At 72.3% G+C, this 55,380-nt stretch carries 55 protein-coding genes (2 of these 55 cut by a window edge); 30 read left to right on the forward strand and 25 right to left on the reverse strand.

What is annotated here, in order from left to right; all coding sequences use genetic code 11:
* The 3 genes in view from AB0N81_RS08080 to AB0N81_RS08090 are tightly spaced (at most 10 nt apart) and all read right to left on the reverse strand, a layout consistent with a single transcriptional unit that may run on beyond the window.
* Positions 1 to 235 carry the 5' end (the start) of a hypothetical protein gene (locus AB0N81_RS08080; protein WP_365356696.1) on the reverse strand. Its footprint begins 785 nt before the window's first position, so only the first 235 of its 1,020 coding nucleotides appear in the window; its start codon is at positions 233 to 235; its stop codon lies off the left edge, out of view.
* A complete protein-coding gene (locus tag AB0N81_RS08085; RefSeq protein WP_365356698.1) occupies positions 232 to 1,578 on the reverse strand; it encodes an MFS transporter in 1,347 nt (448 codons plus the stop codon). The genes AB0N81_RS08080 and AB0N81_RS08085 overlap by 4 nt, the downstream gene beginning before the upstream one ends.
* A gap of 10 nt (positions 1,579 to 1,588) precedes the next feature.
* Positions 1,589 to 2,557, reverse strand: a complete 969-nt coding sequence (locus AB0N81_RS08090; RefSeq protein ID WP_365356699.1) for a metallophosphoesterase — start codon at positions 2,555 to 2,557, stop codon at positions 1,589 to 1,591.
* A 273-nt stretch (positions 2,558 to 2,830) separates the two neighbouring features.
* On the opposite strand from AB0N81_RS08090, the gene AB0N81_RS08095 reads away from it, so the two are divergent.
* The gene (locus AB0N81_RS08095) at positions 2,831 to 5,785 is read left to right on the forward strand and encodes a DEAD/DEAH box helicase (RefSeq protein ID WP_365357014.1); all 2,955 of its coding nucleotides are present in this window, start codon (positions 2,831 to 2,833) and stop codon (positions 5,783 to 5,785) included.
* Positions 5,782 to 7,173, forward strand: coding sequence for an SWIM zinc finger family protein (locus AB0N81_RS08100; RefSeq protein ID WP_365356701.1), 1,392 nt, complete (start codon positions 5,782 to 5,784; stop codon positions 7,171 to 7,173). The genes AB0N81_RS08095 and AB0N81_RS08100 overlap by 4 nt, the downstream gene beginning before the upstream one ends.
* Positions 7,174 to 7,204: 31 nt before the next feature.
* Here the strand turns inward: AB0N81_RS08100 and AB0N81_RS08105 are convergent, their stop codons facing one another.
* Positions 7,205 to 7,792: a DUF4291 domain-containing protein gene (locus AB0N81_RS08105; RefSeq protein ID WP_365356703.1), complete on the reverse strand. Its 588-nt coding sequence runs from the start codon at positions 7,790 to 7,792 to the stop codon at positions 7,205 to 7,207.
* A 95-nt stretch (positions 7,793 to 7,887) separates the two neighbouring features.
* Here AB0N81_RS08105 and AB0N81_RS08110 point away from each other — a divergent pair, with 95 nt between their 5' ends.
* Positions 7,888 to 8,322, forward strand: a complete 435-nt coding sequence (locus tag AB0N81_RS08110; protein ID WP_365356704.1) for a hypothetical protein — start codon at positions 7,888 to 7,890, stop codon at positions 8,320 to 8,322.
* 49 nt (positions 8,323 to 8,371) lie between these two features.
* Here the strand turns inward: AB0N81_RS08110 and AB0N81_RS08115 are convergent, their stop codons facing one another.
* From AB0N81_RS08115 to AB0N81_RS08130, 4 genes are all read right to left on the reverse strand, one after another.
* Complete coding sequence (locus AB0N81_RS08115) at positions 8,372 to 8,863, reverse strand: DUF3574 domain-containing protein (RefSeq protein ID WP_365356706.1); 492 nt, start codon at positions 8,861 to 8,863, stop codon at positions 8,372 to 8,374.
* Positions 8,864 to 8,998: 135 nt separating this feature from the next.
* The gene (locus tag AB0N81_RS08120) at positions 8,999 to 9,598 is read right to left on the reverse strand and encodes a 2'-5' RNA ligase family protein (RefSeq protein WP_365356708.1); all 600 of its coding nucleotides are present in this window, start codon (positions 9,596 to 9,598) and stop codon (positions 8,999 to 9,001) included.
* The gene (locus tag AB0N81_RS08125; RefSeq protein ID WP_365356710.1) at positions 9,595 to 10,143 is read right to left on the reverse strand and encodes an FABP family protein; all 549 of its coding nucleotides are present in this window, start codon (positions 10,141 to 10,143) and stop codon (positions 9,595 to 9,597) included. The genes AB0N81_RS08120 and AB0N81_RS08125 overlap by 4 nt, the downstream gene beginning before the upstream one ends.
* 133 nt (positions 10,144 to 10,276) lie before the next feature.
* Positions 10,277 to 11,233 carry an endonuclease/exonuclease/phosphatase family protein gene (locus tag AB0N81_RS08130; RefSeq protein WP_365356712.1) on the reverse strand — a complete coding sequence of 319 codons (957 nt, stop codon included), beginning with the start codon at positions 11,231 to 11,233 and terminating at the stop codon, positions 10,277 to 10,279.
* An 86-nt stretch (positions 11,234 to 11,319) separates the two neighbouring features.
* Here AB0N81_RS08130 and AB0N81_RS08135 point away from each other — a divergent pair, with 86 nt between their 5' ends.
* The 3 genes from AB0N81_RS08135 to AB0N81_RS08145 all read left to right on the forward strand — a co-directional run bounded on the left by AB0N81_RS08135 (position 11,320) and on the right by AB0N81_RS08145 (position 13,853).
* Complete coding sequence (locus tag AB0N81_RS08135; RefSeq protein WP_365356714.1) at positions 11,320 to 12,711, forward strand: amidohydrolase; 1,392 nt, start codon at positions 11,320 to 11,322, stop codon at positions 12,709 to 12,711.
* Positions 12,712 to 12,809: 98 nt separating this feature from the next.
* On the forward strand, positions 12,810 to 13,493 hold the full coding sequence (locus AB0N81_RS08140) for a DUF899 domain-containing protein (protein WP_365356716.1): 684 nt from the start codon (positions 12,810 to 12,812) through the stop codon (positions 13,491 to 13,493).
* A gap of 165 nt (positions 13,494 to 13,658) precedes the next feature.
* The gene (locus AB0N81_RS08145; protein WP_365356718.1) at positions 13,659 to 13,853 is read left to right on the forward strand and encodes a hypothetical protein; all 195 of its coding nucleotides are present in this window, start codon (positions 13,659 to 13,661) and stop codon (positions 13,851 to 13,853) included.
* A 46-nt stretch (positions 13,854 to 13,899) separates the two neighbouring features.
* On the opposite strand, the gene AB0N81_RS08150 is transcribed toward AB0N81_RS08145, so the two are convergent.
* Positions 13,900 to 14,313 (reverse strand): hypothetical protein, encoded by a 414-nt coding sequence (locus tag AB0N81_RS08150; protein ID WP_365357015.1) that lies wholly within the window; start codon positions 14,311 to 14,313, stop codon positions 13,900 to 13,902.
* A gap of 105 nt (positions 14,314 to 14,418) precedes the next feature.
* Entirely contained in the window at positions 14,419 to 14,913 is a 495-nt protein-coding gene (locus AB0N81_RS08155; protein ID WP_365356720.1) for an ATP-binding protein, read from the reverse strand.
* A gap of 158 nt (positions 14,914 to 15,071) precedes the next feature.
* Here AB0N81_RS08155 and AB0N81_RS08160 point away from each other — a divergent pair, with 158 nt between their 5' ends.
* Complete coding sequence (locus AB0N81_RS08160) at positions 15,072 to 15,932, forward strand: helix-turn-helix transcriptional regulator (protein WP_365356722.1); 861 nt, start codon at positions 15,072 to 15,074, stop codon at positions 15,930 to 15,932.
* Positions 15,933 to 16,035: 103 nt separating this feature from the next.
* Complete coding sequence (locus AB0N81_RS08165; RefSeq protein WP_362995613.1) at positions 16,036 to 16,251, forward strand: DUF397 domain-containing protein; 216 nt, start codon at positions 16,036 to 16,038, stop codon at positions 16,249 to 16,251.
* Between the two features lie 7 nt (positions 16,252 to 16,258).
* On the opposite strand, the gene AB0N81_RS08170 is transcribed toward AB0N81_RS08165, so the two are convergent.
* The gene (locus AB0N81_RS08170) at positions 16,259 to 16,738 is read right to left on the reverse strand and encodes an anthrone oxygenase family protein (protein ID WP_365356723.1); all 480 of its coding nucleotides are present in this window, start codon (positions 16,736 to 16,738) and stop codon (positions 16,259 to 16,261) included.
* A 189-nt stretch (positions 16,739 to 16,927) separates the two neighbouring features.
* Entirely contained in the window at positions 16,928 to 17,650 is a 723-nt protein-coding gene (locus AB0N81_RS08175; protein ID WP_365356725.1) for a DUF2293 domain-containing protein, read from the reverse strand.
* Positions 17,651 to 17,723: 73 nt separating this feature from the next.
* On the opposite strand from AB0N81_RS08175, the gene AB0N81_RS08180 reads away from it, so the two are divergent.
* A complete protein-coding gene (locus AB0N81_RS08180) occupies positions 17,724 to 18,356 on the forward strand; it encodes a uridine kinase (RefSeq protein WP_365356727.1) in 633 nt (210 codons plus the stop codon).
* 116 nt (positions 18,357 to 18,472) lie between these two features.
* Entirely contained in the window at positions 18,473 to 18,892 is a 420-nt protein-coding gene (locus AB0N81_RS08185) for a CBS domain-containing protein (RefSeq protein WP_365356729.1), read from the forward strand.
* Positions 18,893 to 18,910: 18 nt separating this feature from the next.
* Here the strand turns inward: AB0N81_RS08185 and corA are convergent, their stop codons facing one another.
* A complete protein-coding gene (gene corA, locus AB0N81_RS08190) occupies positions 18,911 to 20,056 on the reverse strand; it encodes a magnesium/cobalt transporter CorA (RefSeq protein ID WP_365356730.1) in 1,146 nt (381 codons plus the stop codon).
* 145 nt (positions 20,057 to 20,201) lie between these two features.
* On the opposite strand from corA, the gene AB0N81_RS08195 reads away from it, so the two are divergent.
* Positions 20,202 to 21,050 carry a methyltransferase domain-containing protein gene (locus AB0N81_RS08195; RefSeq protein WP_365356732.1) on the forward strand — a complete coding sequence of 283 codons (849 nt, stop codon included), beginning with the start codon at positions 20,202 to 20,204 and terminating at the stop codon, positions 21,048 to 21,050.
* Between the two features lie 99 nt (positions 21,051 to 21,149).
* Here the strand turns inward: AB0N81_RS08195 and AB0N81_RS08200 are convergent, their stop codons facing one another.
* Together AB0N81_RS08200 and AB0N81_RS08205 are read right to left on the reverse strand one after the other, a co-directional pair.
* A complete protein-coding gene (locus AB0N81_RS08200) occupies positions 21,150 to 22,088 on the reverse strand; it encodes a sugar kinase (protein ID WP_365357017.1) in 939 nt (312 codons plus the stop codon).
* Between the two features lie 41 nt (positions 22,089 to 22,129).
* Entirely contained in the window at positions 22,130 to 23,029 is a 900-nt protein-coding gene (locus AB0N81_RS08205) for a pseudouridine-5'-phosphate glycosidase (RefSeq protein WP_365357019.1), read from the reverse strand.
* Positions 23,030 to 23,172: 143 nt separating this feature from the next.
* Here AB0N81_RS08205 and AB0N81_RS08210 point away from each other — a divergent pair, with 143 nt between their 5' ends.
* Positions 23,173 to 23,538, forward strand: coding sequence for a cupin domain-containing protein (locus AB0N81_RS08210; protein ID WP_365356733.1), 366 nt, complete (start codon positions 23,173 to 23,175; stop codon positions 23,536 to 23,538).
* A gap of 7 nt (positions 23,539 to 23,545) precedes the next feature.
* On the opposite strand, the gene AB0N81_RS08215 is transcribed toward AB0N81_RS08210, so the two are convergent.
* The 3 genes from AB0N81_RS08215 to AB0N81_RS08225 form a co-directional block, all read right to left on the reverse strand.
* Complete coding sequence (locus AB0N81_RS08215) at positions 23,546 to 24,808, reverse strand: MFS transporter (protein WP_365356735.1); 1,263 nt, start codon at positions 24,806 to 24,808, stop codon at positions 23,546 to 23,548.
* A gap of 45 nt (positions 24,809 to 24,853) precedes the next feature.
* A complete protein-coding gene (locus tag AB0N81_RS08220; RefSeq protein WP_365356736.1) occupies positions 24,854 to 25,450 on the reverse strand; it encodes a methylated-DNA--[protein]-cysteine S-methyltransferase in 597 nt (198 codons plus the stop codon).
* A 75-nt stretch (positions 25,451 to 25,525) separates the two neighbouring features.
* Entirely contained in the window at positions 25,526 to 26,419 is an 894-nt protein-coding gene (locus tag AB0N81_RS08225) for a glycerophosphodiester phosphodiesterase family protein (RefSeq protein ID WP_365356738.1), read from the reverse strand.
* A gap of 275 nt (positions 26,420 to 26,694) precedes the next feature.
* Here AB0N81_RS08225 and AB0N81_RS08230 point away from each other — a divergent pair, with 275 nt between their 5' ends.
* From AB0N81_RS08230 to AB0N81_RS08255, 6 genes are all read left to right on the forward strand, one after another.
* Positions 26,695 to 27,579 carry an MHYT domain-containing protein gene (locus AB0N81_RS08230; RefSeq protein ID WP_365356739.1) on the forward strand — a complete coding sequence of 295 codons (885 nt, stop codon included), beginning with the start codon at positions 26,695 to 26,697 and terminating at the stop codon, positions 27,577 to 27,579.
* A gap of 80 nt (positions 27,580 to 27,659) precedes the next feature.
* Positions 27,660 to 29,810, forward strand: a complete 2,151-nt coding sequence (gene uvrB, locus AB0N81_RS08235) for an excinuclease ABC subunit UvrB (protein ID WP_365356740.1) — start codon at positions 27,660 to 27,662, stop codon at positions 29,808 to 29,810.
* A gap of 155 nt (positions 29,811 to 29,965) precedes the next feature.
* A complete protein-coding gene (locus tag AB0N81_RS08240; protein WP_365356741.1) occupies positions 29,966 to 30,544 on the forward strand; it encodes a TerD family protein in 579 nt (192 codons plus the stop codon).
* 51 nt (positions 30,545 to 30,595) lie between these two features.
* Complete coding sequence (locus AB0N81_RS08245; protein WP_365356743.1) at positions 30,596 to 32,611, forward strand: TerD family protein; 2,016 nt, start codon at positions 30,596 to 30,598, stop codon at positions 32,609 to 32,611.
* 252 nt (positions 32,612 to 32,863) lie between these two features.
* Positions 32,864 to 33,862 (forward strand): TerC family protein, encoded by a 999-nt coding sequence (locus AB0N81_RS08250; RefSeq protein ID WP_365356744.1) that lies wholly within the window; start codon positions 32,864 to 32,866, stop codon positions 33,860 to 33,862.
* Between the two features lie 87 nt (positions 33,863 to 33,949).
* Positions 33,950 to 35,050, forward strand: a complete 1,101-nt coding sequence (locus tag AB0N81_RS08255; protein ID WP_365356746.1) for an ionic transporter y4hA — start codon at positions 33,950 to 33,952, stop codon at positions 35,048 to 35,050.
* Here the strand turns inward: AB0N81_RS08255 and AB0N81_RS08260 are convergent.
* Together AB0N81_RS08260 and AB0N81_RS08265 are read right to left on the reverse strand one after the other, a co-directional pair.
* Positions 35,040 to 36,350, reverse strand: coding sequence for an MFS transporter (locus AB0N81_RS08260; protein ID WP_365356747.1), 1,311 nt, complete (start codon positions 36,348 to 36,350; stop codon positions 35,040 to 35,042). The genes AB0N81_RS08255 and AB0N81_RS08260 overlap by 11 nt on opposite strands.
* 75 nt (positions 36,351 to 36,425) lie before the next feature.
* Positions 36,426 to 37,475 (reverse strand): S66 peptidase family protein, encoded by a 1,050-nt coding sequence (locus AB0N81_RS08265; RefSeq protein ID WP_365356748.1) that lies wholly within the window; start codon positions 37,473 to 37,475, stop codon positions 36,426 to 36,428.
* 83 nt (positions 37,476 to 37,558) lie between these two features.
* Between AB0N81_RS08265 and aroQ the strand changes: the two genes are divergently transcribed.
* The gene (gene aroQ, locus AB0N81_RS08270; protein ID WP_365356749.1) at positions 37,559 to 38,023 is read left to right on the forward strand and encodes a type II 3-dehydroquinate dehydratase; all 465 of its coding nucleotides are present in this window, start codon (positions 37,559 to 37,561) and stop codon (positions 38,021 to 38,023) included.
* Positions 38,024 to 38,042: 19 nt separating this feature from the next.
* Here aroQ and AB0N81_RS08275 read toward each other — a convergent pair whose 3' ends face one another.
* Together AB0N81_RS08275 and AB0N81_RS08280 are read right to left on the reverse strand one after the other, a co-directional pair.
* Complete coding sequence (locus AB0N81_RS08275; protein WP_365356750.1) at positions 38,043 to 38,699, reverse strand: MBL fold metallo-hydrolase; 657 nt, start codon at positions 38,697 to 38,699, stop codon at positions 38,043 to 38,045.
* A 10-nt stretch (positions 38,700 to 38,709) separates the two neighbouring features.
* Positions 38,710 to 39,393, reverse strand: coding sequence for a maleylpyruvate isomerase family mycothiol-dependent enzyme (locus AB0N81_RS08280; RefSeq protein WP_365356751.1), 684 nt, complete (start codon positions 39,391 to 39,393; stop codon positions 38,710 to 38,712).
* 230 nt (positions 39,394 to 39,623) lie between these two features.
* Between AB0N81_RS08280 and uvrA the strand changes: the two genes are divergently transcribed.
* Together uvrA and AB0N81_RS08290 are read left to right on the forward strand one after the other, a co-directional pair.
* Complete coding sequence (gene uvrA, locus AB0N81_RS08285; protein WP_365356752.1) at positions 39,624 to 42,746, forward strand: excinuclease ABC subunit UvrA; 3,123 nt, start codon at positions 39,624 to 39,626, stop codon at positions 42,744 to 42,746.
* Between the two features lie 189 nt (positions 42,747 to 42,935).
* Complete coding sequence (locus AB0N81_RS08290) at positions 42,936 to 43,700, forward strand: crotonase/enoyl-CoA hydratase family protein (protein WP_365356753.1); 765 nt, start codon at positions 42,936 to 42,938, stop codon at positions 43,698 to 43,700.
* A gap of 59 nt (positions 43,701 to 43,759) precedes the next feature.
* On the opposite strand, the gene AB0N81_RS08295 is transcribed toward AB0N81_RS08290, so the two are convergent.
* Positions 43,760 to 44,704, reverse strand: coding sequence for a carbohydrate kinase (locus AB0N81_RS08295; protein WP_365356755.1), 945 nt, complete (start codon positions 44,702 to 44,704; stop codon positions 43,760 to 43,762).
* A gap of 177 nt (positions 44,705 to 44,881) precedes the next feature.
* On the opposite strand from AB0N81_RS08295, the gene AB0N81_RS08300 reads away from it, so the two are divergent.
* Entirely contained in the window at positions 44,882 to 45,307 is a 426-nt protein-coding gene (locus AB0N81_RS08300; protein WP_365356756.1) for a Rieske (2Fe-2S) protein, read from the forward strand.
* A 64-nt stretch (positions 45,308 to 45,371) separates the two neighbouring features.
* On the opposite strand, the gene AB0N81_RS08305 is transcribed toward AB0N81_RS08300, so the two are convergent.
* Complete coding sequence (locus AB0N81_RS08305; protein WP_365356758.1) at positions 45,372 to 46,352, reverse strand: hypothetical protein; 981 nt, start codon at positions 46,350 to 46,352, stop codon at positions 45,372 to 45,374.
* A 226-nt stretch (positions 46,353 to 46,578) separates the two neighbouring features.
* On the opposite strand from AB0N81_RS08305, the gene AB0N81_RS08310 reads away from it, so the two are divergent.
* Positions 46,579 to 47,226 carry a papain-like cysteine protease family protein gene (locus tag AB0N81_RS08310; protein ID WP_365356760.1) on the forward strand — a complete coding sequence of 216 codons (648 nt, stop codon included), beginning with the start codon at positions 46,579 to 46,581 and terminating at the stop codon, positions 47,224 to 47,226.
* Positions 47,227 to 47,231: 5 nt separating this feature from the next.
* Entirely contained in the window at positions 47,232 to 48,062 is an 831-nt protein-coding gene (locus AB0N81_RS08315; RefSeq protein ID WP_365356761.1) for a hypothetical protein, read from the forward strand.
* A 51-nt stretch (positions 48,063 to 48,113) separates the two neighbouring features.
* Here the strand turns inward: AB0N81_RS08315 and AB0N81_RS08320 are convergent, their stop codons facing one another.
* Entirely contained in the window at positions 48,114 to 49,064 is a 951-nt protein-coding gene (locus AB0N81_RS08320) for a L,D-transpeptidase (protein ID WP_365356762.1), read from the reverse strand.
* A gap of 124 nt (positions 49,065 to 49,188) precedes the next feature.
* On the opposite strand from AB0N81_RS08320, the gene AB0N81_RS08325 reads away from it, so the two are divergent.
* The 6 genes from AB0N81_RS08325 to whiA all read left to right on the forward strand — a co-directional run.
* The gene (locus AB0N81_RS08325) at positions 49,189 to 49,710 is read left to right on the forward strand and encodes a SigE family RNA polymerase sigma factor (protein ID WP_365356764.1); all 522 of its coding nucleotides are present in this window, start codon (positions 49,189 to 49,191) and stop codon (positions 49,708 to 49,710) included.
* A complete protein-coding gene (locus tag AB0N81_RS08330; protein WP_365356765.1) occupies positions 49,700 to 50,320 on the forward strand; it encodes a L,D-transpeptidase in 621 nt (206 codons plus the stop codon). The genes AB0N81_RS08325 and AB0N81_RS08330 overlap by 11 nt, the downstream gene beginning before the upstream one ends.
* A 98-nt stretch (positions 50,321 to 50,418) precedes the next feature.
* Complete coding sequence (uvrC, locus tag AB0N81_RS08335; protein ID WP_365356766.1) at positions 50,419 to 52,443, forward strand: excinuclease ABC subunit UvrC; 2,025 nt, start codon at positions 50,419 to 50,421, stop codon at positions 52,441 to 52,443.
* Positions 52,440 to 53,375 (forward strand): RNase adapter RapZ, encoded by a 936-nt coding sequence (rapZ, locus tag AB0N81_RS08340; protein WP_365356767.1) that lies wholly within the window; start codon positions 52,440 to 52,442, stop codon positions 53,373 to 53,375. Before uvrC ends, rapZ begins: the two co-directional genes overlap by 4 nt.
* Complete coding sequence (gene yvcK / locus AB0N81_RS08345) at positions 53,372 to 54,394, forward strand: uridine diphosphate-N-acetylglucosamine-binding protein YvcK (protein WP_365356768.1); 1,023 nt, start codon at positions 53,372 to 53,374, stop codon at positions 54,392 to 54,394. The genes rapZ and yvcK overlap by 4 nt, the downstream gene beginning before the upstream one ends.
* Positions 54,385 to 55,380 carry the 5' portion of a DNA-binding protein WhiA gene (gene whiA, locus AB0N81_RS08350; RefSeq protein WP_365356769.1) on the forward strand. The gene runs 12 nt beyond the window's last position, so the window shows 996 of its 1,008 coding nt (coding positions 1-996); it begins with the start codon at positions 54,385 to 54,387; its stop codon lies off the right edge, out of view. The genes yvcK and whiA overlap by 10 nt, the downstream gene beginning before the upstream one ends.

The following is a 55,380-nucleotide window of genomic DNA, read 5'->3' on the forward strand; positions in this document are numbered from 1 at the left end:
CCGGCGGCGCGGGGACCCGGGCGACACGGCCCGCACCCGCGCCGGTGCTGCGGAAGTACAGGTGCCCCCGGTCCAGGCCGAACTCCGAAGGCCCGTCGGCCGACTGGGCGCGTTGGGCGGCGTGCAGGGTGTACGCGACGGCGACGCCCGCGAGGACGGCCGCCGCGACGACGACCGCGAGGATCCGGGAACGCAGGGACCTGGGAGAGCTCGTGGCGGTGGCGGGCGCAGTCATGGCAACCTCTCGGTACGGGGCGTCGACGCGGTGGGGTGCCGCGGCTCGGTGCGGTGCCTCGGTTCGGTGCGGTGCCCTGGTTCGGTGCGGGCGAGCAGCGCCGCCGCCCCGGCCACCGCGATCGTCAGCGCGACGACCGCGCAGGCCAGCGCCGTGGTGACGCCCCACAGCGTCCAGGCGGCGCCGAATCCGGCGGCGGCGACGAGCCGGGCGAGCGCCTGACCGGTCTGGAGCACGGCCATGCCTGCGGCCCTGCGCTCCCGCGGCACCACGGGCGCCGCCAGGGCCATCAGGACGCCGTCGGTGGCGGCGTAGAAGACGCCGAGCAGCAGCAGTACGCCGATGAGGAGCGGCCGGCCGTCGGTCGGCGCGAGCAGGAGGACGTAGCCGCCGAGCAGTGCCACGTGCCCCGCGAGGAACGGCACGCGTCGCCCCGTGCGGTCGGCGAGCCGCCCGGCCGGGATCGCGAGCAGCAGGTAGACCGCGGCGGAGCCCAGCGGCAGCAGCGGGAACCAGGAGACGGCGAAGTCGAGCCGCCGCTGGAGGAGGAGATAGAGGAACGCGTCGCCGATGGTGGCCGCGCCGAGCAGCGCGGCCGCGACCAGCAGGCGCCGGAAGGCGGGGACGCGGAGGAGGCCGAGAGCACTGCCGGGGGAGCTCCTGCCGCGCGGGCCGGGACCCTGACCCCCCGGCTGCTTCCGCTGACCCTGCTGTTCCTGCCGCCCCGGCACGAACGCGACCAGCATCAGCACGCCGAGCAGCCCGAAGCAGAAGCTGACCACGAACACGGCGTCGTACGCGTCGGCGGTCGCCCACAGCAGCGCGAACGCTGCGAGCGGCCCGAGCAGGGCACCCGTCGTGTCCATCGCCCGGTGCACGCCGAAGGCGCGGCCCAGCGCGTCGGGCGGGCTGCTCAGTGAGATGAGCGCGTCGCGCGGCGCGGTGCGCACGCCCTTGCCGACGCGGTCGGCGGCGAGCGCCGCGCCGATCCCGGCGGTGGCGCCGCCCGCGAGCAGCAGCCCGAGCCGGGACAGCGCGGAGAGCGCGTAGCCGCCGCCCGCCACCAGCTTGTGGCGCCCGCCCCGGTCGGCGGCGTATCCGCCGGCCAGGCGCACCATGGCGGTGACTCCGTTGTAGAGCCCGTCGAGGAACCCGAATTGAAGCGGGGAGAGGCCGAGTTGGAGGACGAAGTACAGCGGCAGCACGGCGGTGACCATCTCCGAGGAGATGTCCGTGACCAGGCTGACCGCACCGAGGGCGAGGACGGGGCCCGCGACGCGGCCGCGCCGGGCCACGGACTTCTCCGAGGCCTTGGCGACCGCGTCGGTCGAGGCGAGGTACATGGCGCTCGTCTCAGCGGCAGCTGTACGACGGGCTGGTGTCCTTCGTCGAGCCGTCCGTGGCGACGAGGTTCCAGGAGAACCCGGTGTCGGTGAAGTTCAGCTTGACGACGCCGAAGGACTTGGTGATCCGCTTCTGACTGTTGGGCTGGACCTCCTCGATGTCGTACGGGTTGGCGCCGCCCATGCCGCCGAGCAGCTCGACGATGCCGTTGGCGTCCGCCTTGCCGTCGGCGTTCTGCGGGGCGAACCGCTCGTAGTGGTGATCGTGGCCGTTCATGACCAGCTCGGCCTTGTTCGCCTGGAGCAGCTTCCAGACCGGACGGCTCACGGGGTCGTTGCCGTGCTCTCCGGAGGAGAAGAGCGGGTGGTGCCAGTACGCGGCGACGCACTTCTTGGAGTTGGCGGCGAGGTCGTCCTTGAGCCAGTCGATCTGCTCGTCGTCGTCGAAGCTGTTGGAGTCGAGGGCGATGAAGTGCCAGTTGCCCTGGTCGAAGCTGTAGTAGCTCTCGCCGTCGGGGTAGGCGACGGAGCCGAAGTAGGACTTGTAGCCCGCGAGCGCGCCCGCCGGGTCATAGGTCTCGTGGTTGCCGGGGACGGGGCGGGTCTTGCTCTTGAAGGCGCCCCAGGACTTGTCGTAGTAGTTCTTGAAGTCCTTCAGGCGCGCGTCGTCGTACTGGTTGTCGCCCATGGTCATGACGAAGGACGGGTTGATCTGCTTGACCAGGGCCGCGGTCTTGGGGTGCTTGCAACTGCTGCTGCTCGCGGTGCACTGCTCGGCGATGTCGCCCGCGGCGACCGCCGTGAAGGCCGCCCTGGCGGCGGCGGTGGGGGAGGCGTCGGCCTCTTCGGCGGGCGACCACAGCAGGACGCCGCCGACGAGGGCGAGTGAGGCGCCCGTGGCGATGGGGATGTACCGACGGGCCTTGCGTGTACGGGAGTTGCTCGTGCGGGAGCTCATGGCGCGGGGGGTGGGCGGCATGTCCGTCTCCTCGGTTGGCGTGGGGGTGCCGGGCCGTCTCCGGGAATCCTGGCGATGCGACATGTGCGCGTCAATAACATGGAGGGATAATTGTTAGGAAACTTTCCTGCCAGTGTCTGGGTGGCGCCCGCCCGCCAGCGGTCGGCACCGGTGCCGACAGCGCCCTCGCCTGCGTTGCCAGTGACCTCGTCCGCGTTGTCAGTGGCCTCGCCTAGGGTGGCGAGCACGGGTGACAGATGGCGTGAGCAGGGGCTGAGTGAGGCGGCGGTGGCGATGACGGCGGAGGCGGCACAAGAGGGGCACGCCGTTCGGCACGCCCTTCTCGTACGTTCCTGCGCCGCCGTCTTCCTTCCGGCGGACGTCCCCCGCGAGGGGCGGATCGCCTTCTGGCGGCCGGACGGCGGAGAGCTTCCGGGCGAGGCCGCGGACGAGGCCGGGCCCGAGGGCGTACGCGAAGGGGTTCCCGGCGCCACGCGCGGCGACCTCGTCGTCGCCCGCAAGCACGGCAAGGGCGCCCGCGGCCGCACCGTTCCCGCCCTGTTCCTGCCCGTCGCCGACGCCGTGCTGCTGCTGCTCCGCGCCACGCGCCCGCACCCCGCCGCGGCGTGCTGGGCGGCCGCCGCACGGCACGCCCTGCACCTGGCGGCGCGGGGCAGGCTCCTGCCCGGCCTGACCACGAAGGACATCGACGCGTGGCGGGCGGGGCCGATGGACGAGGCCGACGTCGCCCACCTGCGCGCCATCGCGGCGGCGCTGCCCGCCGAGGCGCACGCGGTGCCGCTGCCGGGCCCCGGACCGTTGCGCCTGCCAGAGCCGTTCGCCCTGGTCAGAGCCTTCGTCGACGCGGTGGTCGACGCCCTGCCACGCACCCCCGCCGCCGCGCACGCGGTCGGCGCCCCCTTCGCAGCCCACGCCCCGCAGCACCTGCCGAACGCCCGGGAGTGGTCCGCCGAGGTCGCCGCCGGAATGGACGCGGGTGTCCGGGTGTCCCTCCGCCTCGACCTGCGGGCCCATGAGGTGTTCGACGGGGGTGAGGGGCATGGAGGAACCGACGGTGAGGCGGGCGGCTCTGTGGGGGCCGCGGTCAGTCCGGCCGCCGCCGTCGTGCAGGTGCACAGCCTCGCCGACCCGGCACTCGTGACGGACGTGCCGGAACTCTGGGCGGGCGCCGAGCACTTCGGGCCGCGCGCCCGCGTCGACACCCTCCTCGCGCTGCGCCGCGCGGCCCGCGTCTGGCCGCCGCTCGGCAGGCTCCTGGAGCGGCCGCGCCCCGACGTGCTGCCGCTGAGCGAGGAGGAGTTGTACGACCTCCTCGGCGCGGTGGCCGGCAGGCTCGCCGCGGCCGGAGTGGCCGTCCACTGGCCGAGGGAACTCACCCGCGGCCTCACCGCCACCGCCGTCGTCCGCCCCGCCCCCGGCACCGCCGCCGACAACTTCGACTTCTTCAAGACCGAGGAACTCCTCGAATTCCGCTGGCAGGTGGCCTTCGGCGACCAGGAGGAGCCGCTGACCGACGCGGAGCTCGACGTACTCGCGGAGGCGCACCGCCCGGTCGTCCGGCTCCGGGACCAGTGGGTCCTCGTCGACCCCGAGCTGGTCCGCAAGGCCCGCAAGCGCGACCTCGGCCTGCTCGACCCGGTCGACGCCCTGTCGGTCGCGCTCACCGGCACCGCCGAGGTGGACGGCGAGCGGGTGCCCGCCGTCCCCGTCGGCGCGCTGGCCCGGCTGCGCGAGCGCGTGACGGGCGACCTCGACACGCCCGTCCCGCCACCGGGCCTGCACGCGACCCTCCGGGACTACCAGCTCCGCGGCCTGGCCTGGCTCGACCGCATGACCTCGCTGGGCCTCGGCGGCTGCCTCGCCGACGACATGGGCCTCGGCAAGACCATCACGCTGATCGCCCTCCACCTGCACCGGACGAGGGACGGCGGTTCCCCGCCGACCCTCGTGGTCTGCCCCGCGTCCCTGCTCGGCAACTGGCAGCGGGAGATCGAACGGTTCGCGCCCGGCGTCCCGGTGCGCCGCTTCCACGGGACGGGCCGCACCCTCGCCGGCCTGGACGCCGACGGCGGCTTCGTCCTCACCACCTACGGAACCATGCGCACGAGCGCGCCCGAACTGGCCGCCCGGACCTGGGGCCTCGTCGTCGCGGATGAGGCCCAGCACGTCAAGAACCCGCACGCGGCGACGGCGAAGGCACTGCGCACCATCCCCTCGCAGGCCAGAGTCGCGCTCACCGGCACCCCCGTCGAGAACAACCTCTCCGAGCTGTGGGCGCTGCTCGACTGGACGACACCCGGGCTGCTCGGACCCCTGAAAGCGTTCCGCGCCCGCCACGCACGCCTCGTGGAAGGCGGCGATCCCTCCGGGACCGGTGCGGACGACGAGGCACTGGACCGCCTCGCCCGGCTGGTCCGGCCCTTCCTCCTGCGCCGCAAGAAGTCGGACCCGGGCATCGCCCCGGAGCTGCCCCCGAAGACGGAGACGGACCACCCGGTCACCCTCACCCGCGAACAGACCTCCCTCTACGAAGCGGTGGTGCGCGAGACGATGGCCCGCATCGAGGCGTCGGACGGCATGGCGCGCCGCGGCCTGGTCATGAAACTGCTGATGGCGCTCAAGCAGATCTGCAACCACCCCGCCCAGTACCTCAAGGACGGCGCCCTCACGACCCCCACGGGCCGCCCCCGCTCGGGCAAGCTGGAGCTGCTCGACGAGCTTCTCGACACGATCCTCGCCGAGTCGGAGAGCGCGGGCGCGGTCCTGATCTTCACGCAGTACGTGCAGATGGCCCGCCTCCTGGAGGCGCACCTGGCCGCCCGCGGCATTCCCACCCAGCTCCTGCACGGCGGCACCCCGGTCGCCCACCGGGAGGAGATGGTGGACCGCTTCCAGTCCGGCGAGGTCCCGGTCTTCCTGCTCTCCCTGAAGGCGGCAGGCACGGGCCTGAACCTCACCCGGGCGGGCCACGTGATCCACTACGACCGCTGGTGGAACCCGGCGGTCGAGGAGCAGGCCACCGACCGCGCGTACCGCATCGGCCAGACCCAGCCCGTCCAGGTCCACCGCCTGATCACCGAGGGCACCGTCGAGGACCGCATCGCCGAACTCCTCACGGCGAAGCAGGCGTTGGCGGCCGCGGTGCTCGGCGACGGCGGCGAGGCGGCCCTCACGGAGCTGTCGGACGCGGAGCTTGCCGACCTGGTGGCGCTGAGGAGGACGGCATGAAGCGCAGCGGGCCGCCCGGCCGGGGCGGCGGCCCGGGCCGGGGCGGCGGCCTCGGCCGGGCCAGCGGAATGAGCGAGACGAGCCGCATGGGCAGCGGCCGCGTCTTCCCCGCCCTGCCCGCACACCCCGACCCCGAGGCCCCCTTCGCCACCTCCTGGTGGGGCAACGCGTGGCTCGACGCGCTGGAGGAGAGCGCCCTGGACCAGGCCCGCCTGGCCCGCGGCCGTACGTACGCGCGCGAGGGCGCGGTCGACACCATCACCGTCGCGCCGGGCCGCATCGTCGCGTACGTCCACGGCAGCCGCCCCCGTCCGTACCGCGCGGAGATCCGCCTGCGGACGATGCTCCCGCAGCACTGGGACCGCTTCCTCGACGCCGTGGCCCTCGACCCCGCGCGGATCGCGGCGCTGCTCGACAAGGAGATGCCGCACGCCCTGGCCGACGCGGCGGTCCGGGCGGACGTCCCCCTGCTCCCCGGCGCACGCGAGTTGGCCCCCTCCTGCACCTGCCCGGACCGGGGCCACCCCTGCAAACACGCGGCCGCCCTCGCCTACCAGACGGCCCGCCTCCTGGACGCCGACCCCTTCGTGCTCCTGCTGCTGCGCGGCGGCGAGGAACAAGACCTCCTGGACGAACTGTCGCGCAGGAACACGCGGTTGTCGGCGGCGGAGCAGCACGAGGCGGCGGTACGGGAGGAGTCCGAACCGCACGCGCCCGTGACCACGCCGGGCCCCGCCCTGCCCGGCTCCGCCCTCCCGGGCGTCCCGGCGCGGGAAGCGCTGGCCACGGAGTACCGCTCCCCGCTGCCGCCCCCGCTCGCGCCCCCCGCGCACGCGGGCGAGCCCCCGGTCCTCCCGTCCCTGCCCGGCGCGCCGGACCCGACGGCGCTGGAGTTCCTGGTGACGGACGCGGCGGCCCGCGCCCACGCGTTCCTCACCGCGGGCAAGGACCCCTTCACGGCCGCGTCGCCCTGGCACGACGCGGTCCGCCTCGCGGCCTCGCATCCCGGCCTCACCGGCCGCCGCACGTTCAGCCGCCAGTTCGCCGAACTGGCCAGGTCCGTGGGGCGCACCCCCGCGGACCTCTCCAGGGCGGCGGCGGCCTGGCGCCAGGGCGGCGAGGAGGGCCTTGCGGTCCTGGAATCCCCCTGGGACCCGCCGGCCGGACCCTTCGACCGCGCCCGCGGCGCACTGGTCGCGGCGGACCTCCCCCGCATGGCGATCCACCGCAACCACCTCACGGACGCGGAGGGCACGCTCCAGCTCCGCTACGGCCGGGACGGCCGCTGGTACCCGTTCCGCAGCGAGCCGGGCGCCGACGACTGGTGGCCGGACGGCGAGGCGGACGTGGATCCGGTGGGGGCGCTGGCGGCGGTGACGGAGGCGTAGGGGCGCGGGGGCGCAGGGCGGCCCGGTCCGCTCACGCCCGCAGGTGCGCCAGAAGGTCGTCGTCCGCCGGGTACGGGCGCTCCGGGGGCAGCAGGCGGGCCGCCGTCTCCAGGTCGTTCCCGTCCCGTACGAGGGCGTGGATCTCCCGCGCGCGGTCGGTGACGTCCGTGATCGAGACCGTCCACTCGTCCGCGTAACGACGGGACGCCTCGCCGGACAGGCCGAGTTGGAGGGAACGGTGGGGGAGTGGATCGAGGTGGAGGTCGCGTTCGGGGTCCCACTGCACTCGGGCGGGGGCCCGGCGCAGGTCGCGTCTCCAGGCGGCCCGGTCGGGGTGGAGGCCACGGACGTAGTGGGAGAGGCACGCGTTGCGCAGGGCCCAGTCGAAGCCTTCCCGGGCGATCTCGACCGCCAGGACCGTCTGCTGGCCCTCCTTGGCGGCCCAGCCGCAGCGGTACATCATCCAGAGGAAGGAGGGCTTGATCCACGTCATGCGGTCCCGTTTCCAGGTGGCGGGAAAGCGTCCGGTGCGGGCGGCGGGGACGCCGAGTTCCGGGGCGTACGCCTGGTAGACGGTGATGGTCGAGTCGGTGTGCAGGGCGCGTATCCGGTGCTTCATGGGAGACCAGCGTGCAGGCGGCGGCGCTGGGCCGCCAGCGAATTGTCGGTGGGGCGCGCTACCGTGAAGACCTCATTCGTGACGAAGGAGGCCCCGTGGACGCTGAGTTGACCGCACTGGCGGCGGCAGGGGCGACGGCGCTCGTGCAGCAGATGGTCACCGAGGGCTGGACCCAGGCGCGGGACCGGGTCGCCCGGTTCTTCGCGCGCGGCAGCGGCGACGAGGACGCCCTCGCGGGGGAGCTGGAGGAGGCGCGGATCGAAGTCGTCGCCGCGCAGGGCTCCGAGGACGAGGCGACCGCGGCCGACGTGCAGGCGGAGTGGCGCTCCCGCCTCCGCCGCAGGCTCGCGGCGGACCCGGCGGCCGCCGCCGAACTGCGGGCGCTGCTCGAAGAGCTGGCCCCCGACTCCGACGCACAGGCAGGGCGAGGGAGCGTCACGTACAACACCATCCATGGTGGAGTGCACCACGGCATGACGATCCAGGTGGGAACCATCGGAGCCCAGAACGTCAACGGCAACAACCACTGACGCGGCGACGGCAGCGACTTCGTCCGCCTGCCGCCGCCGCTGCGTTCTGTCAGAAGTCGACGCGGGTCCGCTCGTCGAGTCGCGCCACCGAGTCCTGCGCGAACGCCTTCTCGTAGTCGCTGCGGATCTCCTCGATCCGGACGTCCCGCTTGCGCGCCTCGGTCGTCGGGTACAGCAGGATCAGTTCGTACGAACGCTCCCGCTCGATCTTGCCGTTGGAGTCGCGCCACTGCCCGCGGCCGTCCTGGATGGTCAGCCCGTCGGGGAAGCCCGGCGTGACCTCCTTGTCGATGAAGGCCATGAACTGCTTGTCGGTCACCGCGGGCCCGCCGTCGGGGCGTTCCGTGCCGAAGAAGAGCCGGGTCTCGGTGAACGGCTTGCCGCGGGCGAGGGTGGACGCGGCGGCCGGGCCGGCGGTGTGCGCAGGACCGTCGTCCTCCAGCGAGGCGTACGCGGCGGGGGCGCCGACGGCCAGCACGGCGGTGGCGGCCGCGGCCACGGCGAGCCGGGTGCCGGAGACGCGGGGGAAGGTGAGGGCCACGGGGCATTCCCTTTCCGGGGAGGGGGGATCCACAACGGCGCCAAACCGTAGCGGACCCGGGTGCGTCCGGTGTCCCTCATCCGGCGATATGGCCTGTTTGGCCCTCACCGGCTTCATACTCGCGTGGCACACCCGTCACAGAACCCCCGGCTCCGTCGGCTCCCCCGTCCCCAGCCGGTACGTCGTGAGGTCCCGCCAGCCCCTGCCCGGGCCGTCCGTCACGATCAGATGGACGGCGCTCACGTGGCTCGTCAGCGGGAGCGCAGGGGCGAGCGCCGACTCCAAGGCGTCGTAGGCGGCTTCGTAGGTGGCCGGGCCCTCGTGGTTCGCGAGGGTGAGGTGGGGCGCGAGGGGCGGAGTGAAGATGCCACGGTACGGGACGGCCTCGTGCCAGCGGGCCGTGAGGGACTCGGTGAGGGCGCGCACGGGGGCGTCGGGGGCCGGCGAGAGGTACAGGACGCCCGGGTAGCGGCGGAATTCACTGAACGTGAGGGTGAAGGGGGACCGCGCGGCGAAGAGATCCGTCAGGTCGGTGTGGGTGGACGCGGTGAAGCGGGACGTGTTGAGGAACGGGTAGAGCACCGTCACGTGGGCCGGGAAACCCGCCCTCACCAGAGGGTTCGCCTCGGGGACGCGGATGGTCAGGGCCGTGTCGCCGGGAAGGTCGGGCCAGCCGGGCGACTCCGCCGCCCCGGCCGCCCCGGCCCGCTCCCGCGCCTCCGTCTCCGTGCTCACCGCGCGCGGTGCAGGCGCGCCGAGAGGTGGTGCTGCAAGACCTGGCCCACGGCGGCGAGGTCGTGGGTGAACGTGAGGGTGTCGGCGTCGGTCAGCGTGTAGCGACGGCGGGTGGCGGTGACCTCCTTGGCGGTGGGGGTGAGGGCCACGTCGTGGGTGGAGAGGTCGACCGTGCCGTCGGCCGCGTGGCCGACCGCGATCTCCGCGATGCCGGTGGGCTGGGTGACCAGCGCTTCCACCCGGCCCTCGGGCTGCAGCCGCCACCAGCCGCTTTCCCGCGCGGCGGGACGCAGCGGGGCACCGTCGGCGTCGAGCAGCCAGGCGCGGGCCTCGTAGCGGAGGAAGGGGCGGCCGTCGTGGCTGAAGGTGACTTCCTGCACGTACGTGAAGTCCGCGGGGAGCGTCGGGTATTCACCCTGGCCCCGGCCGTGCCACGTCCCCAGAAGGGCGAGCACGGGCGTGAGCAGCGCGTGCGGCCCGGGCGCCTCGTCCGGGTGGCTGCTGTCGGGGTAAGGAAGCGGACGCTCGGGCGCGGGCTCGAACACGGTGGGGGCTCCAGGGGCGGATCGGGGACAGTGCCGAGGGGAAGCTTAGGCCGCACGCCGCACGCCGCACGCCGCACGCCGCACGCCGCACGCCGCACGTGACCGCGACCGTCCCCGGCTCCCCGCCCTCAACTCACGGCTGGATGTTGATCCACACCGGGGCGTGGTCCGAGCCCGTCGCGTTCCTTCGGGCCGGTGGGTCCCCGTCTGTCACCGAGGGCAGTGCCGCCGCCGTGGCGCCCGGCGCCCCCGTGCCCGCCGTGCGCACCTGGTCCAGGAGGCCCTGGCTGACCAGGACATGGTCGATGAGTTCGCGGCGGCCCGCGTGGATGCGGGAGAAGCGCTGGTCGGCCGGGATCATCGGGGCCACGTTCCACAGCCGCGTCGCGTCGCCCTTGTCCGGCCGGTCGAAGCCGGGCGTGCCGATCTCGGAGCCCGGCGGGCCGAGCAGGATCTGCGTCGTCGCGGCGCCCACCTCGTCGTTGAGGTCCCCGAGCACCGCGACCCGGTGCTCCCGGCCGTCGCCGTGCAGCAGCCGGTCGGCGAGCGCGCGCACCGCGGTCGCCTCGGCCGTGCGCCGGTACAGGGCGTAGGCGCCGTACCGCGCCCGCTCGCCCTCGTCGCGCGGCTGGAAGCGGCCGCCGGGGTAGGAGAGCAGCTTCGACTTGAGGTGGCAGACGACCGCGTCGAAGAAGAACGCCCGCGTCGACACCGTCACGGCGAGAATCCCGCGCCCGGCCCGCGCCGTCGTGCGGCCCGTGTCATCGGTCTGCACCGGCCGCACCGGTTCCGGGAACGCGTTCTCGTCGGTGACGACGAGGACGGGGAGGCTGGTGAGGAAGCCGACCCGGATGCCCCGGTCGTCCGCGTGCCGGGAGAGCGTGACGTGCCAGGCGCCCTCCAGCATGCCCGCCAGATCCTCCAGAGCGGCCCGGTCGCCGACCTCCTGCACCGCGAGGACGCTCGGCCGCAGCGCGGTGACCGTCGCCGCGAGCGAGGCCAGCTTCGCCTCGTACGTGGCCTTGTCCTTGGGGCCGAACTCCCCGCCGGGGCGGTAGAGGTTCTCCAGGTTCCAGGTGCCGATGATCATGGCCGCCTCCCTTGTGAGGCCAGCGTGCCCGGGAAACCGTCCCCGCGACAGGGCCGCCGGATGCGCACTCGCACTACCGTGAAGAGATGACGCCGCCTCCCCCGCCGGGCCCCGCCGGACTCATCACCCACGGCCCCGCCGACCTCGTCGTCACGGGCTGCACGGCCCTGACCCACGACCCGCGGGGCGAGATCGTCTTCGTCGACGACGCCACGATCGTCGTACGGGACGGGACCATCGCCTCCGTCACGGCCGGCGCCCCCGCGGCCGAGCCCCCCGCCGCGGCCGAGCACATCGACGGCCGCGGCACCGTCGCCCTCCCCGGGCTCGTCAACTGCCATACGCACACGCCGATGGTGGCCCTGCGCGGCCTCGCGGAGGACCTGCACGCCCACGCGTGGTTCAACGACTGGATCTGGCCCGTCGAGTCCAACCTGACCGAACGGCTCGTCGGACTCGGGGCGCGGCTCGCCTGCGCCGAGATGATCCGCGGCGGCGTCACCACCTTCGCCGACCACTACTTCGCCATGGACGAGGTCGCCGCCGCCACCGACGAGAGCGGCCTGCGCGCCGTCCTCGGCCAGGCCTACTTCAGCTCGCAAGGACCCGAAGGGCGCGCCGCCTCCCTCGACTTCGCACTCCGGCAGCGGGGCGCGGCCGACGGCCGCATCACCACCTGCCTCGCCCCGCACGCGCCCTACACCGTCGACGAGGCCGACCTCGCCGCGACGGCGGAACTCGCCGGGGAACACGGCCTGCTCGTCCACATCCACGCCGCCGAGAACCGCGAGCAGACCGACAACAGCCTGGCCCGGCACGGCCGCACCCCCGTCGAGATCCTGGAGCGCGCGGGACTCCTCGACGTCGACGTCCTCCTCGCCCACGCCACCGGCCTCGACGCCGCCCGCGACCTGCCCGTTCTGCGCCGCGCCGGCGGCCGCGTCGCCGTCGCGTCGGCGCCCCGCGGCTATCTGAAGTTCGGCTGGGACACCACACCCGTGCGGGCCCTGCGCGAGGCGGGCGTCCCGGTCGGCCTGGCCACGGACGGCGCCGCGTCCAACAACACCCTCGACGTGTGGGAGTCCATGACGCTCACCGCGCTCGTCCAGAAGTACGTCGAACGGGACCCCACCTGGCTCACCGCCCGCCAGGCCCTGGACCACGCCACCCTGCAGAGCGCGTGGGCCGTCGGGCTCGGGGACGAGATCGGCAGCCTCGCCGAGGGGCGGCGGGCCGACCTCGTCCTCGTCGACGTGACCGGGCCGCACACCCAGCCCGTGCACGACCTCGCGGCCACACTCGTGCACAGCGCGCGCTCCGGCGACGTACGCACCACGATCGTCGCGGGCCGGGTGCTCATGCGCGACCGCGCACTGCTGACCCTCGATGTGCCGGACATCGTGGGGGAGTTGAGCACCCTGCTGCCCGAACTCGTCGACCGCAGCCACGGGAAGCGCATCCAGGAGTACGAGGGATGATTCTTCGGAACTTCTTCGCCCGCGAGCGATGAGTTCCGCGAACTCCGCAGGTCCACCCTTCGCAGACGTACGCGCCCGAAGGGTGGAGGAGACACACCATGGGACTTCCGGACATCGTCACGCGCGAGGAGTGGCTCGCCGCGCGTGAGGAGCTGCTCGCCAAGGAGAAGGCGGCCACCCGCGCGCGCGACGCGCTCAACGCCGAGCGGCGCGGGCTGCCGATGGTCGAGGTCGGCAAGGAGTACTACTTCGACGGTTGCGACGGGAAGGCGACCCTGCTCGACCTCTTCGACGGCAAGGACCAACTGATCGTCTACCACTTCATGTTCGCCCCCGAATGGGACGCGGGATGCCGCAGCTGCTCCGGGTTCCTCGACCAGATCGGGCACCTCGCGCATCTGCGGGCCCGCGCCACGAACTTCGTGGCGGTGTCGCGCGCGCCCTTCACCAAACTGCTGACGTTCAAGGCCCGGATGGGCTGGACCGTGCCCTGGTACTCGACGAACGGCGGCGATTTCAACTACGACTTCCTGGCGTCGTCCCCCGAGGAGCCCCACGACGTGCCCGCCATCAACTGCTTCCTGCGGTACGGCGACCGTGTCTTCCACACATACGCGACGTTCGCCCGCGGCCTGGACGGCGTGGGCTCCACCACCAGCCTCCTCGACCTCACCGCGCTCGGCAGGCAGGAGGAGTGGGAGGAGCCCAGGGGGCGGGCATCGGCGTTCGGGGCGCCCGCGGGCAGCGCACGGGTGCGCTACCACGACGAGTACGAGGACTGAGCCGGTCCGGTCCGACCGCCGTGCGCCCCGGGTTAACCCTGGGAAATGCCCCGACTCCGTCTCAGTTGCGTCACGCCGCGCACCCACGGGGCCGTCCCGCGCGTTCTCCTCGGTACAGGGTCTTCGGACCGCGAACGAACCGGAACGGCACGGGGGACAGGAATCATGACGAACGGACGAACGGTGTTGGAGCGGTTCCCCGCGGGCGGACCGCGCGGCTCGTGGCCCGCGGAAGAGTTCGCGCGGGCCCGCCGTCAGGAAGGACAGCCCGCGGAGGTCGTGATGGACCTCGCGTCGGACGCCTTCCTGGTGATCGTGCGCGTGGCCGATGAGACCCCGGAGCTCGCCGTGGCCGCGTGAGACGCGGCCGCGTGCACGGTGCCGGACGTGCGCACCAGTCACCCCCTCAGGCGCTGAGGGCCCGCGACCATCCCGGTGTGGTCCCCGTGACCCGGCACAGCGCCAGATACAGCGGGATCGGCGGCGTATAGGGAACATCGTCCGCCGGACGGTTGATCAGGACCGGACTGCGGTCGGCGTCCCGCACCACCGCACCCGCGGAGTAGGCGACGGGCGCGGGCCACTCCATGGCGACATCCGAGTCCGCGGGCACGATCCACCACCAGCGCGCCCCGTCCTCGTACACACAGCCCACGCGGGGCAGCCACGACATCAGCCGGGGCCCGAACGCCGCGGGCACCGCCACCGCGTCGCAGCCGAGCGGCTCGGTCATCCCCTCGGGCAGATCGAGCCGCAGGGGTGGTGGTGTCGGTCTCCCGGTGCGCTGCCGCCGTCGCGACAGACGGACCAAGGTGTTCAGATCCAACGGCCGCACCGTACCCGCGCTCACATGCCCCCCGCCCGTGTCACTGCCACGCTCGTTCGATTCGTTCCGCGCGCGCCGGTCCGCGCACACGTCCTTCCGCTACGCCGACGCCGACGAGCCCGCCGTCCGCCGCAACTCCGCCCACACCGTGAGCCCGAAACCGGGCCCCGCGTCGTGGACGCCCCACGCGCTGCTCACCGCGTCGACAAGAAGCAGTCCCCTCCCGTGCTCCTCGTCGGTCCCCCTGTGCGCCGGGCGCGGCATGCCTGACCCGCACCCTTCGTCACGTACGGCTATTCGCAGCTTCTCCGGATCCGCGCAGAGCTCGCAGATGATCCGCCGGCTCGCGGTGTGCACCACGGCATTGGTGACCAGTTCGGAGATGACGAGTGCCGCCGCGTCGCAGGCGTCGTCGTCGCGCACCGCCCACCCGTCCAGCTGCGTGCGCATCAGGCGTCTGGCCTGTGCGACGGAGCCCGGACGTGGTGCGAGGGCGAAACTGACGCAGACCTCGGCGGCCTCGGGCCACGTCTCGGCGAGATCGCCAAGTCGGCCTCCGGCGGCTTCGGTTCGTAACGGCGCGGGCGGAGTCACGGTCCCCACTATCGCCCCGCCCGGAACACCTTGGCAAGACCCACTCTGAAAAGTGCACAGTGGCGTGTTCCTCCGAGACGGCGCATGGCACACTGCTCGCTACAGCTCGCGGTGCGGTGTGAGTTGAAGCAACGCGGAGTCAGGTGGAGGTAGGAGACGTGAGCGAACCGCGGTCAGCCCCGACCGTCGGCCAGGTCGTTCTCGGTCGTCGCCTGCAGGATCTGCGCGAGAGCGCGGGCCTGAAACGCGAGGAGGCCGCGAAGATCCTGCGCGTCGCCCCCGCCACCGTCCGCCGCATGGAGACGGCCGAGGTCGCGCTGAAGATCCCGTACCTCCAGCTGCTCCTGAAGTCCTACGGCGTCGCGGACGACGAGGCCGAAGCCTTCGTCACCCTCGCCGAGGAGGCCAACAAGCCCGGCTGGTGGCAGCGGTTCCACGACATCCTGCCCGGCTGGTTCAGCATGTACGTCAGCCTGGAGGGGGCCGCAAGCCTCATCAGGTCGTACGAACCCCACTTCGTGCCGGGGCTCCTGCAGACCGAGGAGTACGCGCGCGGCGTGATGCGCTCCGGCGCCATCGGCCAGACCAGGCCCGCGGACATCGAGCGGTACGTGGCGCTGCGCATGGAACGCCAGTCGCTGCTCACCCGTGAGGACGCGCCCCGGCTCTGGGTGGTCATGGACGAGACCGCGCTGCGCAGGCCGGTGGGCGACGCCGACGTGATGCGGGAGCAGATCGACCGCCTCCTCGAAGCCGCCGAGCTGCCCCATGTCACTTTGCAGGTCGCCACCTTCGCGGCGGGCCCGCACCCCGGAACGTACGGACCGTTCGTGCTCTTCCGCTTCGCCATGGCGGAGCTGCCCGACATGGTCTACAGCGAGTACCTGACCGGCGCCGTCTACCTGGACGCGCGCAAAGAGGTGGCCACCCACCTGGAGGTCATGGACCGCATGGCGGCGCAGGCCGCCACCGCACAACGCACGAAGGAGATCCTCCGGGACCTCCGCAAGGAGCTGTGACATGGACCGACATCGAGCCGGAACGCGCCCTGCCGGTCCGCGTTCACCCGGAGCCCGCGACGACTCGCGCAACGAGGTCAGGGAGTCCCGGATCTACAACGGCATGCCCGCCCGCGACCTGGGCACCGAGGGCTGGCACAAGCCCTGGAGCGGCGGCAACGGCGGCAACTGCCTGGAAGCCATGAAGCTGGCCGACGGCCGCGTCGCCGTCCGCCAGTCCGCCGACCCCGACGGCCCCGCGCTCATCTACACGCATGGGGAGATCACCGCGTTCATCGAGGGGGCCAAGGCGGGCGAAGCGGACTTCCTGCTGTCGTGAGCCCGGTTCAGGTCAGGCCGAGGACGAAGCACGCCGTCGCGGCGAGCGAGGCGACACCGCGGACGTGGTTCCACGCCGTCCACCGGCTGACGTAGTCGCGCCAGTACGCGGCGCCCTCCGCACTGTCGGGGTCGACCTTGGCGAGGGTGTCGTTGCGCGGAACGTTCGCCACGACGGTCACCCCGAACGAGCCGACCAGATACAGCGCGCTGCCGAGCAGCAGCTCGACCGTGCCCTCGTCCGGCCAGAGCACGAACGTCACGACGGCGAGCACGGCGGTGAGCCCCGTCGCCCCCAGGAACACGGCCATGAAGGCCGGGGTGACCGCGGCGACGTTGATCCGGTTCATCGCGGCGATGCCCTGGGCCGGGGGCAGCGCGGCGAGACCCTTCATCACGAAGGTCGAGAACGCGGCGAAGACCCCGGCGACGAGGCCGCAGGCGAGCGCCCCCAGCACGGTGAGCACGAAGTACGGTCCGTCGATCATGGCAACTCCCGTGGAGACTGGGGCGGTTGTGTCGGCTGTGAGTGAAATGACTGTGGTCGCGGCGGGTGGTGGGCGCGAGTGATGGTGCAGGGCGGCCCCGGTCCACCACAAGTCAATTCCTGTCGGCCCCGGGCCGCCATACGCGACGCTCGCGACCGCATACGCCGCCGTCTCGTGGGTCGGCGGACGTCACGCGCCCGTCTGACGCAAGCCGTCCCCGTCCCCGTCCCGCGGCTCGCGCCACTCCCGTAACGTCGCCTCCACCGCGGCGCCGATCCGCCGCCGCGCCTCCCCGCGCGGCACCCCGCTCATCAGCAGCCGGTCGTACGGCGTGGCCGTGTGCCGCACCGCCGCCACGACCGCCGCCGTCACCGCCCCCTCCGACAGCGCCCGCCCCGCCGCACTCCGCCCCACCCGGCCGCTGCCCCGCACCGACGCGTGCGCGGCGACGGCACGGGCCCGGTCGCGGGGGCAGCCGGGAAAGAGCCGGTGGATCTCCGCGGCGAACGCCTCCGTGAACCGCAGGTCCTGCGCCGCCCGCCGCGCCGCGTCCCGCGCCCGGCGCCGCGCCCGCGCCTGCGCGTCGGCCAGACAGCGCTCCTCGGCGCGCGCGAGCGCGGCCTCCTCGACGAGCACTCCCTGCCGTTCGTAGCGGGCCCGGCGCCGGTGGAAGCGGACGACCACGGCCGACAGGCCACTGTCCTCGCGGGCCCGCCGCGTGAGCGCCGTGTCACCGCGCGGCAGGTACACGAGGTGCCCGAGGTCGGCGCAGTCCAGGCAGTGCGGGTCACCGCCCTCCAGGACGAGCAGCGGAAGCGGCCCCGAGCGGCACTGCGCACAGTGCCTCCGCCGCAGCGGCTGGAAGACCAGGAGTCCGGTGCGGGCGGAAGGGGTGACCGGAGGGCTCGCCATGCCCCTCTCATCCCCGCGCCCCTGCTCCGCCAAGCGGTACGGAAGCGGGTGCCGGCACCGGCATCATGGGTCCGTGCGACTCGAACCGATCACCTGGGAACGGCTGGCCGACACCCTCGCCGACCGGCTGGTCGGCCTGGAGACGGCCGACGGGAGCCCGTGGACGCGGGTGGCCCTCGACGGGGCTCTGGCGGGCGGCACCGGTGAACTGGCGCGACTGGTCGGCGAGGCGCTGCGCCTGCGGGGGCGGAGCGCGCTGGTGATCGGCACGGAGGGCTTCCTGCGTCCCGCCTCGCTCCGGTTCGAATACGGTCACGAGGACGTGGAGGCGTACTACAGCGGCTGGTTCGACACCGGCGCCCTGTGGCGCGAGGTCTTCGGGCCGCTCGACCCCGGCGGCACGGGACGCGTGCTGCCCGATCTGTGGGACCCGGCGGCCGACCGCGCGACCCGCAGCCCGTACGTCGAACTCGCGCCCGGCGGGTTGCTGTTGCTGCACGGCCCGCTCCTCCTCGGGCACTGGTTCCCGTTCGACCTGACCGTGCACGTGCGGCTGTCGCCGGGAGCCCTGAAGCGGCGCACACCGGAGGGTGAGCGGTGGACGCTGCCCGCGTTCGAGCGGTACGAGGAGGAGGTGGACCCCGCGGCCGCGGCGGATGTGGTGGTACGGGCGGACGACCCGCGCCACCCGGCGTGGCGCGGCTGACCCGCCGGCGGGCGGCTCCGGATGCGTGCCGTCGCGGGCGCCGCGAGAATGAGGAGCGCCGGGACCAGCCGCGCCTTCGCGCGGCTCCGGACACTGCCCGGCAACGGGAGGTAGTGATGACCACCGCCGGAGACATCATGCACCGGGGTGCCCAGTGGATCCCCGAGCACGAGACCCTGGACCGCGCCGCCCAGATGATGCGCGAACTCGATGTGGGCGCGCTGCCCATCAGCGACGGCAACGAACGGCTCTGCGGAATCCTCACCGACCGCGACATCGTCGTCGGCTGCGTGGCGATGGGGCACGACCCGTCGCGGGTCACCGCGGGCGAGATGGCGAAGGGCACCCCGCGCTGGATCGAGGCGGACGCCGACATCGCCGAGGTGCTGCGGGAGATGCAGGGCCACCAGATCCGCCGGCTGCCGGTGATCGAGAACAAGCGGCTCGTCGGCATGATCAGCGAGGCCGACCTGGCCACCCATCTCGAGGACGACCAGCTCGCGGGCTGGGTCGAGAGCGTGTACGCCAAGGGGTGACCCCGCCGGCGCGCGGCCTCACAGCCAGCCGCTCCGCCGGAAGCCGCGGTACAGCGCCACACAGGCCGTCACGATCACGGACATGACGAGCGGATAACCGAACCGCCAGTGCAGTTCGGGCATGTGGTCGAAGTTCATGCCGTACATACCGCAGACCATCGTCGGCACCGCGATGACCGCCGCCCATGCGGTGATCTTCCGCATGTCCTCGTTCTGCGCGACCGTGACCTGCGCCAGGTGCGCCTGGAGGATCGAGTTCAGCAACTCGTCGAAGGCGGCGATCTGTTCGGTGGCCCGCTTCAAGTGGTCGTCGACGTCGCGGAAGTACGCCTGTATCTCCGGGGCGATGATCCGCATCGGCTGCGTGGCGAGCACCTGGAGCGGGCGGCCGAGCGGCACCACCGCCCGTTTCAGTTCGAGCAGTTCGCGCTTGAGCTGGTAGATACGGCCGGGGTCGGCCCGCGCGCCGTCCGGCGCGAACACGTCCGTCTCGACCTGGTCGATGTCCGACTGGATCGCGTCCGTCGACGCGAGGTAGTCGTCGACGACCTGGTCCGCGATGGCGTGCAGCACCGCGGCCGGGCCCTGGGCGAGCTGCTCGGGCGACGCCTCCAGCTCCTCGCGCAGCGGGCCGAGCGAGCCGTGCCGGCCGTGCCGGACCGTGATGACGAACTCCCGCCCCACGAAGACCATGATCTCGCCGGTGTCCACCACCTCGCTGGTCGCGGTCAGTTCGCCGTGTTCCACGTAGCAGACGGTCTTGAACACGGCGAACAGCGTCTGGTCGTACCGCTCGACCTTCGGGCGCTGGTGCGCGTGCACCGCGTCCTCCACCGCGAGGGGGTGCAGGCCGAAGAGGTCGGCGATGTCGGCGAACTCTTCCTCCGTCGGCTCGTGCAGTCCGAGCCAGACGAAGCCGTCACCGGACTTGCGGACCCGCTTCACCGACTCGACCAGATCGTGCCCCTGCGGCTCGCGCACCCCTTCCCGGTACGTCACGCAGTTGACCACCGACGAGCCGAGCGGGGAGCGGGCCGGGTGGCTCAGGTCGACACGGGTGCCGCGGCGGGCCAGGCGTGCCACCTTCCGCAGGCCGCCGACTCTGCGCAGGCCACTGACCTTGCGCAGGGTTCCGACCTTGCGCAGATTGCCTGCCATGGACATATGGGCTCCTCGACGGACGACTTGGCGTGCCAGTCTGCCAGTACGTTCCGGCCACCCGCCAAGGCCTGTGGGAACGGAGTACTCCGTTCCGGATTGACCGGTTCTGCCTCCCGGGAGCAAGCGGGACAACTGGGATGATCACGACATGACGCAAATCGACGGTCATCTCCTCGACCCACGGCAGTACGCCGGCCCCCGGCAGCTCTCCGACCACCGGCAGCTCTCCGGCTCCCGGCAGTCCGGCACGCGATCGCGCTCCGAGGCCTTCGCCGACCTCTTCGACCCCACGACCTTCGGGCACATCGAACGCCTCGGCATCGGCCCCGGCTGGCGCTGCTGGGAGGTCGGGGCGGGCGGCACCTCCGTGATCTCCTGGCTCGCCAGGCGGGTCGGTCCCACCGGCCGGGTCCTCGCGACCGACATCGACACGTCGTGGCAGACTCGGGCCGCGCGCTCGCCGCTCGAAGTGCGGATCCACGACGTCGCCGCGGACCCGCCGCCCGCCGGGGGCTTCGACCTCGTGCACGCGCGGCTCGTCCTCGCCGACGTCGGCGACCGGAAGCGGGCCATCGCGTCGATGCTCAGGGCGCTGCGGCCCGGCGGCAGACTCCTCGTCGAGGAGCTCGACCCTGCGCTCCAGCCGCTGGCCTGCCCCGACGAGCACGGCCCCGCCCAGGAGTTGGCCAACCGGCTGCGCCAGGCGGTGCGCGCGCTGTTCACCGAGCCGGGCGCCGACGTCGCGTACGGGCGCGGACTGCCCCGGCTGCTGCGTGAGGCGGGGCTGCGCCGGGTGGAGTCCGACGCGTACTTCCCGCTCGTCTCGCCGGGAGTGGCAGCCCTGGAGACCGCCACGCTCCAGCAGCTCCGCGCCGAGCTGACCGGGGCGGGCCTGGCCACGCCCGAGGACATCGACCAGCACCTGGCGAACGTGGCGACGGGCGCCCTGGACCTGGCGACCCCGCCGCTCATCTCCACGTGGGGGAGGAAGGCGTGACCGCCGTGCGAGGGGTGTCCGCTCAGCCGTGGCCACCGCGTTGAGCGAGTGCTCCGCGGCGGGCGATACGACCACGGAAGGGCCCGTGCCGTTCGGCTGTCATGGCGCCGACGCCGGGCCCGGCGGTCTGCCCCCGATCAGCCCCACGGCCCGCGCCCCCGCCCGGCACCCCTCCTCCGCCGCCTCGCGCAGCCCCGCCCCCTCGAGCCGTGCGGCCAGGAACGCGCCCGTGAACGCGTCGCCCGCCCCCGTCGAGTCACGCACGCGCGCGGGCACCGCGGGGATCCGGCCCAGCAGCCGACCGTCCCGCGCCACCAGGGCCCCCTCGGCGCCCACTTTGACCACGACGGCCGGGAAGCGGTGGCTCAGCTTCGACGCCGCCTCCGCCGGGTCGGACACCCCGGTGAGCAGCTCGGCCTCGTCCCGGCTCGGTAGCAGCACGGCCACCCCGTCCACCGTCGAGAGGAACCGCTCCACGCCCGTCCGCGCGAGGAACCCCGCCGACGCGGGATCGACGCTCACCGGCACCCCGCGCGCGTGGGCCGCCGCCAGCGCCGCGCGGGCCGCCGCCCGGCCCGGTTCGGCGAAGAACAGATAGCCGGACAGATGCAGCAGGGCCACGCCGTCGAGCAGGTCGGGCGACCAGTCGGCGGGGGAGAGGCGCAGCGCCGCGCCGCTGTCCGTGAGGAACGTCCGCTCGGCCGCGGCGCCGGCGTCCACCAGGCAGACCACCGTCCCCGTCGGCGCCCCGGCGTCGACGACGAGCCGGGGTCGCACCCCCGCGCGTGTGAGCGCGGCCTCGTGCCACGTCGCCGCGTCGGCGCCGACCCGCCCGAGGAGCCGGACGTCGGCGCGGCCCCGATGGGCCGCCCAGCAGGCCACGTTGGCGCCCGCGCCGCCGGGCACGGTGCGGATGGCCGCGGCCGTGTCGGTGCCGGGCACGAGCGCCGTACGGTGGCGGGCCACGATGTCCGTGACGACATCCCCGACGACCAGCAGACCCCCGGGACCCGGGGATACGGCCGCCCGTTCCCGCACGGCCCGTTCCCGCACGGCCCGTTCCCGCACGGCCCGCTCCCTCACCGCCCGGCCCAGGCCGTCGCGATCCGCCCCGCGAGCCGGACATTCCCGCGGACCGCCGCGAGGTTGGCCTCCAGCGACGCGCCCCCGGTGCGCCGCACCAGCTCCTCCAGCAGGAACGGCGTGATCGCCTGCCCCGTGATGCCCCGCTCCTCGCACGCCTTCAGCGCCTCGGCGAGCACGCGCGCGTGGAGCCGCGGATCGAGCTGCTCCGCGCGGGACACCGGGTTGGCCACGATCAGTGCCGAGTCCGGCCCCTCCAGCGCGTCCTGGGCCCGCATCACCCCGGCCACCTCCCCGGGCGTACGCAGCGTCCAGTCCACCGGATGCCCGGAGTCGGCCACGTAGAAGCCCGGAAAGCGGTCGGTCCCGAACCCCGCGACCGCGACGCCCAGCGTCTCCAGGCGCTCCAGCGTCGCCGCCACGTCCAGTATCGACTTCACGCCCGCGCACACCACGGTGATCCGGGTGCGGGCGAGCAGCCCCAGGTCGGCCGACTCGTCCTGCGAGTGGGTCCACTGCCGGTGCACTCCGCCGAGCCCTCCCGTGGCGAACACCCGCACTCCCGCGCGCGCGGCGAGCAGTGCGGTGGCCGACACCGTGGTGGCCCCGCTCGCACCCGTGGCGACGGCGAGCGGCAGGTCACGGTGGCCCAGTTTGCGGATGCCGTCCTCGTTCGCGACCCGGTCCAGCTGCTCCTTGTCCAGGCCGACGCGGGGTATCCCGTCCAGCACGGCGATCGTCGCGGGGACGGCGCCCTCGTCCCGTACGGACGCTTCGAGTTCCCCGGCCACCTGGAGGTTGCGCGGGCGCGGCAGGCCGTGCGCGATGATCGTGGACTCCAGGGCCACCACGGGGCGCCGCTCCGCGACAGCCCTCTGCACCTCGTCGGACACCATCAGCACGGGCCTGCCTCCTGCCTGTCGGGTCTCCCCTCATCCCTGGCGGGCGGCGCGCCCCGTCAAACCCCCGCCGTCCAGGCGCGTGCCGTCAAACCCCCGCCGCCCAGAGGCATCCCGGGCCCCGGCTAGGGTGACCGGCCATGACCACGAATGATCAGACCGTTGCGTCTTTTGCCGTGCATATTCCGGATGTCGAGCTGGAGGCCGAGCCGCTCGACCCGGCGCAGATCGTCTCGGGCGACCCGGTGGTGACCGGCAAGGTGCTCTGGGAGTCCGCCGACGGCAAGCAGCTGCGCGGCATCTGGCAGATCACGCCGGGCGTGGTCACCGACACCGAGGCCAACGAACTCTTCGTGGTCGTCAGCGGCCGCGCCACCGTGGCGGTCGAGGGCGGCGACACCCTGGAGATCGGTCCGGGCGACGCGGCCGTGCTGCGGGAGGGCGACCGCACCACCTGGACCGTCCACGAGACGCTGCGCAAGGCGTACCACATCACGCTCCCGTGACCGCCGTTCACGCCTTCTTGACCGCCCTGCGCAGGGCGAGCCCGGCCATCGGCAGCAGTACGCAGACGCCGACGAGGTTGAGCCAGCCGTAGCTCGCCCGCGCGACGATCAGGCCCGCGGCGGCGCCCCCGATACCCGCCGCCGCGTTCATCGTCAGGTCCGACAGGCCCTGCACGGCGGCCCGGGCGGGCTGCGGCACCGAGTCGGTGAGCAGCGCCGAGCCGGAGACAAGACCGGCGGACCAGCCGAGGCCCAGCAGGAAGAGTCCGGCGGCGGTCTGGCCGTGGCTGGGCCCCGCCGTGCCCGCGAGCAGCGCGGCACAGCACAACAGCCCCACGGCGAGCCCGATCACGGAGAGCCTGCCGAACCGGTCGGCGAGCCAGCCCATCACGGGCGAGAACGCGTACATGCCCGCGATGTGGCCGCTGATGACCAGGCCGACCAGTTGCAGACTCGCCCCGTGGTGCCCCAGGTCGACCGGGGTCATCACCATGATCGAGACCATCACGGTGTGCGAAGCGGCCACCGTCACCAGGGCGAGGCGCGCCATCGGCGACGCGGCCACCGCGGCGACGCCGGCCTTCAGCGAGCGGCTCTGCGCGGTCCCGCTGTCCTGCGGGGCCAGCGCGCGGGCGGTGAGCAGCGGGTCGGGCCGCAGCAGCACCGCCACCACCAGTGCGGCGACCGCGAAGATCCCCGCGGCGAAGAGGAAGGGCCCGGCCTCCTCGGGGATGGAGGTGTCGGTGAAGACGCGGCTCGCGGGCGCGGAGATGTTCGGCCCGAGCACGGAGCCGATCGTGGTGGCCCAGATGACGTGGGAGATGGCCCGGCCGCGCCGGTCGGGCTCGGCGAGGTCGGCCGCGGCGAACCGCGCCTGGAGTGTGGCCAGCGAGCCCGACCCGAAGGCCGCCATGCCGAACAGCAGCAGGGCGAAGCTCCCGACGACCGAGGCGAGCACGACGAGCCCCGCGCCCAGTGCGCCGATCACGTACGCGAGGACGAGTCCGGCCCGCCGCCCGCGCGAGTTCATCAGCGCGGCGAGCGGCAGCGAGAGCAGGGCTGTGCCCGCCACGGAGGCGGTCGGCGCCAGACCGGACAGCGCCTCCGTCCCGCTCACGTCGGTGGCCAGCATCGGAGCCAGGGCGATGCCGATCGGCACCCCGAGCCCGCCCAGTATCTGACTGGCGATCAGCACCGCGTTCGTACGTCGGCGGAGGGCGGGCAGCGCCTCCGGCCCGGGTATGTCAGGGGCGTCGAGGGTCGAAGTCACTGACGCAGTGTGCCAGGGCATTTCCGCACGGGGAACGGGCCACCGTCAGAACAGTGGCTGGGGAAGCACCCCTTCCAGGGCGAGCAGCCGCCGCTTGGTCTCCAGGCCGCCCCCGAAGCCGCCGATGCCGCCGTCGCTCTCCACGACGCGGTGGCACGGCACGACGACCGGCAGCGGGTTGGCGCCCATCGCGAGGCCCACGGCCTGGGCCGCGCCGGGGCTGCCGACGCGGCGGGCGAGGTCGCCGTACCCCACCACCGCGCCGTACGGCACGCCGGAGGCGAGCTCGCGCAGCACCTGGCGGTTGAAGCCAGAGATCAGCGACCAGTCGAGCGGCAGCTCGAAGTCGTGCCGGTCGCCCGCGAAGTAGGCCGCCAGCTGGCGTATCGGCTCGGCGAGCAGGGGTGAGTCCGGCGCGTGGACGGGCTCGGCGCCCAGCCGGGAGCCGAGCCGGTCCAGCGTCCTGTCGCGTACCGCCTCAGTGGCGTGGAAGGCCACGGTGACCAGCCCCTCGCCGGTCGCGGCGAGCAGCAGCGGACCGATGTCGCTGTCGACGACGGCCCACACGGACTCGCGCCGGCCCCGCGTATCGGCGGCCGTGTCCCGCGCGTCGCCGGTCGTGTCCTGCCCATTGGCGTTCATGCCGACCACCGTACGGGCGGCCACTGACAACGCGGCAGGACAGCGGCGTGACGGGCACGCGTGACGGGCGGTCCGTCAGCTGTCGCGCAGCGCCTTGCGCACGACGTCGGGCGTGTTGGTGATGATGCCGTCCACGCCGAAGCCCGCCGCGCGCACCGCGTTCGGGGCGTCGTTGACGGTCCAGGTGAAGATCTCCAGCGGCTTGCCGTGCGGGCCCTTGAGGGCGTGGATCGCGGAGACGTAGCCGGCCGAGATGGACGTGTGCGTCGAGTTGATCTGGTCTGCGAACCGTGCGTACGCGGGCAGGTCGGCGACCGCCGGCGTGCCGAGGAAACCGGTCTTCACATCGGGCCGCAGCTTGTGCACCGTCTTCACACTGTCGGCGCTGAAGCTCTGGATGACCAGCTTGCTCTTGACGTGGTGCTTGTCGAGCCAGCCCTCGTTGCGCAGGATGCGCAGGCCCTGCTTCTCGATGCCCGGGTACAGCTCGGGCTTCTTGAACTCGAAGACCAGCTTCTGGTGGTTGTGCGAGACCCGCCGCATGTACTGCTTCAGGGTGGGGACCCGCTGTCCCGCGTACTTCGGGCTGAACCAGCTGCCCGCGTCGAGCTCGGCTATCTCCGCCGCCGTGAAGTCGGCGACCTTCCACGGGGCGCGGTCGGGGAAGAGGTCCTCGACGTTCGTCGTCCGCTTCAGGGTGTCGTCATGCATGATCACCAGCTCGCCGTCCTTGGTCCGCTGGACGTCGTTCTCGACCCAGCGGAACCCCATGTCGCGGGCCTTGTCGATGGCGGCGAGGGTGTTCTCGGGGGCGTAGGCGGAGGCGCCGCGGTGGGCGACGACCAGCGGCCTGTCGTGTTCGGTGGCGCTCGGTGCCGTGCGGGGCTGCGCGGTGGCGGTGGCGGTGGGGAGGACGAGTGCACCGGCTCCCAGGAGGGCGACGGTGGTGGCGGCAGCACGTGCGTACACGGGTACTCCTCGCGTCGTGTGATCGCGGACCGGTCGAGAGTGACAGTCAACGGCCAACGGGAGACAGGTGCAGGATGGCCACAGGTTGAACGGAGTCGCCAAAGTCGAGGACCCCGCGCGTGGAGATGGGGATTCTTTGCCGGAAAATCGTTCGTACGCTCCGGCGTGAGCTTTACTCTCTGCCTCAGCAGACGGCCTTTCAGATGGCCGCCGGCAGGGGGTGCACAGGACGTTTTCAGGGCTTTTGGGCACAACAGGCGGAAGGGCTACCGCGCATGCAGGGCACGGTCGACGGGTTCAGCTACGGAGTCGTCACACCGGTGGTGGCCTACCTCATGGCCTGCCTGGGAGGAGCGCTCGGCCTGCGCTGCACGACCAGATCGCTGCTCGTCGCACACTCCTGGCGGCCCGGCTGGCTGGCTCTCGGCTCGGCCGCGATCGGGTCCGGCATCTGGACCATGCACTTCGTGGCGATGATGGGCTTCACCGTCGAGGAAGCCCCGATCCACTACGACAAGGCCCTGACCTTCGCGAGTCTCGCCGTCGCCATCGTCATGGTCGGCATCGGGATCTTCATCGTCGGCTACCGCGGCGCGACGGGCACCGCCCTCTTCACCGGCGGAACGATCACGGGCCTCGGCATCGCCACGATGCACTACCTGGGAATGGCCGGTATGCGTCTGCGCGGGACGCTGGAGTACGACACCCTGACCGTCGCCGCCTCCGTGGTGATCGCCATGGCCGCCGCGACCGCGGCGCTCTGGGCGGCGGGGCAGGTCAGGGGCATCCTGTGGAGCCTCGGCGCCAGCCTCGTCATGGGCCTGGCCGTCAGCGGCATGCACTACATGGGAATGGCGGGTCTCAGCGTCCACCTGCACGACACGGGCGTCACGCCGCCCGGTGACTCGTCCGCCGAGATCCTCGCGCCCATGATGATCGGGCCGCTCGCCTTCCTGCTCCTCGCGGGCGTGATCGTGATGTTCGACCCGCTCATGGTGATGGGCGGCCAGGCGGACGTCAGGAGCCCCGCGAACGGCGGCCGCGCCCGGCAGTCCTACCCCGTCCCGCGCTCCGGCGACCGGCACGTGCCGATCGCCCGCCGCCGGACCAGGCCCAGGTCACGCACCCGCCCCGGCTCCCGCACCCCGCAGAACTGGTGACCCGGCGGAACCGGTGACCCGGCCGCCGCCCGGCGGCCGATCCGGCCCGGTTGTCAGTGCGGGGTCGTACGGTGGATTCCATGCGGCCCGTATCCAAGATCGAACGCACGGTGGCACCTTTCGAGGTCGTCAGTCCGTACCAGCCCAGCGGTGACCAGCCGGCGGCCATCGCCGAGCTGGACCGACGCATCCGCGCAGGTGAGAAGGATGTCGTCCTCCTCGGCGCGACCGGCACCGGCAAGTCGGCCACCACCGCGTGGATGATCGAGAAGCTCCAGCGCCCCACCCTCGTGATGGCGCCGAACAAGACGCTGGCCGCCCAGCTGGCGAACGAGTTCCGCGAGCTGCTGCCGAACAACGCGGTGGAGTACTTCGTCTCGTACTACGACTACTACCAGCCCGAGGCGTACGTCCCGCAGTCGGACACCTACATCGAGAAGGACTCCTCGATCAACGAGGAGGTCGAGCGCCTGCGCCACTCCGCCACGAACTCGCTGCTGACCCGCCGCGACGTGATCGTGGTCGCCTCGGTCTCCTGCATCTACGGCCTCGGCACCCCCCAGGAGTACGTGGACCGGATGGTCCCGCTCAAGGTCGGCGACGAGATCGACCGCGACCAGCTCCTGCGCCGCTTCGTCGACATCCAGTACACGCGCAACGACCTCGCGTTCACCCGCGGGACCTTCCGCGTCCGCGGCGACACCATCGAGATCTTCCCGGTCTACGAGGAGCTCGCGGTCCGCATCGAGATGTTCGGCGACGAGATCGAGGCGCTCTCCACCCTCCACCCGCTCACCGGCGAGGTCATCAGCGACGACGACCACCTGTACGTCTTCCCGGCATCGCACTACGTAGCGGGTCCCGAGCGCCTGGAGAAGGCGGTCAACGGCATCGAGAAGGAGCTCACCGAGCGCCTCGCCGAGCTGGAGAAGCAGGGCAAGATGCTGGAGGCCCAGCGCCTGCGCATGCGCACCACGTACGACCTGGAGATGCTCCGCCAGATCGGTTCCTGCTCCGGCGTCGAGAACTACTCGATGCACTTCGACGACCGCGCCCCCGGCACGGCCCCCAACACCCTCCTCGACTACTTCCCCGACGACTTCCTCCTCGTCCTGGACGAGTCGCACGTCACGGTCCCGCAGATCGGCGCGATGTACGAGGGCGACGCCTCCCGCAAGCGCACCCTCGTCGACCACGGCTTCCGGCTGCCCTCCGCCCTGGACAACCGCCCACTGAAGTGGGAGGAGTTCCTCGGCCGCATCGGCCAGACGGTCTACCTCTCGGCGACCCCGGGGAAGTACGAGCTGTCGCGCGGCGACGGCTACGTCGAGCAGATCATCCGCCCCACCGGCCTCGTCGACCCCGAGGTCGTCGTGAAGCCCACCGAGGGCCAGATCGACGACCTGGTGCACGAGATCCGCCTGCGCACCGAGAAGGACGAGCGCGTCCTGGTCACCACGCTCACCAAGAAGATGGCCGAGGACCTCACCGACTACTTCCTCGAGCTCGGCATCCAGGTCCGCTATCTGCACAGCGACGTCGACACGCTGCGCCGCGTCGAGCTCCTGCGCGAGCTGCGCGCCGGTGAGTACGACGTCCTGGTCGGCATCAACCTCCTGCGTGAGGGACTCGACCTGCCCGAGGTCTCGCTGGTGGCGATCCTCGACGCCGACAAGGAGGGCTTCCTGCGCTCCGGGACCTCCCTGATCCAGACGATCGGCCGCGCCGCGCGCAACGTCTCCGGCCAGGTCCACATGTACGCCGACAAGGTCACCCCGGCCATGGAGAAGGCCATCGACGAGACCAACCGTCGCCGGGAGAAGCAGATCGCGTACAACAAGGAGAAGGGCATCGACCCGCAGCCCCTCCGCAAGAAGATCAACGACATCGTGTCGGCGATCGCCCGCGAGGAGGTCGACACCGAACAACTCCTCGGCTCGGACTACCGCAAGCCGAAGGCCGGCAAGGGCGCCAAGGCCCCCGTGCCCTCCCTCGGCGGCGAGGCGGCCGCCCCCGCCAAGGCCAAGACCAAGGCCAAGGGCAAGAAGGGCGCGGAGAGTGTCCCGACCGACCGCCCCGCGGCCGAACTGGCCGAGCAGATCGAGGAGATGACCGAGCGCATGCGCACGGCCGCCGCCGACCTGCAGTTCGAGATCGCCGCCCGGCTGCGCGACGAGGTGTCCGAGATGAAGAAGGAACTGCGACAGATGAGGGAGGCGGGACAGGCCTAGAACCACGCCCGGGGGAGGAGCGACGGCGTACTGGCCGGTCTGTTGCAAGACCGCCACAAAGTGCGGCCCGCGGTGCGGCTTCGCAGGTCGCCCTGCATAAGGTGCTGGGCAACCGCAAGAGGCGGTTGCCCAGGCAGTTCGAGAGGGGACAGCGCGTGACGGTCAACATGACCAAGGGTCAGGCCATCAACCTGCAGAAGGACGACGGGGGCGCCCTGTCCGCGGTGCGCATGGGACTCGGGTGGCAGGCGGCTCCGCGCCGCGGCCTGTTCGGCTCGCGCACCCGCGAGGTCGACCTGGACGCTTCGGCGGTGCTGTTCGCGGACAAGCAGCCGGTGGACGTCGTGTTCTTCCGCCACCTGGTCAGCGACGACGGCTCGGTGCGGCACACCGGCGACAACCTCGTGGGCGGCGTCGGCCAGGGCGGGGACGACGAGGCGATCCTCGTCGACCTCCAGCGGATCCCGGTCCACATCGACCAGATCGTCTTCACGGTGAACTCCTTCACCGGCCAGACCTTCCAGGAGGTGCAGAACGCGTTCTGCCGTCTGGTCGACGAGACCAACGGCCAGGAGCTCGCGCGCTACACCCTCGACGGCGGCGGCCAGTACACCGCGCAGATCATGGCGAAGGTCCACCGCGCGGGCGCCGGCTGGCAGATGACGGCCATCGGCAACCCCGCCAACGGCCGCACCTTCCAGGACCTGATGCCGTCGATCCTGCCGCACCTGTAGGCGCCGTCCGCAGGTGAGCACCATCCGTACGTACGAGGGGGAACGAACGCGATGACGGCCGAGCTGGTGCGCGGGCAGAACCACCCGCTTCCCGGGACCCGCCTGGAGATCCGCGTATCGGCCGGCCGGCCCGTCGTGGCGGGCGCCACGCTCGGCGACGACCGGGGCCGGGTCCACGGTGTGGAGTGGGTGGCCCACCCGGGCTCGCCCACCCTGCCGGGCCTGGAGGTGTCCAAGCAGGCGGCGGCCGACCACCGCCTCGCCGTGGACCTCGGAGCCCTGCCGGAGACCGTCCACCGGGTCAGCGTCCTGCTGGCGCTGCCCGTCGGTGCCGGAGCCCCGGTCAGCTTCCGCGCCCTCGCCGCCCCCTTCGTTGCGGTCACCGGGCTCGACGGCGCCGAGGTCGCCAGCTACACCATCACCGACCTGGACGCCGAGTCCGCCGTCGTCGCCCTGGAGCTCTACCGCCGCCAGGACGCCTGGAAGGTCCGCGCCGTCGGCCAGGGATACGCGGGCGGCCTCACCGAGATGCTCACCGACCAGGGCCTGCCCCAGGCCCGCGAGCTGGCGGGCGCGATCAACGACGCCGTGGCGCAGGGTCTGGCACGCTCCGTGGCCGTGCCGCCGCCCCGCCCCACCGACGACACCCGGGTGCGCGCGGCGTCCCACGGCCAGGCCGCCACCGACCGGACCTCCGCACCCCAGGGCCGCCCGGCCCCGGCCCCGGCCCCGCGAGAAGAACAGCCCCCGCGGCAGCCGGACGGCAACACCCCGGCCTCTCCCGCTGACCCCGCCTCTTCCGCCTCTGTCGCCTCTCCCGCCACCCCCGACGCCCCACCGAGCGGCGGCCCCGTCGACTACACGCACCCGGGACGGCGGCCGACCAGCGCGCCTCCGCCGCCCCCGCCCGCCGCGCCCGTGCCCCGGCCCGGACAGCCCGCCCAGCCCGTCGCGGGCGACGCCACCGGCTGGTCCCTGGAGGAGCGGCTCTACAACCAGGTGTGGGGCATGTTCGAGGATCTGGCGCGCACCACGGCGGCGTACCGGAGCGCGGTCGACTTCGCCGACTCCCGCATGGAGCAGGAGCTCGACAAGGTCCTCTCCGACCCGCGCGCCCGCATCGGCGGCACGGGCGACGCCGCCCGGGAGACCGCCCGCGCCAAGCACGCCGACCTCGTCGACCAGGCCAGGGCCGCCCTCGACCGCGACCTCGCCCAGCTCGCCGCCGAGGCCGACGTCGTCGAGCCCGCGCTCCCGCCGGCGTACGCGGCGTGGAGCAGCCCCGTCTGGCATGCCTACCGCGCGCCCATGGAGATCCCGATGGCGCTGCGCCTCGGTGATCTGCACCTCCCCGAGCGCGTCGGCCTGCGCATCCCGATGCTCGTCAGGCTGCCCCTGGAGCGCGGCCTGTGGATCGACAGCGGCAAGGCCCTCACCAACCACGCCACCGACTCCACAGAGCTGCGCCGGCTGGCCGTGGACACCGCGGTCGCGCACGCGGCCCGGCTGCTCGCGGCCTACCCCGTGGACGAGTTCCAGGTGCACGTCATCGACGCGGCGGGCGCCGCCGCCCCCGCGCTCGCCCCGCTCGTCACGGCCGGTGTGCTCGCCGGACCTCCGGCCTCCGGGGCGGCGGGCGTCTCCGAAGTCCTCGCCCGGCTCACCCAGCGCGTGGACCTGGTGCAGATGGCGGTGCGCGGCGGTGCCGCCGACGCGCTGCCCCCGGACCTGGACATCGCCGAGCAGCTCCTGATCGTCAACGACTTCCCGCACGGCTTCGACGACCGCGCCGTGACGCAGTTGCGCTACCTCGCGGACGAGGGGCCGGCCGTCGGCGTGCACCTCATGATGGTCGCCGACCGTGAGGACGCCGCTGAGTACGGGCCGCTCCTCGACCCTCTGTGGCGCGCGCTCCTGCGGCTGACGCCGGTGCCCGACGACCACCTCGCCGACCCGTGGGTCGGCCACGCGTGGACCTACGACCCGCCGGTCCTCCCCCCGGGAAGCCGGATTCTGCGGCAGGTTCTCGACCAGGTCGCGGCGGCCCGCCGCAACGGCGGACGTTGACGGCAAAGCGACTTTTGTACCTGGCTGACCAGGACTTTTGGGCGTCGTTTGCCATCGCCTTTACCAATGCTTGGTGTTTCGCGTACGCTTCTACCTGCGGAGGGGAGTACTCCCGGCTGCGACGTACCCGTCAATACGGACCGCCATCGGTCCCGGGGCGTCGGCCCGACATCATGGCGGCAAACGCCTCGGGTGGAAGAGACCTCCGGCAGCGACGACGCTGATCAGTAGCCGTACAAAGCCGGAGGCGCAGTGGACGTTTCAATGACCCTGTGGGTGACGACCGTTCTCGGTCTGTGCGCCCTGATCGCGGTCGACTTCTTCATCGGGCGCAAGCCCCATGACGTGTCGATCAAGGAAGCCGGAGTCTGGACGATCGTCTGGATCATCCTCGCGGCGCTCTTCGGCCTCGGCCTGATGGTCGCCGGTGAGACCCAGGCGTCCGGCGAGTTCTTCGCGGGCTTCATCACCGAGAAGTCGCTCTCCGTCGACAACCTCTTCGTCTTCATCCTGATCATGGCGAAGTTCTCGGTGCCCTCCCACCTCCAGCAGCGCGTGCTGCTGTTCGGTGTGCTGATCGCCCTGGTCCTGCGAGCGATCTTCATCGCCGCCGGCGCCGCGGTGATCGCCAACTTCTCCTGGGTCTTCTACATCTTCGGCGCGTTCCTGATCTACACCGCCTGGAAGCTCATCCAGGAGGCGCGTTCCGACGAGGAGGAAGAGGACTGGGAGGAGAACCGCCTCCTGAAGTCCATCGAGAAGAAGTTCGGCGTCTCCGACCGGTACGAGGGCACGAAGCTGTTCGTCCGGAAGAACGGCAAGAAGATCATGACGCCTCTCATGGTCGTCATGCTCGCCATCGGCACCACCGACGTGCTCTTCGCGATGGACTCCATCCCCGCGATCTTCGGCCTCACCCAGGACCCGTACATCGTCTTCACCGCCAACGCCTTCGCCCTGATGGGTCTGCGGCAGCTGTACTTCCTCATCGGCGGCCTGCTCAGGAAGCTGGTCCACCTCAGCTACGGCCTGTCGGTGATCCTCGGCTTCATCGGTGTGAAGCTCGTGCTGCACGCCCTGCACGAGAACGGGGTGCACGTCCCCGAGATCTCCATCCCGGTCTCGCTCGGCGTCATCTGCGGTGTCCTGGTGATCACGACGATCACCAGCCTCATCGCCTCCAAGAAGCAGGAGCAGCAGGCCGCGGCCGAGGCCGAGGACGACACCCGGAAGGACAGCATCGAGGCCTGATCAAGGCCTGACGGTCACCTCTACCGCCCGGCACCGGGCGGGAGGGACCGAGTAGCGGCACCCAGGCGCCCGGGGCAGCATCGAGTCATGGTCACTCGGCTCCGGGCGCTCGGCATGCAGTGGACGGCCGTGGTGCCGGTCCTCGCGATCGTTCTCCTCGCGCTCACCTGGGGGCGGGACCTGCCAGGACCGGTCGTCGCCGTGGTCACGCTGGTCCTCGCAGGGGCGGTGCTCGCCGCCGTCCACCACGCCGAGGTGATCGCGCACCGCGTCGGTGAACCCTTCGGCTCCCTCGTCCTCGCGGTCGCGGTGACGATCATCGAGGTGGCGCTCATCGTCACCCTCATGGCCGACGGCGGCGACAAGAGTTCCACGCTCGCCCGCGACACCGTCTTCGCCGCAGTGATGATCACCTGCAACGGAATCGTCGGGCTCTGCCTCCTGGTCGGCGCGCTGCGCCACCGCACCGCCGTCTTCAACCCCGAGGGCACCGGCGCCGCCCTCGCGACCGTCGCCACCCTGGCCACGCTCTGCCTCGTGCTGCCGACGTTCACCACCACCAAGCAGGGCCCCGAGTTCTCCACGGCCCAGCTCACCTTCGCCGCGATCGCCTCGATCGTCCTCTACGGCATCTTCGTGACCACCCAGACCGTGCGGCACCGCGACTACTTCCTGCCCCTCACCAAGCAGGGCGAGGTCATCGACAGCGACAGCCACGCCGAGGGCCCCTCCTCCAAAGCGGCGCTGATGAGCCTGCTGCTGCTCGCGCTGGCGCTGATCGGCGTGGTCGGTCTCGCCAAGGGCGTCTCCCCGACGATCGAGTCGGGCGTGGAGAGCGCCGGCATGCCGCACGCCGTCGTCGGCGTGATCATCGCGCTGCTCGTGCTCCTCCCCGAGACCATCGCGGCCGTGCGCGCCACCCGCCGCGACCGCGTGCAGACCAGCCTGAACCTCGCGCTCGGCTCGGCCATGGCCAGCATCGGGCTGACCATCCCGGCCGTCGCCGTCGCCTCCGTGTGGCTGTCGGGACCGCTCGTGCTGGGGCTGAGCTCCACCCACATGGTGCTGCTCGCGCTCACCGTGATCGTCGGGACGCTCACGGTCGTGCCGGGGCGCGCCACGCCGCTGCAGGGCGGGGTCCACCTGGTGCTGTTCGCGGCGTTCCTGGAGCTCGCGGTCACCCCGTAGCGGCCGCCGGATCGGGACGTACGGCCGGCCGCGTCTCCGGGAGCAGCGCGAAGCAGCCGAGGCTCAGCAGCGCGATGCCCGACAGGTACGCGGCCACACCCCACGGCTTCCCGTCCCCCTGCGCCGCCGCGGTCGCCACGATCGGGGTCAGCGCGCCCCCGAGCACACCGCCGAGGTTGTAGCCGACCGCGGCGCCCGTGCAGCGCACCCGGGGCTCGTACAACTCCGGCAGATAGGCGCCGATCACCGCGAACATCGCGATGAACGCGAGCATCGCCACCAGGAACCCGGTGAACATCAGCAGCGGCTCCCCGGTCGAGAGCAGCGCGATCATCGGGAACATCCACAGGGCCGTCGCGGTGCACCCCAGCAGGCACAGCGGCCGCCGCCCGTACCGGTCGCCGAGCACGGCGACCACCGGCGTCAGGGCGCCCTTCACCACCACCGCCGCCATGATGCAGGCCAGCATGACCGTGCGGCTGACGCCGAGTTCCTCCACGCCGTACGAGAGGGACCAGGTCGTCACGGCGTAGAACACCGCGTACCCGACGGCGAGCGCGCCCGCCGTCAGGAGCACCAGCCGCCAGTGGCCGCGCACCACCTCGGCGAGCGGCACGCGCGCGTGCTCGCGCAGGCGCAGGAAGTCCGGGCTCTCCGCGAGCGAGGAGCGCAGCGCGAGACCCGCCACCACGAGCAGCCCCGCCGCCCAGAACGGCACGCGCCACCCCCAGGCCGCGAACTGCGCGTCGGTGAGCGTCGCCGACAGGGCCAGCATCACGCCGTTGGCCAGCAGGAACCCGATCGAGGGGCCGACCTGCGGGAAGCTCGCCCACAGCCCGCGCCGCTCGGGAGGCGCGTGCTCCGCGGTCAGCAGCACGGCTCCGCCCCACTCGCCGCCGAGCCCGAGCCCTTGCAGGAACCGCAGCACGAGAAGCAGCAGGGGAGCGGCGGCTCCGATCGACCCGTACGTGGGTACGCAGCCGACCGCGACCGTGGCTACTCCGGTGAGCAGCAGCGACACGATGAGCACGGGCCGCCGCCCGTGCCGGTCGCCGATGTGCCCGAAGAGGACGGAGCCCAGGGGCCGCGCGACGAAGCCCACCCCGAACGTCGCGAAGGCGGCGAGCGTGCCCGCGAGTGGCGAGAAGGTGGGGAAGAACAGCGGGCCGAGGACCAGTGCGGCGGCCGTTCCGTAGATGAAGAAGTCGTAGAACTCGATGGCGGTCCCGGCGAGCGAGGCGGCCGCGAGCCGCGGCAGTGACGGTGGTGCGGTCCGGCGTGGGGGCTTCGTTTTGCGCATGCCGCATCAACTACCCACAGTCACCCCCAGTAACGCATGGCGACCGCCTCGCTATGACCGGCTCCTGAATCTCGGCTAATAGGTCACGGTGATGCGGCGTGCCGGGCCGTCGACCCGCACGATTCCCCCGTAGGGGATGACGACTTGGGGGTCGGTGTGACCGAGGTCCACGTCGAAGACCGTCATGGTCTCGGGCGCGTACGTGGCGAGCGCCTTCTGGACGGCCTCGCGCTGCTCACGGACGTACGCCGCCTTTCCGTCGGCGTCCGAGGGGCGCTGGAAGGACCAGGCCTTGGCGCGGCCCATCAGGAGGGCGGGGAAGCGGTGCAGCAGTCCGCGCTCGCCCATGTTGCGCAGGACGCGGAACACCTCCTCGGCGCCGGGCAGTTCCTCCGACGTCTCCAGGAGCAGGACGCAGCCGTCGTACGCTGACAGGTCCCGCTGGATCTCGCGGTCCGCCATCAGGAGCCAGGAGAGTATCTCCAGGTTGCCGCCCCAGGAGCGGCCCTCCACGACCCGCTCGGGCCCGTGCCAGAGCCAGCCGCCGCCCGGCTCCGTGGGCGGTTCCTCCAGGAGGAGCGCGGGGTCCTCCCAGGGCAGGTCGACGTCGCGGTAGCGCTCGGCGGGGCGCAGTTCGTAGGGGCCGGAGGTGAAGAGCGCGGCGCGCAGCGAGTCCGCGGTCTGCGGTGCCATGGCGCCGGGGCGGCCGAGCTCGCACATGACGGACGCGCCGTGATAGCCGACGATGCCGGACTGCCACAGGTGGGCGAGCAGATTGGTGTTGTCGCTCCAGCCGAAGAACGGCTTCGGGTGCGCGCGGATCAACTCCCGGTCCAGGTGCGGCAGGACGGTGATCTGGTCGTCGCCGCCGATGCTCGCGATGACGGCCTTGACGGTCGGGTCGGCGAACGCCGCGTGGAGGTCGTCGGCCCGCTCCCGCGGCGTCGAGCCCATCTTCCGGGTCGTCGGGTACTCGACGGGTTCCAGGCCGAAGTCCTCGCGGAGGCGCTTCAGGCCCAGTTCGTAGGGGAGCGGGAAGAGTTCGGGCAGCCCGCTGGAGGGGGAGAGCACGGCGACGCGGTCGCCCGGTGAGGGTTTCGGCGGGTACACGGGTTCGACGATCATGACGGGAGCGTAGGCGGGCACTACGGAGAGCGCATCCGACTTCGGGCCCCTCCCGCGCGCGGGAGGCGTGATAGACCTCCCTTATGACGCGCAGCCTCGCCACCGCCCCGATCATGGTCCTGAACGGCCCGAACCTGAACCTCCTCGGCCTCCGCCAGCCCGAGATCTACGGTACGGACACCCTCGCCGACGTCGAGGCGCTGTGCGCCAAGGCGGCTGCCGCGCACGGCGGGACCGTGGACCTGCGACAGAGCAACCACGAAGGCGAGTTGGTCGACTGGATTCACGAGGCGCGCGAGCACCACGTGGGCATCGTCATCAACCCCGCGGCCTACTCCCACACGTCCGTCGCGATCCTGGACGCGCTCAACACCTGTGACGGGATGCCGGTGTTGGAGGTGCACATCTCCAACATCCATCAGCGCGAGGCGTTCCGGCACCACAGCTACGTCTCGCAGCGCGCCGACGGTGTCATCGCCGGCTGCGGGGTGCAGGGGTACGCGTTCGCGGTGGAGCGGGTGGCGGCACTGGTCGCCGCCCGCCCCTGACGCGTACGCGCCCCTCGGTTCACCAGCCCCGCGCGCGCCATTCGGCGAGATGCGGCCGCTCGGCGCCGAGCGTCGTGTCGCCGCCGTGGCCGGGATAGACCCACGTCTCGTCCGAGAGCGTCCCGAAGATCTTCGTCTCGACGTCGTCGATGAGGCTCGCGAACGCCTTCGGGTCCTTCCACGTGTTGCCCACGCCGCCCGGGAAGAGGCAGTCGCCGGTGAACACGTGCGCGTGGCCGTGCGGGTCGTCGTAGACGAGCGCGATCGAGCCCGGGGTGTGCCCCACCAGGTGGCGTGCGGTCAGCGTCACGCGGCCGACCGTGATCGTGTCCCCGTCGTCCACCAGGACGTCCGTCGGGACGGGGATGCCGGTGGCGTCCTCACGGCCCGCGTACGTCCGCGCGCGGGTCGCCGCGACGACGGCGGCGAGGGCCTGCCAGTGGTCGCCGTGCTGATGCGTGGTGACGACGGACGCGATGCCGTCGTCACCGATCAGCGTCAGCAGCGTCTCGGCGTCGTTCGCCGCGTCGATCAGGAGCTGCTCGCCGGTCGCCCGGCAGCGCAGCAGGTAGGCGTTGTTGTCCATCGGCCCGACCGCGACCTTCGAAATCATCAGGTCCGGCAGCTCGTGCACATCCGCGGGCCCGCCGACCTTCACCGCTCCGCTGTACGTCATGTACGCCAGCCTATAGCGGCGGCAGGGCGGGCAGGAGGCCCCCTTCGGCCGTGAGCGCGGAGCCGTCGCGGCGGCCGGAGAGCCAGCCGACCAGGTCGGGCGAGGAGCCGGAGACGGTGACTTCGGAGTCGCCCTCCCGGCCGGTGGTCCACGTGTGCGTGCCGTTCGTGACCCGCGTGGGCGGCACATCGCGGTTCCCCGAGAAACGCGTCGTCAGGAAGGTGATCTCCCGCTGCACGAACTCCTCGGGAAGGTCTTCCAGCTCGTATCCGATGCCGAGGTCGACGTGGTGCAGCTCGACCTCCACCCACCGTCGGAACGGCACGCGCGACGCCGAGTCGGTCACTCCGTTGCGCAGCTCCACCGTGCGGGACCAGTCGGCGGGCCGCTCGCCCTCGGCCAGGAAGCGGGCGCCGCTCTCGCGCACGTCCTCCAGCTGCGCGTCCAGCGGCCGCGGGGCGTCCCGCTCGATGTCCGCGTCCCGGGCCTGCGCGCTCTCGTACATAGGGCGCCCGGAGAGCACGTTCACCAGAGCGTCCGCGTTCCGCGCGACGTGGGCGAGGACGTGGCCGCGCGTCCAGCCCGGGAGCCGTGACGGCTCGGCGGTCGAATCGTTGTTCAATTTCGACGCTGCGCTCAGCAGTCGTTCGGTCGCGTCACGTACAGACGCCAGGTCGCGCACATGATCAATCATGCGGTCGACGATAGCCGCGCCACACGTTCGGGTGAAGGTCTCAGGCGCCGCCCACAAATCGAATGCACGTGCTATATGGTCGGGAGAGGCATCGGGCATTCTTGAAGGTCCGGGTTTGTTGTGTACGTGGAACCAGGGAAGCGGCCCGGCGTTGTCAGTGGCTCGCCCTAGTCTGTGAATGACGGGGGTTCTGCCCCCTGTCTCTTCTCTCAAGAAAGGTGCGGACCGGCGTGGCCGACCGTCTCATCGTCCGTGGCGCGCGCGAGCACAATCTCAAGAACGTCTCGCTCGACCTCCCGCGCGACTCACTCATCGTTTTCACCGGACTCTCCGGGTCGGGCAAGTCCTCGCTCGCGTTCGACACGATCTTCGCCGAGGGCCAGCGGAGGTACGTCGAGTCGCTCTCCTCGTACGCCCGGCAGTTCCTCGGCCAGATGGACAAGCCCGACGTCGACTTCATCGAGGGCCTCTCCCCGGCCGTCTCGATCGACCAGAAGTCGACCTCGCGCAACCCGCGCTCGACGGTCGGCACGATCACCGAGGTCTACGACTACCTGCGCCTGCTCTTCGCGCGCATCGGCAAGCCGCACTGTCCCGAGTGCGGCCGCCCCATCTCCCGCCAGTCGCCGCAGGCCATCGTCGACAAGGTCCTGGAGCTGCCCGAGGGCAGCCGTTTCCAGGTCCTCTCGCCGCTGGTGCGCGAGCGCAAGGGCGAGTTCGTCGACCTCTTCGCCGACCTCCAGACGAAGGGGTACTCCCGCGCGCGGGTCGACGGCGAGACCATCCAGCTCTCCGAGCCGCCCACGCTGAAGAAGCAGGAGAAGCACACCATCGAGGTGGTCGTCGACCGCCTCACGGTGAAGGACTCCGCCAAGCGCCGCCTGACCGACTCCGTGGAGACCGCCCTCGGCCTCTCCGGAGGCATGGTCGTGCTCGACTTCGTCGACCTCCCCGAGGACGACCCCGAGCGCGAGCGCATGTACTCGGAGCACCTCTACTGCCCGTACGACGACCTGTCCTTCGAAGAGCTGGAGCCCCGCTCCTTCTCCTTCAACTCGCCCTTCGGCGCCTGCCCGGACTGCACCGGCATCGGCACGCGCATGGAGGTCGACCCCGAGCTGATCGTCCCGGACGAGGACAAGTCGCTCGACGAGGGTGCCATCCACCCCTGGTCGCACGGCCACACCAAGGAGTACTTCGGGCGGCTCGTCGGCGCGCTCGCCGACGCCCTCGGCTTCTCCACCGACATGCCCTGGGCCGGCCTGCCGCAGCGCGCCAAGAAGGCCCTCCTCAACGGCCACAAGACGCAGATCGAGGTCCGCTACCGGAACAGGTACGGCCGCGAGCGGGTCTACACCACCGCCTTCGAAGGCGCCGTCCCCTTCGTCAAGCGCCGCCACAGCGAGGCCGAGAGCGACGCCAGCCGCGAGCGCTTCGAGGGCTACATGCGCGAGGTGCCCTGCCCCACCTGTGAGGGCACGCGCCTCAAGCCGATCGTCCTGGCCGTCACGGTCATGGGGAAGTCCATCGCCGAGGTCTCGGCGATGTCCATCAGCGACTGCGCGGACTTCCTCGCCGAGCTGAAGCTGGGCGCCCGCGACAAGAAGATCGCCGAGCGGGTCCTCAAGGAGGTCAACGAAAGGCTCCGGTTCCTGGTCGACGTCGGCCTGGACTACCTCTCGCTGAACCGCGCCGCGGGCACCCTCTCCGGAGGCGAGGCCCAGCGCATCCGCCTGGCCACCCAGATCGGCTCCGGCCTGGTCGGGGTGCTCTACGTCCTGGACGAGCCGTCGATCGGTCTCCACCAGCGTGACAACCACCGCCTGATCGAGACCCTCGTCCGGCTGCGCGACATGGGCAACACCCTGATCGTCGTCGAGCACGACGAGGACACGATCAAGGTCGCCGACTGGGTCGTCGACATCGGCCCCGGCGCGGGCGAGCACGGCGGCAAGGTCGTGCACAGCGGCTCCATGAAGGAGCTCCTCGCCAACGACAAGTCGATCACCGGGCAGTATCTGTCGGGCAAGAAGGCCATCCCGGTGCCGGACGTGCGCCGCCCCGCCGACCCGTCCCGGCAGCTGACGGTGCACGGCGCCCGGGAGAACAACCTCCAGGACATCGACGTCTCCTTCCCGCTCGGCGTCCTCACGGCGGTCACCGGCGTCTCGGGCTCCGGCAAGTCCACGCTGGTCAACGACATCCTCTACACCCACCTGGCCCGCGAGCTGAACGGCGCCAGGTCGGTCCCCGGCCGCCACACGCGCGTGGAGGGCGACGACCTCGTCGACAAGGTCGTCCACGTCGACCAGTCGCCCATCGGCCGCACCCCGCGGTCGAACCCGGCGACGTACACCGGAGTCTTCGACCACGTCCGCAAGCTCTTCGCGGAGACCATGGAGGCGAAGGTGCGGGGCTATCTCCCCGGGCGCTTCTCCTTCAACGTCAAGGGCGGCCGCTGCGAGAACTGCTCCGGTGACGGCACCATCAAGATCGAGATGAACTTCCTCCCGGACGTGTACGTGCCGTGCGAGGTCTGCCACGGCGCGCGCTACAACCGCGAGACGCTGGACGTGCACTACAAGGGCAAGTCCATCGCCGAGGTCCTCGACATGCCGATCGAGGAGGCGCTCGACTTCTTCGAGGCCGTGCCCGCCATCGCCCGTCACCTGAGGACGCTCAACGACGTCGGCCTCGGGTACGTGCGTCTCGGCCAGTCGGCGCCCACGCTCTCCGGAGGCGAGGCCCAGCGCGTGAAGCTGGCCTCCGAGCTCCAGAAGCGGTCGACGGGCCGGACCGTGTACGTACTCGACGAGCCGACCACCGGTCTGCACTTCGAGGACATCAGCAAGCTGATCACGGTCCTCTCGGGCCTGGTCGACAAGGGCAACACGGTCATCGTCATCGAGCACAACCTCGACGTGATCAAGACCGCGGACTGGGTCGTCGACATGGGCCCCGAGGGGGGCAACGGCGGCGGTCTGGTCGTCGCCGAGGGCACCCCCGAGGAGGTCGCGGGCGTGCCGGCCAGCCACACCGGCAAGTTCCTGCGGGACATCATCTCGTCGGACCGGATCAGCGACGCGATGCCCTCGCAGGGACGCGGCGCGGGCAAGAAGGCCCCGGCCAAGAAGTCCGCCGCCAAGAAGTCCGCCGCGAAGAAGACGGTGGCCGCGAGCGCCACGGCCACGCGGAAGACGGCCACGGCCAAGACGGACACCCCCGCCAAGAAGACGGCCACTACGAAGAAGGCGACCGCCGCCACGAAGAAGGCAGCGGCCCCTACGAAGAAGACGGCCGCCACGAAGAAGCCGGCCGCGGCCAAGAAGACCGCGCGGGCCCGCAAGGCCTGACCGCGATCGGACCGCACCGGCACCCCGGCACGCCCGCACCCCGGCACCCCGGCAGCCCCGACGGAAGCGCCCCGCCCCTGGTGAGGGGGCGGGGCGCTTCCGTACGTCCCCGCTGCCCGCGCACGCATGACGGACCGGCGGCCCGAACACACCTTGTCGGGCGCCCCGTTCCCGTGGTCGGCTTGCCCCATGCCCGTACGCAGCGAACGCGCAGGCCCCGTCACCACCGTCGTGCTGTCCCGCCCCGCCGCGCGGAACGCCGTCGACGGGCCCACCGCCCGCGCCCTCGCCGACGCCTTCCGCGCCTTCGACGCCGACCCGGACGCCTCCGTCGCGGTGCTCTGGGGCGAGGGCGGCACCTTCTGCGCGGGTGCGGACCTCAAGGCCATCGGCACCCCCGACGGCAACGAGGTCACGGAGGACGGGGACGGCCCCATGGGCCCCACCCGGATGCGTCTGTCCAAACCGGTGATCGCGGCGATCTCCGGCCACGCCGTCGCGGGCGGCCTCGAACTCGCCCTCTGGTGCGACCTGCGCGTCGCCGAGGAGGACGCCGTCCTCGGGGTGTTCTGCCGCCGCTGGGGCGTCCCGCTCATCGACGGCGGGACGGTGCGGCTGCCCCGCCTGATCGGGGAGGGCCGCGCCCTGGACCTGATCCTGACCGGCCGCCCCGTCGGAGCGGCGGAGGCGCTGGGCATGGGCCTGGTCAACCGGACCGTGCCCCCGGGCACCTCGCGCGCGGCGGCGGAGCGCCTCGCCGCCGAGATCGCCGCGTTCCCGCAGACCTGCCTGCGGCACGACCGGCTCGCCACGCTCGAACAGGGCGGCCTGCCCGAACAGGAGGCGATGGCCGGTGAGTTGCGGCACGGCCTGCACTCACTGGCCGGCGCGGCCGAGGGCGCGGCCCGCTTCGCCGAGGGAGCGGGCCGGCACGGGGCGTTCACGGACCGCTGAGAGCGGCGGCCCATGCCGTTTCTCGTGGCAGCGCGGCGGCAGGCGGCGCCGAAGAGCGGTCAGGCGAGTTCCGCCGCGTACGGCGGTTCCGCACCCGCCCGCGAGCAGGTCAGAGCCGCCGCGCGCGCCGCGAACCGCAGCACGTCGGTCCAGCCCTCGGTGCCCAGCGCGGCCAGGGCCCGCGCCGACAGGGCGTCCCGTGCCGAAAGGCCGTGCAGCAGCGCCGCGTTGACGGTGTCGCCCGCGCCGATCGTGTCCACCACGTCGACCGTCTCGCCGGGCACGCGCACCTCGGCGCCGTCCCGCGTGTACAGGGACAGGCCGTCCCCGCCATGGGTGACGACCACGGCGGCGGGCCCCGAGGCGAGCCACTCGTGCGGGGTGCCGCCGAGCCAGTCGGCGTCCTCCCGCGACAGCTTGAGCAGCGAGACCGACGGCAGCCAGCTCTTGAACCGCGCGCGGTACGCGTCCGCGTCGGGGATCAGACCGGCCCGTACGTTGGGGTCGAGGGCGGTGAAGACGCCGCGCGCCGCCGCACGGCGCATCAGGTCCTCGTACGCGCTCGCGCCCGGCTCCAGGACGAGCGAGCAGGTGCCGAACGACATCGCCCGGACGGTGTCGGGAAGCCGGTCGGGGGCCTCGAAGAGCCGGTCGGCCGTGCCCTCGACGTAGAACGAGTACCCCGCCGAGCCGTCCGCGCCGATCGAGGCGACGGCGAGCGTCGTCGGTTCCGGGCCGCGCTGCACGGGCAGTCCGTCGGCCTCGACTTCGACACCGGCCGCCCGCAGCCCGTCGAGCAGCGCCTCGCCGAACGCGTCCCGCGAGACGCGCGAGCAGAAGGCGACGGGGGAGCCGAGCCGGCCGAGCGCCACGGCGGTGTTGTACGGGCCGCCGCCGAGCCGCGGCGCGAGCACGGGCAGCCCCCGGGCCGTTCCCTCGCCCGCCCCCTCGCCCGTCTTCTGCGGTACGAGGTCGATCAGGGCCTCTCCTGCGACGACAATCACGGGTGGTTCCTCTCGGGTGCTGTCCGGGCCGTCTCGCCCCGCTCAGGCTAGGCCGTGCGCGGGGCCGCGGACGGAAGCGGGCGGCACTCGGGCACGCTCGTGCCCGACACGGTCGCGCAGCTGTGCACCGGTATGGTCTGATCCGTCACCGATACGCCCCTGACCTGTGGAGACACCATGTCCGGCACGCCCCCCGCCCGCCGCACCGTGCTGCGGGCCGCCGCTCTCGCCCCGGCCGTCGGACTCGGGCTCACCGCCTGCTCGTCCGGCGACGGATCGAACCGGTCGGCCCCGACCGCGCCGGTGGACCTCGGGAAGGCCGACGACGTGAAGGTGGGCGCCTCGAAGCTGTACAAGGACAGCAACGTCGTGGTCAGCCGGATCTCCGACGACGAGTACAAGGCGTACAGCACGATCTGCACCCACGCGCGCTGCCCCATCCAGAACCTGGAGGGGCACAAGCTGATCTGCCAGTGCCACGGCAGTGGGTTCGACGCCACCAACGGCAAAGTGCTGCACGAGCCGGCCGTGGAGCCGCTTCCCGAGGTGCCGGTGAAGGTCACGAACGGCAAGATCATCGCGGGCCCGGCGAAGCAGGCCTAGGCCTCCGCTCCGCACACGGCCCCCGCTCTGTACGCGGCCCCCCGCTCCGCACGCCGTCCCCGGCTCACTCCCAGTCCCAGGCGATCCCCAGTATCCCCGCCCTGACCTGCGGCTCGACCACGTGCACCGAGCGGTGGCTGCCGCTCAGGGTCAGCTCCTGCCGGCCGCCGCGCGGCGCCGCGGCCGAGTGCTGGGTGAAGCGGTGGCAGCGTACGGGCAGGGCCGCCTCGTCGTAGCGGATCTGGAGGGCGTACTGGCCGCCCGCGTAGGTGAAGCCGCGCATGTACTCGGTGGCGGCCCCGGCCGTGCCGTCCTCGAAGCCGTAGCCGAACAGGTGGGTGTCGCCCGCGCGCAGACGCGCGTCGAAGAGCAGCTCGGCGACCAGCACCCCCGTCCCCTGGTGCCATCGCACCCGTCCGGTGCGGCAGTTCTCCAGGGCGCGGACGCGGACGCGGTCGGGGGCGCACCCGGGGTCGCCGTGGTGGATGGCCACATAGCGGTCCACGCCGTCCCGGTGGGCGCGCACGATGTGCTGCGACTCGCGGCCGACCAGCTCACGGCCCGCGCCGATCCGCACCCGCTCGTGGTGGCCGATGGTGTGCAGTCCGCCGTCGAGCGGGGAGCCGAGCTCGGTCAGGAGCGACCGCAGCACGTCGGAGGCCTCCACGAGGGAGCGGTACGAGCGGGCGGCGGGCCGTGCCCGGTCGGCGCGTTCGGCCGGCCGGACGAGCAGCCGGATCAGTGACTCCTCCGGGAGCTGGAGGATCTCCTCCAGGGCGCGTACGGCGCGCAGGGACTCGGCGCGCTGGGGCCGCCGGGCGCCCTGCTGCCAGTAACTCAGGCTCGTCACGCCGACGTTGACGCCGTGCTGGGCCAGGTGGTGACGCACGCGCTGCAACGGCAGCCGCCGGACGGTGATCGCGGTGCGCAGCGCGATGTGGAAGGGGCCGGTGCGCAGGGCGGCCGTCAGCTCTGTGGGCTCGTCGTCCACCGTCCGCGCCGCGTCCGCGGGCGCGCCTTGTGCGAACCGTGTGCCGTGCGGCATGCGGGCCCCTCTCTGTGAACGTTCACTTCGGTCGCCCGGCGTTCGCGCCGGTCGGAGCGGGCCAGCAGGTCGGCGTACGACGTCCGTTCACATCCGTACGCCGCCGTTCACGGCCCAAGTAATTCCGCATTGAAGCGTGTTGACCTGCACCCGACAACACTCGATGCTCAATCGCAGCGTCCGGACGCGCTCCTCCACACCCCACATCCCGCTCGGGAGGAACGCGATGCGCCCACCGATCAGCAGGAGCAGCAGCCCAGGCAGACGCAGACGTCTCTGCGCGCTCGCCGTCGTCGCCGCGGCGCTCCTGACCGCACCCACGGCCACGGCCACGGCGGCCCCCGCCCCCGCCCCCGTCACGTCCGCCGCGACCGCCGCCGACCCGTCCGTACTCGCCGCCAAGCGGCTGAACATCACCATGCAGGCACAGCAGAAGACGAACTGGTGCTGGGCCGCGGGCGGCAACACCATCGCGACCTACATGGGCCGCAACTACAGCCAGAACCAGTTCTGCAACGCCGCCTTCGGACGCAGCCAGAACACCGAGTGCCCCAACAACCAGGCCACCCTCGGCAATGTGCAGAGCGGCCTGCGCTGGGCGGGGATCAACCCCGGCTCGTACGTCACCGGCTGGCTGCGCTACCCGACCGTGAAGGCCGAGATCGACGCGGGCCGCCCGGTCGAGACCCGCATCCAGTGGTCCAACGGCGGCGGCCACATGCACGTCCTCTACGGCTACGACGACGCGAGCAGCTGGGTCTACTGGGGCGACCCCTGGCCCTCCAGCGACCGCTACAACTGGGCCTCGCACGCCTGGTACGTCGACAACAACACCTTCTCCTGGACCCACTCGCTGTACCGGATCGGGGCGTGAGAGCGATGACCCGTCACCTTCCCCGCCACCTGGGCCGGGCCGCGCTCGCGGGCACGGCCGCCACCCTCCTCCTCGGCCTCGCCGCCCCCGCGGCCTCCGCCGACTCCGGACCGGCGGCGCCCTCCGCGGCGTCCCGCGACGCCGCGCACCGGGCGGCCGGGGCGCCGAAGACCCTCGACACGCTCTCCCGCTTCTTCTCGCGCGAGGGGGCGGTCACCAAGGCCGCGGCCGACCCGCGCGTCGCGGACGGCACCGTGCCCGTGTACTACCTCTCCCCGGACTTCGTGGCGGGCGAGAAGGGCGCGCCGATCGCCCGCCTGGAGTTCCTCGCAGGCAAGGCGGTCTCGTCCGACGGACAGGAGGCATCCCTGTGGATGGTGAAGCGGGGCGGCTCCTGGCAGGTCGTGAACATCGCCACCGGCGACGACGAGACCCACTACGCGCGCGCGGGCGCGAAGAAGGCCCCCGGAGGCACCGTCTTCCACGAGCCGCAGATCAACGCCTGGTACGTCCGGGACGACCGGGAGGGTGACCACGCGCGCGTGCTGCCCCTCGACAAGGACGCGGTACGCGCCGTGGGTGCCGAAGGGACCTCGGTCGCCGCCTACCGTGAGCGCGTCAGGAAGGCGTACGGCGACAAGCTGCCCGGCTCCGCGTACGAGAAGTCCGGCAAGGCGGGCGGCTACGACACCGGGACCTCCAAGGCGCCCGACGAGGCTTCCGTGAGCGCACCCGTCACGGTCGCGTCCTCGCTGGCCGGGGCCGGTGCGCTGGTCGCCCTCGGCGTCTCGGGGACGGCGCTCGTGCGGCGCCGCGCGGCCCGGCGCCAGGACTGAGCCCAGGGAGCGGCGGCCGGGACGCCGGCCGCCGCTCACCCGCACGGGACGTCAGTTCAGCGCGCTGCCCGCACGCCACTGCTTCCAGTCCACGTTCCAGCCTCCGTAGCCGTTGCCTGCCGCCACGGTCTCCTTGGAGCCGACGACCCGCACGATGTCTCCGGGGATCACGTCCTCGTAGAAGCGCCGGGCCGTCCCGTCGGTGGCGAGACCTATGCAGCCGTGCGTGACGTTGCGCTCGCCCGCGGTGGCGTTCGCGTTCGGGTTCTCGTGGAGGTAGGTCCCCGAAGTCGTCAGGTGGACCGCGTAGTTGTAGTAGTCCTTGTACGCCTTGCCGTAGCCCACGGTCCGGGAGTCCATGAGCACCCGGGACTGCTTGTCGAGGACGACCATGGTGCCGTTCCAGGTGTCCATGCCCGCCGCGCCCGCCGTGACCTTCACCCGACGTGTCACGCCGTCCTCGACGACCGTCATGGTGTGGCTGCGCACGTCCACCGTGGCGACCAGGGAACGGCCCACCTGGAATGTCCGCCCGGTGCCCGTCCCGGCCCGGAAGGTGACCTTCGTGCCGGGCTTCCACGGTTCGCCCGGCCGGTAGTCGACGCGCTGCCCGTCGTGCAGATTGCGGTCCTTGACCCAGCTCCACGACCCCGTCACCGCGGGCCGTGCCGCCACCTTCAGGCGCCGCTCGACCGCGGCCCGCTCAGCGACCGGCACCGGACGGTCGAACGTGAGCGATATCGGCATGCCGACGCCGACGGTCTGCCCGTTGGAGACATTGACCCGCATGCCCTTGAAGGCGGCGGGCTCCGCCACGGGCCTCGGCTTCTCCCGCACGGACGGAGCACGGTCCGCCGCGCTCGCCGCGGGCTTCGGCCCGGCCGCGCTCCGCGCCCCCTCACCGTCCTGTCCGGAGCAGCCCGCCAGCGCCAGCGAGCAGAGCGCCGCCGCTCCCCACGCGCGCGTGGCGCGCCTCATCGTGATCGTGTTCCCTGTGGTCATCGCTCCCCCTGGGCTGTGTTTCGATGTACGGGACCTGTACGCACGGGCGGGGCGGCGGGTTGCAGACCAATCCCAGGAATTTCGGAACACGTGATCCGGCACGGCCGGACGGGGGCGCGGGGGCATGACGGAGGACGAGTTCGACGCGTTCTACGCCACCGCCTTCCCGCGTCTGGTCGGCCAGGTGTACGCCCTGACCGGCGACCACGGCGAGGCGCAGGACGTCGTCCAGGAGGCGTTCGTACGTGCCTGGGACCGGCGGCAGGACTTCCTCGCCGACGAGGCTCCCGAGGCGTGGATCCGTACGGTCGCCATGCGTCTGGCGGTCAGCCGCTGGCGCCGGGCCCGGCGCTGGCTCGACCTCGTCCGCAGGAACCCGCCCGCCGACCGGGTCCCGGGCCCGGGACCCGAGCACACCGCCCTGGTGGCGGCGTTGCGCACCCTCCCCGATGCGCAGCGCACGGCGGTCGTCCTGCACCATCTGTGCGACCTGAGCGTGGAGCAGGTAGCCTCCGAGACCGGCTCGCCCGTCGGGACGGTCAAGGCCCGCCTGTCACGCGGCAGGGCGGCGCTCGCCGCACGGCTGTCCGCCGAGCGGGACGGCGACGACGAGCGCAGCACGAAGGAGGGCGGCCGTGTCCGATGACCTGAACTCCGCCCTCCGGGATCTCGCGGCGGACCACCAGACCCCCGCCCCCGTCGCGGGAGCGGAGATCCGCCGCCGCGCCGCACAGCGCCGCCGCCGTCGGCGTACCGCGTACGCGGGTGCGGCCCTGGCCACGGCGGCCGTGGCCGTGACGGTCACCGCGGGACTTCTGACCGGGTCCGGCTCCGACGACGAACGCCCCCACCGCCCGGCGCCCGTCGCCACCGACGGCCCGCGCAGGCCCGCCGCCACCGTCGACCTGTCCCAACACCGGATGACCGTCGGCACCCGGGAGTTGCCGGTGTCGGCGGGCACCGCGCGGCACCCCACGCCCACCGGCCGGATGACGGTCGTCGCCACCCACCGCGTAAAGCGCATGGCCGCCGGGGACGTCGGCCTCGGCGGCGAGTACGACCTGAAGCTGCCCTGGGTCGTCGAGCTGCGCACACCGGACGGCGACACCACCTATGCCGGCGCGATGACCTACGACGAGAAGGCGCCGGGCAGCAGGAACATCACCCGGGGCTGGCTCGGCCTGCGCACCGACGACGCCCGGTGGCTGCACGGCCGGCTGGCACCGGGCGACGTGATCACCGTGCGCGCCGGGTGAGGTGAACATGGTGCGCGCCGGGTGACGTGAACACCGTGCGCGCCGGGTGACGCGGACGCCGAGCCGCGCTGTCAGCGCCCGCCAGTAGGCTGTCCGACATGGCCGACCCTTCCAGCTACCGCCCCAAGCCGGGACAGATCCCCGACGCCCCGGGGGTCTACAAATTCCGCGACGAGCACCGCCGGGTGATCTACGTCGGGAAGGCCAAGAGCCTGCGCCAGCGCCTGGCCAGTTACTTCCAGGACCTGGCCGGGCTGCACCCGCGCACCCGCTCGATGGTGACGACGGCCGCCTCCGTGGAGTGGACCGTCGTCAACAACGAGGTCGAGGCGCTCCAGCTGGAGTACTCCTGGATCAAGGAGTTCGACCCCCGGTTCAACGTCAAGTACCGCGACGACAAGAGCTATCCGTACCTCGCGGTGACGATGAACGAGCAGTTCCCGCGCGTGCAGGTCATGCGCGGCGCCAAGAAGAAGGGCGTCCGCTACTTCGGGCCCTACGGCCACGCGTGGGCGATCCGCGACACCGTCGACCTCCTCCTGCGCGCCTTCCCGGTGCGCACGTGTTCCGCGGGCGTCTTCAAGAACGCCACCCGCACCGGCCGCCCCTGCCTCCTCGGCTACATCGGCAAGTGCTCGGCGCCCTGTGTGGAGCGCGTCACACCCGAGGTCCACCGCGAACTCGCCGAGGACTTCTGCGACTTCATGGCGGGCCGTACGGGTACGTACATCCGCCGCCTGGAGCGGCAGATGGCGGACGCGGCCGAGGAGATGGAGTACGAGCGGGCGGCCCGCCTGCGCGACGACATCGAGGCCCTGAGGAAGGCGATGGAGAAGAGCGCCGTCGTCCTCGCGGACGCCACGGACGCCGACCTGATCGCCCTCGCCGAGGACGAGCTCGAAGCCGCCGTGCAGATCTTCCACGTCCGCGGCGGCCGTGTGCGCGGACAGCGCGGCTGGGTCACCGACAAGGTGGAGGCGGTCACCAGCGGCGACCTCGTCGAACACGCCCTCCAGCAGCTGTACGGCGAGGAGAGCGGCGACGCCGTGCCCAAGGAGGTGCTCGTCCCGGCGCTGCCCGACCCCATAGAGCCGGTCCAGGAGTGGCTGACGGAGCGCCGCGGTGCGAACGTCTCGCTGCGCATCCCGCAGCGCGGCGACAAGAAGGCCCTCATGGAGACCGTCGCGCGAAACGCGCAGCAGTCCCTCGTCCTGCACAAGACCAAGCGCGCCTCCGACCTCACCACACGCTCGCGCGCCCTGGAGGAGATCGCCGCCGCCCTGGAGCTGGACAGCGCGCCCCTGCGCGTCGAGTGCTACGACATCTCGCACCTCCAGGGCGACGACGTCGTGGCGTCGATGGTCGTCTTCGAGGACGGCCTCGCCAGGAAGAGCGAGTACCGCCGCTTCCAGATCAAGGGCTTCGAGGGCCAGGACGACGTCCGCTCCATGCATGAGGTGATCACGCGCCGCTTCAAGCGCTACATCGCGGAGAAGGAGAAGACGGGGGAGTGGGTGGACGAGGAGACCGGCGAGATCGCGGACCTCGGCCCCACCGAGGAGGACGGAAGGCCCAAGCGGTTCGCGTACCCTCCGCAGCTCGTCGTCGTGGACGGCGGGCAGCCGCAGGTCGCGGCCGCCAAGAGAGCCCTGGACGAGCTCGGCATCGACGACATCGCGGTGTGCGGCCTCGCCAAGCGCCTGGAGGAGGTCTGGGTCCCCGACGAGGACGACCCGATCATCCTGCCGCGCACCAGCGAGGGGCTCTACCTCCTCCAGCGCGTCCGTGACGAAGCCCACCGCTTCGCCATCACCTACCAGCGCACCAAGCGCGCCAAGCGCTTCCGGGCGGGCCCTCTGGACGACGTGCCGGGCCTCGGAGACGCACGCAAGCAGACGCTGATCAAGCACTTCGGTTCGGTGAAGAGACTTCGATCCGCGACAATCGACCAGATCTGCGAGGTCCCCGGGGTGGGCCGCAAGACGGCCGAGGCCGTCCTGGCCGCCCTCGCCGGGGCGGTACCCTCCGGCCCCGCCGTGAACACGGCGACCGGAGAGATCATGGAAGAGGAGGAGCCCGTGACCGCGGGCCCCTCGGAGGAACGACGGGGGCAGGAAACATGAGCGAGCACGACGAAGGTGGAGAGCAAGTGACTGCGGGCACGCCCATCGAGACGCCAGGAGTCCCTGACGCCGCGATCCCGGAGCTGGTGATCATCTCCGGGATGTCGGGCGCCGGGCGCAGCACGGCGGCCAAGTGCCTGGAGGACCTCGGCTGGTTCGTGGTCGACAACCTGCCGCCCGCGCTGATCCCCACCATGGTGGAGCTCGGCGCCCGCTCGCAGGGCAACGTCGCCCGCATCGCGGTCGTCGTCGACGTGCGCGGCCGGCGCTTCTTCGACAACCTCCGCGAGTCCCTCGCCGAGCTGGAGTCGAAGAACGTCACGCGGCGGATCGTCTTCCTGGAGTCCTCGGACGAGGCCCTGGTCCGCCGCTTCGAGTCGGTCCGCCGCCCGCACCCGCTCCAGGGCGACGGCCGCATCGTCGACGGCATCGCGGCCGAGCGCGACCTCCTGCGCGAGCTGCGCGGCGACGCCGACCTGGTCATCGACACCTCCAGCCTGAACGTGCACGAGTTGCGCGCCAAGATGGACGCCTCGTTCGCGGGCGAGGAGGAGCCCGAGCTGCGGGCCACCGTCATGTCCTTCGGCTTCAAGTACGGCCTGCCGGTCGACGCCGACCTCGTCGTGGACATGCGCTTCCTGCCCAACCCGCACTGGGTCCCCGAACTGCGCCAGTACACCGGCCAGAACGAGGAGGTCGCCGCGTACGTCTTCAACCAGCCCGGCGCCAAGGAGTTCCTCGACCGGTACGCGGAACTGCTCCAGCTCATCGCCGCGGGCTACCGCCGCGAGGGCAAGCGGTACGTGACGATCGCGGTCGGCTGCACGGGCGGCAAGCACCGCTCCGTCGCCATGTCCGAGAAGCTCGCGGCGCGCCTGGCGTCCGAGGGCGTGGAGACCGTGCTCGTCCACCGGGACATGGGGCGCGAGTGAAGCCGACCCGCCGGACCGTCCGCCTGAGCCGACTGGGCCGCAAGCGGGGCACCCAGCCGAAGGTGGTCGCGCTCGGCGGGGGCATGGGCCTGTCCGCCTCGCTCGCCGCGCTGCGCCGCATCATCGGAGCCGGAGACCTCACCGCCGTCGTCACGGTCGCCGACGACGGCGGCTCCAGTGGCCGGCTCCGCGACGAGCTGGGCGTGCTGCCGCCCGGCGACCTGCGCAAGGCCCTGGCCGCGCTCTGCGGCGACGACGACTGGGGCCAGACCTGGTCCCGCGTCATCCAGCACCGCTTCCAGTCCAAGGGCGACCTGCACGAGCACGCGGTGGGCAATCTGCTGATCGTCGCCCTGTGGGAGCAGCTCGGCGACCACGTGCAGGCCCTGGACCTGGTCGGCCGCCTCCTCGGCGCGCAGGGCCGCGTCCTGCCGATGTCGGCCGTCCCGCTGGAGCTCCAGGCTCTGGTCAAGGGCCACGACCCGGACCGCCCGGACGACGTGGACACGGTGCGGGGGCAGGCCACGGTCGCGCTCACGCCCGGCGAGGTCCAGTCCGTGCACGTCGTCCCGCACGACCCGCCGGCCGTCCCCGAGGCGGTCGCCGCCGTCCTCGACGCGGACTGGGTGGTGCTCGGCCCCGGCTCCTGGTTCTCCTCGGTGATCCCGCACCTCCTGGTGCCGGAACTGCTCGACGCGCTGACCGGGACGAAGGCCCGGAAGGTCCTCTCGCTCAACCTCGCTCCGCAACCGGGAGAAACCGATGGGTTCTCTCCGCAGCGTCATTTGGAGGTTTTGGCCCGACACGCCCCTAAACTCGCCCTGGACGTGGTGCTGGCCGACGAGGCCGCCGTGCCCGACCGTGAGTCACTCACCGATGCCGCCAAGCGGCTCGGCGCCACGGTCGAGCTGGCGCCGGTGGCCCGGCCCGACGGAACTCCGAGGCACGATGCGGAGCTCCTGGCAGCCGCGTACGACCGTATTTTTCGGATGCATGGAAGGATCGGCCCATGGCGATGACGGCAGCGGTGAAGGACGAGATCTCCCGGCTCCCCGTCACCCGGACCTGCTGCAGAAAAGCAGAGGTATCGGCGATCCTGCGGTTCGCGGGCGGCCTTCACCTGGTGAGCGGCCGCATCGTGATCGAGGCGGAGCTGGACACCGCGATGGCCGCCCGGCGGCTCAAGCGGGACATCCTGGAGATCTTCGGGCACAGCTCGGAGCTGATCGTGATGGCCCCCGGCGGCCTGCGGCGCGGCTCGCGTTACGTCGTACGGGTGGTCGCGGGCGGCGATCAGCTGGCCCGTCAGACGGGCCTCGTGGACGGCCGCGGCCGTCCCATCAGGGGTCTGCCGCCGCAGGTGGTCTCGGGGGCCACCTGCGACGCCGAGGCGGCGTGGCGCGGAGCTTTCCTCGCGCACGGCTCGCTCACCGAGCCCGGCCGCTCCTCCTCCCTGGAGGTGACCTGCCCGGGCCCGGAGGCCGCGCTCGCGCTGGTCGGCGCCGCACGCCGGCTGCAGATCGCGAGCAAGGCCCGTGAGGTGCGGGGCGTGGACCGCGTGGTCGTACGCGACGGTGACGCGATCGGCGCGCTGCTCACCCGCCTCGGGGCGCACGAGTCGGTCCTGGCCTGGGAGGAGCGGCGGATGCGGCGCGAGGTGCGCGCCACCGCCAACCGCCTGGCCAACTTCGACGACGCGAACCTGCGCCGCTCTGCGCGCGCGGCCGTCGCCGCCGGCGCCCGGGTGCAGCGCGCCCTGGAGATCCTCGCCGACGAGGTCCCTGAGCACCTCGCGGCCGCCGGACGGCTGCGCATGGAGCACAAGCAGGCGTCCCTGGAGGAGCTGGGCGCGCTCGCCGACCCGCCGCTGACGAAGGACGCCGTCGCGGGCCGCATCCGGCGGCTGCTCGCCATGGCCGACAAGCGGGCCCAGGACCTGGGCATCCCGGGCACGGAGTCCAACCTCACGGAGGAGATCGCGGACAACATGCTCGCGGAGGAGAAC

It is taken from the genome of Streptomyces sp. NPDC093510, assembly GCF_040683555.1.
In the GTDB taxonomy this organism is placed as follows: domain Bacteria; phylum Actinomycetota; class Actinomycetes; order Streptomycetales; family Streptomycetaceae; genus Streptomyces.

What these genes read in the sequence shown, in the direction of transcription:
- AB0N81_RS08085 (WP_365356698.1), bottom strand. Translation starts at nt 1,578, where the DNA reads ATGTACCTCGCCTCGACCGACGCGGTCGCCAAGGCCTCGGAGAAGTCC.
- AB0N81_RS08090 (WP_365356699.1), bottom strand. Translation starts at nt 2,557, where the DNA reads ATGCCGCCCACCCCCCGCGCCATGAGCTCCCGCACGAGCAACTCCCGT.
- AB0N81_RS08095 (WP_365357014.1), top strand. Translation starts at nt 2,831, where the DNA reads ATGACGGCGGAGGCGGCACAAGAGGGGCACGCCGTTCGGCACGCCCTT.
- AB0N81_RS08100 (WP_365356701.1), top strand. Translation starts at nt 5,782, where the DNA reads ATGAAGCGCAGCGGGCCGCCCGGCCGGGGCGGCGGCCCGGGCCGGGGC.
- AB0N81_RS08105 (WP_365356703.1), bottom strand. Translation starts at nt 7,792, where the DNA reads ATGAAGCACCGGATACGCGCCCTGCACACCGACTCGACCATCACCGTC.
- AB0N81_RS08130 (WP_365356712.1), bottom strand. Translation starts at nt 11,233, where the DNA reads ATGATCATCGGCACCTGGAACCTGGAGAACCTCTACCGCCCCGGCGGG.
- AB0N81_RS08135 (WP_365356714.1), top strand. Translation starts at nt 11,320, where the DNA reads ATGACGCCGCCTCCCCCGCCGGGCCCCGCCGGACTCATCACCCACGGC.
- AB0N81_RS08140 (WP_365356716.1), top strand. Translation starts at nt 12,810, where the DNA reads ATGGGACTTCCGGACATCGTCACGCGCGAGGAGTGGCTCGCCGCGCGT.
- AB0N81_RS08145 (WP_365356718.1), top strand. Translation starts at nt 13,659, where the DNA reads ATGACGAACGGACGAACGGTGTTGGAGCGGTTCCCCGCGGGCGGACCG.
- AB0N81_RS08165 (WP_362995613.1), top strand. Translation starts at nt 16,036, where the DNA reads ATGCCCGCCCGCGACCTGGGCACCGAGGGCTGGCACAAGCCCTGGAGC.
- AB0N81_RS08170 (WP_365356723.1), bottom strand. Translation starts at nt 16,738, where the DNA reads ATGATCGACGGACCGTACTTCGTGCTCACCGTGCTGGGGGCGCTCGCC.
- AB0N81_RS08175 (WP_365356725.1), bottom strand. Translation starts at nt 17,650, where the DNA reads ATGGCGAGCCCTCCGGTCACCCCTTCCGCCCGCACCGGACTCCTGGTC.
- AB0N81_RS08185 (WP_365356729.1), top strand. Translation starts at nt 18,473, where the DNA reads ATGACCACCGCCGGAGACATCATGCACCGGGGTGCCCAGTGGATCCCC.
- corA (WP_365356730.1), bottom strand. Translation starts at nt 20,056, where the DNA reads ATGTCCATGGCAGGCAATCTGCGCAAGGTCGGAACCCTGCGCAAGGTC.
- AB0N81_RS08195 (WP_365356732.1), top strand. Translation starts at nt 20,202, where the DNA reads ATGACGCAAATCGACGGTCATCTCCTCGACCCACGGCAGTACGCCGGC.
- AB0N81_RS08205 (WP_365357019.1), bottom strand. Translation starts at nt 23,029, where the DNA reads ATGGTGTCCGACGAGGTGCAGAGGGCTGTCGCGGAGCGGCGCCCCGTG.
- AB0N81_RS08210 (WP_365356733.1), top strand. Translation starts at nt 23,173, where the DNA reads ATGACCACGAATGATCAGACCGTTGCGTCTTTTGCCGTGCATATTCCG.
- AB0N81_RS08220 (WP_365356736.1), bottom strand. Translation starts at nt 25,450, where the DNA reads ATGAACGCCAATGGGCAGGACACGACCGGCGACGCGCGGGACACGGCC.
- AB0N81_RS08230 (WP_365356739.1), top strand. Translation starts at nt 26,695, where the DNA reads ATGCAGGGCACGGTCGACGGGTTCAGCTACGGAGTCGTCACACCGGTG.
- uvrB (WP_365356740.1), top strand. Translation starts at nt 27,660, where the DNA reads ATGCGGCCCGTATCCAAGATCGAACGCACGGTGGCACCTTTCGAGGTC.
- AB0N81_RS08245 (WP_365356743.1), top strand. Translation starts at nt 30,596, where the DNA reads ATGACGGCCGAGCTGGTGCGCGGGCAGAACCACCCGCTTCCCGGGACC.
- AB0N81_RS08255 (WP_365356746.1), top strand. Translation starts at nt 33,950, where the DNA reads ATGGTCACTCGGCTCCGGGCGCTCGGCATGCAGTGGACGGCCGTGGTG.
- AB0N81_RS08260 (WP_365356747.1), bottom strand. Translation starts at nt 36,350, where the DNA reads ATGCGCAAAACGAAGCCCCCACGCCGGACCGCACCACCGTCACTGCCG.
- AB0N81_RS08265 (WP_365356748.1), bottom strand. Translation starts at nt 37,475, where the DNA reads ATGATCGTCGAACCCGTGTACCCGCCGAAACCCTCACCGGGCGACCGC.
- aroQ (WP_365356749.1), top strand. Translation starts at nt 37,559, where the DNA reads ATGACGCGCAGCCTCGCCACCGCCCCGATCATGGTCCTGAACGGCCCG.
- AB0N81_RS08275 (WP_365356750.1), bottom strand. Translation starts at nt 38,699, where the DNA reads ATGACGTACAGCGGAGCGGTGAAGGTCGGCGGGCCCGCGGATGTGCAC.
- AB0N81_RS08280 (WP_365356751.1), bottom strand. Translation starts at nt 39,393, where the DNA reads ATGATTGATCATGTGCGCGACCTGGCGTCTGTACGTGACGCGACCGAA.
- AB0N81_RS08290 (WP_365356753.1), top strand. Translation starts at nt 42,936, where the DNA reads ATGCCCGTACGCAGCGAACGCGCAGGCCCCGTCACCACCGTCGTGCTG.
- AB0N81_RS08300 (WP_365356756.1), top strand. Translation starts at nt 44,882, where the DNA reads ATGTCCGGCACGCCCCCCGCCCGCCGCACCGTGCTGCGGGCCGCCGCT.
- AB0N81_RS08305 (WP_365356758.1), bottom strand. Translation starts at nt 46,352, where the DNA reads ATGCCGCACGGCACACGGTTCGCACAAGGCGCGCCCGCGGACGCGGCG.
- AB0N81_RS08310 (WP_365356760.1), top strand. Translation starts at nt 46,579, where the DNA reads ATGCGCCCACCGATCAGCAGGAGCAGCAGCCCAGGCAGACGCAGACGT.
- AB0N81_RS08315 (WP_365356761.1), top strand. Translation starts at nt 47,232, where the DNA reads ATGACCCGTCACCTTCCCCGCCACCTGGGCCGGGCCGCGCTCGCGGGC.
- AB0N81_RS08320 (WP_365356762.1), bottom strand. Translation starts at nt 49,064, where the DNA reads ATGACCACAGGGAACACGATCACGATGAGGCGCGCCACGCGCGCGTGG.
- AB0N81_RS08325 (WP_365356764.1), top strand. Translation starts at nt 49,189, where the DNA reads ATGACGGAGGACGAGTTCGACGCGTTCTACGCCACCGCCTTCCCGCGT.
- uvrC (WP_365356766.1), top strand. Translation starts at nt 50,419, where the DNA reads ATGGCCGACCCTTCCAGCTACCGCCCCAAGCCGGGACAGATCCCCGAC.
- rapZ (WP_365356767.1), top strand. Translation starts at nt 52,440, where the DNA reads ATGAGCGAGCACGACGAAGGTGGAGAGCAAGTGACTGCGGGCACGCCC.